At 67.3% G+C, this 55,330-nt stretch carries 58 protein-coding genes, 1 tRNA gene and 2 pseudogenes (1 of these 61 cut by a window edge); 39 read left to right on the forward strand and 22 right to left on the reverse strand.

Annotated elements, in window-relative coordinates; translation table 11 throughout:
* Nucleotides 1–392: 392 nt before the first annotated feature.
* From AC5L3X_RS05805 to AC5L3X_RS05845, 9 genes and pseudogenes are all read left to right on the forward strand, one after another.
* On the forward strand, nt 393–1,109 hold the full coding sequence (locus AC5L3X_RS05805; RefSeq protein WP_494855581.1) for a GntR family transcriptional regulator: 717 nt from the start codon (nt 393–395) through the stop codon (nt 1,107–1,109).
* Between the two features lie 122 nt (nt 1,110–1,231).
* Entirely contained in the window at nt 1,232–1,642 is a 411-nt protein-coding gene (locus AC5L3X_RS05810; RefSeq protein ID WP_494855582.1) for a plasmid replication, integration and excision activator, read from the forward strand.
* Nucleotides 1,639–1,941 carry a hypothetical protein gene (locus AC5L3X_RS05815; RefSeq protein WP_494855583.1) on the forward strand — a complete coding sequence of 101 codons (303 nt, stop codon included), beginning with the start codon at nt 1,639–1,641 and terminating at the stop codon, nt 1,939–1,941. Before AC5L3X_RS05810 ends, AC5L3X_RS05815 begins: the two co-directional genes overlap by 4 nt.
* An 84-nt stretch (nt 1,942–2,025) precedes the next feature.
* The gene (locus AC5L3X_RS05820) at nt 2,026–3,453 is read left to right on the forward strand and encodes an FtsK/SpoIIIE domain-containing protein (protein WP_494855584.1); all 1,428 of its coding nucleotides are present in this window, start codon (nt 2,026–2,028) and stop codon (nt 3,451–3,453) included.
* The gene (locus AC5L3X_RS05825; protein WP_358471593.1) at nt 3,453–3,653 is read left to right on the forward strand and encodes a hypothetical protein; all 201 of its coding nucleotides are present in this window, start codon (nt 3,453–3,455) and stop codon (nt 3,651–3,653) included. Before AC5L3X_RS05820 ends, AC5L3X_RS05825 begins: the two co-directional genes overlap by 1 nt.
* Before the next feature lie 25 nt (nt 3,654–3,678).
* Nucleotides 3,679–4,083: pseudogene (locus AC5L3X_RS05830) on the forward strand (replication initiator); the annotation flags it as partial.
* Between the two features lie 259 nt (nt 4,084–4,342).
* Complete coding sequence (locus AC5L3X_RS05835; RefSeq protein WP_494855585.1) at nt 4,343–5,254, forward strand: replication initiator; 912 nt, start codon at nt 4,343–4,345, stop codon at nt 5,252–5,254.
* On the forward strand, nt 5,251–5,442 hold the full coding sequence (locus tag AC5L3X_RS05840; protein WP_494855586.1) for a helix-turn-helix transcriptional regulator: 192 nt from the start codon (nt 5,251–5,253) through the stop codon (nt 5,440–5,442). Before AC5L3X_RS05835 ends, AC5L3X_RS05840 begins: the two co-directional genes overlap by 4 nt.
* Nucleotides 5,439–6,830, forward strand: a complete 1,392-nt coding sequence (locus tag AC5L3X_RS05845; RefSeq protein ID WP_494855587.1) for a tyrosine-type recombinase/integrase — start codon at nt 5,439–5,441, stop codon at nt 6,828–6,830. Before AC5L3X_RS05840 ends, AC5L3X_RS05845 begins: the two co-directional genes overlap by 4 nt.
* A gap of 794 nt (nt 6,831–7,624) precedes the next feature.
* On the opposite strand, the gene AC5L3X_RS05850 is transcribed toward AC5L3X_RS05845, so the two are convergent.
* Nucleotides 7,625–8,734, reverse strand: a complete 1,110-nt coding sequence (locus tag AC5L3X_RS05850) for an SNIPE associated domain-containing protein (RefSeq protein WP_494855589.1) — start codon at nt 8,732–8,734, stop codon at nt 7,625–7,627.
* 961 nt (nt 8,735–9,695) lie between these two features.
* On the opposite strand from AC5L3X_RS05850, the gene AC5L3X_RS05855 reads away from it, so the two are divergent.
* Nucleotides 9,696–10,283 (forward strand): hypothetical protein, encoded by a 588-nt coding sequence (locus AC5L3X_RS05855; RefSeq protein WP_494855591.1) that lies wholly within the window; start codon nt 9,696–9,698, stop codon nt 10,281–10,283.
* Entirely contained in the window at nt 10,280–11,686 is a 1,407-nt protein-coding gene (locus tag AC5L3X_RS05860) for a hypothetical protein (RefSeq protein WP_494855592.1), read from the forward strand. Before AC5L3X_RS05855 ends, AC5L3X_RS05860 begins: the two co-directional genes overlap by 4 nt.
* Nucleotides 11,687–12,313: 627 nt before the next feature.
* On the opposite strand, the gene AC5L3X_RS05865 is transcribed toward AC5L3X_RS05860, so the two are convergent.
* Nucleotides 12,314–12,643 (reverse strand): hypothetical protein, encoded by a 330-nt coding sequence (locus tag AC5L3X_RS05865; RefSeq protein ID WP_494855593.1) that lies wholly within the window; start codon nt 12,641–12,643, stop codon nt 12,314–12,316.
* Between the two features lie 284 nt (nt 12,644–12,927).
* On the opposite strand from AC5L3X_RS05865, the gene AC5L3X_RS05870 reads away from it, so the two are divergent.
* The 12 genes from AC5L3X_RS05870 to AC5L3X_RS05925 all read left to right on the forward strand — a co-directional run bounded on the left by AC5L3X_RS05870 (nt 12,928) and on the right by AC5L3X_RS05925 (nt 20,589).
* Complete coding sequence (locus AC5L3X_RS05870; RefSeq protein WP_494855595.1) at nt 12,928–13,065, forward strand: hypothetical protein; 138 nt, start codon at nt 12,928–12,930, stop codon at nt 13,063–13,065.
* A 102-nt stretch (nt 13,066–13,167) separates the two neighbouring features.
* Nucleotides 13,168–13,326 (forward strand): hypothetical protein, encoded by a 159-nt coding sequence (locus AC5L3X_RS05875; RefSeq protein ID WP_494855596.1) that lies wholly within the window; start codon nt 13,168–13,170, stop codon nt 13,324–13,326.
* Between the two features lie 367 nt (nt 13,327–13,693).
* Nucleotides 13,694–13,858, forward strand: coding sequence for a hypothetical protein (locus AC5L3X_RS05880; RefSeq protein WP_494855597.1), 165 nt, complete (start codon nt 13,694–13,696; stop codon nt 13,856–13,858).
* A 115-nt stretch (nt 13,859–13,973) separates the two neighbouring features.
* On the forward strand, nt 13,974–14,627 hold the full coding sequence (locus tag AC5L3X_RS05885; protein WP_494856227.1) for an NUDIX domain-containing protein: 654 nt from the start codon (nt 13,974–13,976) through the stop codon (nt 14,625–14,627).
* Between the two features lie 96 nt (nt 14,628–14,723).
* The gene (locus tag AC5L3X_RS05890) at nt 14,724–14,897 is read left to right on the forward strand and encodes a hypothetical protein (RefSeq protein ID WP_494855598.1); all 174 of its coding nucleotides are present in this window, start codon (nt 14,724–14,726) and stop codon (nt 14,895–14,897) included.
* Nucleotides 14,898–14,977: 80 nt separating this feature from the next.
* Nucleotides 14,978–15,307 (forward strand): WhiB family transcriptional regulator, encoded by a 330-nt coding sequence (locus AC5L3X_RS05895; RefSeq protein WP_494855600.1) that lies wholly within the window; start codon nt 14,978–14,980, stop codon nt 15,305–15,307.
* Nucleotides 15,307–16,233 (forward strand): DUF4097 family beta strand repeat-containing protein, encoded by a 927-nt coding sequence (locus tag AC5L3X_RS05900; protein ID WP_494855601.1) that lies wholly within the window; start codon nt 15,307–15,309, stop codon nt 16,231–16,233. Before AC5L3X_RS05895 ends, AC5L3X_RS05900 begins: the two co-directional genes overlap by 1 nt.
* 18 nt (nt 16,234–16,251) lie before the next feature.
* Nucleotides 16,252–16,632: an RRQRL motif-containing zinc-binding protein gene (locus tag AC5L3X_RS05905; protein ID WP_494855602.1), complete on the forward strand. Its 381-nt coding sequence runs from the start codon at nt 16,252–16,254 to the stop codon at nt 16,630–16,632.
* On the forward strand, nt 16,629–16,790 hold the full coding sequence (locus tag AC5L3X_RS05910) for a hypothetical protein (RefSeq protein ID WP_494855604.1): 162 nt from the start codon (nt 16,629–16,631) through the stop codon (nt 16,788–16,790). The genes AC5L3X_RS05905 and AC5L3X_RS05910 overlap by 4 nt, the downstream gene beginning before the upstream one ends.
* Before the next feature lie 3 nt (nt 16,791–16,793).
* Entirely contained in the window at nt 16,794–17,783 is a 990-nt protein-coding gene (locus tag AC5L3X_RS05915) for a hypothetical protein (RefSeq protein ID WP_494855606.1), read from the forward strand.
* 114 nt (nt 17,784–17,897) lie between these two features.
* The gene (locus tag AC5L3X_RS05920; RefSeq protein WP_494855607.1) at nt 17,898–20,231 is read left to right on the forward strand and encodes a cell division protein FtsK; all 2,334 of its coding nucleotides are present in this window, start codon (nt 17,898–17,900) and stop codon (nt 20,229–20,231) included.
* A gap of 139 nt (nt 20,232–20,370) precedes the next feature.
* Entirely contained in the window at nt 20,371–20,589 is a 219-nt protein-coding gene (locus AC5L3X_RS05925) for a hypothetical protein (RefSeq protein WP_494855608.1), read from the forward strand.
* A 19-nt stretch (nt 20,590–20,608) separates the two neighbouring features.
* Here the strand turns inward: AC5L3X_RS05925 and AC5L3X_RS05930 are convergent, their stop codons facing one another.
* On the reverse strand, nt 20,609–20,878 hold the full coding sequence (locus AC5L3X_RS05930) for a hypothetical protein (protein WP_494855609.1): 270 nt from the start codon (nt 20,876–20,878) through the stop codon (nt 20,609–20,611).
* Between the two features lie 117 nt (nt 20,879–20,995).
* Between AC5L3X_RS05930 and AC5L3X_RS05935 the strand changes: the two genes are divergently transcribed.
* From AC5L3X_RS05935 to AC5L3X_RS05955, 5 genes are all read left to right on the forward strand, one after another.
* The gene (locus AC5L3X_RS05935) at nt 20,996–21,478 is read left to right on the forward strand and encodes a single-stranded DNA-binding protein (RefSeq protein ID WP_494855611.1); all 483 of its coding nucleotides are present in this window, start codon (nt 20,996–20,998) and stop codon (nt 21,476–21,478) included.
* A 99-nt stretch (nt 21,479–21,577) separates the two neighbouring features.
* Nucleotides 21,578–21,799: a hypothetical protein gene (locus AC5L3X_RS05940; protein ID WP_494855612.1), complete on the forward strand. Its 222-nt coding sequence runs from the start codon at nt 21,578–21,580 to the stop codon at nt 21,797–21,799.
* Nucleotides 21,796–22,695, forward strand: a complete 900-nt coding sequence (locus AC5L3X_RS05945) for a deazapurine DNA modification protein DpdA family protein (protein ID WP_494855614.1) — start codon at nt 21,796–21,798, stop codon at nt 22,693–22,695. The genes AC5L3X_RS05940 and AC5L3X_RS05945 overlap by 4 nt, the downstream gene beginning before the upstream one ends.
* A complete protein-coding gene (locus tag AC5L3X_RS05950) occupies nt 22,692–23,594 on the forward strand; it encodes a bifunctional DNA primase/polymerase (RefSeq protein WP_494855616.1) in 903 nt (300 codons plus the stop codon). Before AC5L3X_RS05945 ends, AC5L3X_RS05950 begins: the two co-directional genes overlap by 4 nt.
* A 71-nt stretch (nt 23,595–23,665) precedes the next feature.
* Nucleotides 23,666–24,793, forward strand: a complete 1,128-nt coding sequence (locus AC5L3X_RS05955; RefSeq protein WP_494855617.1) for a DUF3631 domain-containing protein — start codon at nt 23,666–23,668, stop codon at nt 24,791–24,793.
* Between the two features lie 70 nt (nt 24,794–24,863).
* Here AC5L3X_RS05955 and AC5L3X_RS05960 read toward each other — a convergent pair whose 3' ends face one another.
* Nucleotides 24,864–25,871 carry a DUF262 domain-containing protein gene (locus AC5L3X_RS05960; protein WP_494855619.1) on the reverse strand — a complete coding sequence of 336 codons (1,008 nt, stop codon included), beginning with the start codon at nt 25,869–25,871 and terminating at the stop codon, nt 24,864–24,866.
* The gene (locus AC5L3X_RS05965) at nt 25,868–26,194 is read right to left on the reverse strand and encodes a hypothetical protein (RefSeq protein WP_494855621.1); all 327 of its coding nucleotides are present in this window, start codon (nt 26,192–26,194) and stop codon (nt 25,868–25,870) included. Before AC5L3X_RS05965 ends, AC5L3X_RS05960 begins: the two co-directional genes overlap by 4 nt.
* 758 nt (nt 26,195–26,952) lie before the next feature.
* Between AC5L3X_RS05965 and AC5L3X_RS05970 the strand changes: the two genes are divergently transcribed.
* Together AC5L3X_RS05970 and AC5L3X_RS05975 are read left to right on the forward strand one after the other, a co-directional pair.
* A complete protein-coding gene (locus AC5L3X_RS05970; RefSeq protein WP_494855622.1) occupies nt 26,953–27,147 on the forward strand; it encodes a helix-turn-helix transcriptional regulator in 195 nt (64 codons plus the stop codon).
* Entirely contained in the window at nt 27,147–28,532 is a 1,386-nt protein-coding gene (locus tag AC5L3X_RS05975; RefSeq protein ID WP_494855624.1) for a tyrosine-type recombinase/integrase, read from the forward strand. Before AC5L3X_RS05970 ends, AC5L3X_RS05975 begins: the two co-directional genes overlap by 1 nt.
* 121 nt (nt 28,533–28,653) lie before the next feature.
* Here AC5L3X_RS05975 and AC5L3X_RS05980 read toward each other — a convergent pair.
* Nucleotides 28,654–28,735: transfer RNA gene (locus tag AC5L3X_RS05980), tRNA-Tyr, on the reverse strand.
* A gap of 87 nt (nt 28,736–28,822) precedes the next feature.
* Nucleotides 28,823–28,987 carry a hypothetical protein gene (locus AC5L3X_RS05985; protein WP_494855626.1) on the reverse strand — a complete coding sequence of 55 codons (165 nt, stop codon included), beginning with the start codon at nt 28,985–28,987 and terminating at the stop codon, nt 28,823–28,825.
* Between the two features lie 251 nt (nt 28,988–29,238).
* Here AC5L3X_RS05985 and AC5L3X_RS05990 point away from each other — a divergent pair, with 251 nt between their 5' ends.
* Together AC5L3X_RS05990 and AC5L3X_RS05995 are read left to right on the forward strand one after the other, a co-directional pair.
* Entirely contained in the window at nt 29,239–29,739 is a 501-nt protein-coding gene (locus AC5L3X_RS05990) for a YajQ family cyclic di-GMP-binding protein (protein ID WP_494855628.1), read from the forward strand.
* Nucleotides 29,740–29,957: 218 nt separating this feature from the next.
* Nucleotides 29,958–30,428 (forward strand): NUDIX hydrolase, encoded by a 471-nt coding sequence (locus tag AC5L3X_RS05995; RefSeq protein ID WP_494855630.1) that lies wholly within the window; start codon nt 29,958–29,960, stop codon nt 30,426–30,428.
* Here AC5L3X_RS05995 and AC5L3X_RS06000 read toward each other — a convergent pair.
* The 8 genes and pseudogenes from AC5L3X_RS06000 to AC5L3X_RS06035 form a co-directional block, all read right to left on the reverse strand.
* Entirely contained in the window at nt 30,403–31,890 is a 1,488-nt protein-coding gene (locus AC5L3X_RS06000; RefSeq protein ID WP_494855632.1) for a hypothetical protein, read from the reverse strand. The genes AC5L3X_RS05995 and AC5L3X_RS06000 overlap by 26 nt on opposite strands.
* A gap of 351 nt (nt 31,891–32,241) precedes the next feature.
* The gene (gene htpX, locus AC5L3X_RS06005) at nt 32,242–33,093 is read right to left on the reverse strand and encodes a zinc metalloprotease HtpX (RefSeq protein WP_494855633.1); all 852 of its coding nucleotides are present in this window, start codon (nt 33,091–33,093) and stop codon (nt 32,242–32,244) included.
* Nucleotides 33,094–33,189: 96 nt separating this feature from the next.
* On the reverse strand, nt 33,190–34,782 hold the full coding sequence (locus AC5L3X_RS06010; RefSeq protein ID WP_494855635.1) for an NADH-quinone oxidoreductase subunit N: 1,593 nt from the start codon (nt 34,780–34,782) through the stop codon (nt 33,190–33,192).
* Complete coding sequence (locus tag AC5L3X_RS06015) at nt 34,779–36,485, reverse strand: complex I subunit 4 family protein (RefSeq protein ID WP_494856229.1); 1,707 nt, start codon at nt 36,483–36,485, stop codon at nt 34,779–34,781. The genes AC5L3X_RS06010 and AC5L3X_RS06015 overlap by 4 nt, the downstream gene beginning before the upstream one ends.
* Nucleotides 36,485–38,392, reverse strand: coding sequence for an NADH-quinone oxidoreductase subunit 5 family protein (locus tag AC5L3X_RS06020; RefSeq protein ID WP_494855637.1), 1,908 nt, complete (start codon nt 38,390–38,392; stop codon nt 36,485–36,487). Before AC5L3X_RS06020 ends, AC5L3X_RS06015 begins: the two co-directional genes overlap by 1 nt.
* A 239-nt stretch (nt 38,393–38,631) precedes the next feature.
* Nucleotides 38,632–38,913, reverse strand: a pseudogene (gene nuoK / locus AC5L3X_RS06025) (NADH-quinone oxidoreductase subunit NuoK); the annotation flags it as partial.
* Entirely contained in the window at nt 38,913–39,551 is a 639-nt protein-coding gene (locus AC5L3X_RS06030; protein WP_494855638.1) for an NADH-quinone oxidoreductase subunit J family protein, read from the reverse strand. The gene AC5L3X_RS06030 and the pseudogene nuoK, both read right to left, overlap by 1 nt.
* Nucleotides 39,548–40,756 carry a NuoI/complex I 23 kDa subunit family protein gene (locus AC5L3X_RS06035; protein WP_494856230.1) on the reverse strand — a complete coding sequence of 403 codons (1,209 nt, stop codon included), beginning with the start codon at nt 40,754–40,756 and terminating at the stop codon, nt 39,548–39,550. The genes AC5L3X_RS06030 and AC5L3X_RS06035 overlap by 4 nt, the downstream gene beginning before the upstream one ends.
* On the opposite strand from AC5L3X_RS06035, the gene AC5L3X_RS06040 reads away from it, so the two are divergent.
* Together AC5L3X_RS06040 and AC5L3X_RS06045 are read left to right on the forward strand one after the other, a co-directional pair.
* Nucleotides 40,755–41,957, forward strand: coding sequence for a serine/threonine-protein kinase (locus AC5L3X_RS06040; protein ID WP_494855639.1), 1,203 nt, complete (start codon nt 40,755–40,757; stop codon nt 41,955–41,957). The two genes, AC5L3X_RS06035 and AC5L3X_RS06040, sit on opposite strands and share 2 nt — an antisense overlap.
* A 326-nt stretch (nt 41,958–42,283) precedes the next feature.
* Nucleotides 42,284–43,273: an ABC transporter permease gene (locus AC5L3X_RS06045; RefSeq protein WP_494855640.1), complete on the forward strand. Its 990-nt coding sequence runs from the start codon at nt 42,284–42,286 to the stop codon at nt 43,271–43,273.
* Nucleotides 43,274–43,369: 96 nt separating this feature from the next.
* Here the strand turns inward: AC5L3X_RS06045 and AC5L3X_RS06050 are convergent, their stop codons facing one another.
* From AC5L3X_RS06050 to AC5L3X_RS06075, 6 genes are all read right to left on the reverse strand, one after another.
* Nucleotides 43,370–44,812, reverse strand: a complete 1,443-nt coding sequence (locus tag AC5L3X_RS06050; RefSeq protein ID WP_494855642.1) for a hypothetical protein — start codon at nt 44,810–44,812, stop codon at nt 43,370–43,372.
* Between the two features lie 52 nt (nt 44,813–44,864).
* Nucleotides 44,865–45,806: an NADH-quinone oxidoreductase subunit NuoH gene (gene nuoH / locus AC5L3X_RS06055; protein WP_189125020.1), complete on the reverse strand. Its 942-nt coding sequence runs from the start codon at nt 45,804–45,806 to the stop codon at nt 44,865–44,867.
* A gap of 60 nt (nt 45,807–45,866) precedes the next feature.
* Nucleotides 45,867–46,388: an NADH-quinone oxidoreductase subunit C gene (locus AC5L3X_RS06060; RefSeq protein ID WP_494855644.1), complete on the reverse strand. Its 522-nt coding sequence runs from the start codon at nt 46,386–46,388 to the stop codon at nt 45,867–45,869.
* Nucleotides 46,385–46,915, reverse strand: a complete 531-nt coding sequence (locus AC5L3X_RS06065; RefSeq protein WP_189125019.1) for an NADH-quinone oxidoreductase subunit B — start codon at nt 46,913–46,915, stop codon at nt 46,385–46,387. Before AC5L3X_RS06065 ends, AC5L3X_RS06060 begins: the two co-directional genes overlap by 4 nt.
* Nucleotides 46,916–46,942: 27 nt before the next feature.
* Entirely contained in the window at nt 46,943–48,079 is a 1,137-nt protein-coding gene (locus AC5L3X_RS06070) for a M48 family metallopeptidase (protein ID WP_494855646.1), read from the reverse strand.
* A 76-nt stretch (nt 48,080–48,155) separates the two neighbouring features.
* A complete protein-coding gene (locus tag AC5L3X_RS06075) occupies nt 48,156–48,527 on the reverse strand; it encodes an NADH-quinone oxidoreductase subunit A (RefSeq protein WP_189125018.1) in 372 nt (123 codons plus the stop codon).
* An 86-nt stretch (nt 48,528–48,613) separates the two neighbouring features.
* Between AC5L3X_RS06075 and AC5L3X_RS06080 the strand changes: the two genes are divergently transcribed.
* From AC5L3X_RS06080 to AC5L3X_RS06095, 4 genes are all read left to right on the forward strand, one after another.
* A complete protein-coding gene (locus tag AC5L3X_RS06080) occupies nt 48,614–50,104 on the forward strand; it encodes a polysaccharide deacetylase family protein (RefSeq protein ID WP_494855649.1) in 1,491 nt (496 codons plus the stop codon).
* 38 nt (nt 50,105–50,142) lie between these two features.
* A complete protein-coding gene (locus AC5L3X_RS06085) occupies nt 50,143–50,238 on the forward strand; it encodes a putative leader peptide (RefSeq protein WP_358489990.1) in 96 nt (31 codons plus the stop codon).
* 123 nt (nt 50,239–50,361) lie between these two features.
* Nucleotides 50,362–52,206, forward strand: a complete 1,845-nt coding sequence (locus AC5L3X_RS06090) for a 2-oxoacid:acceptor oxidoreductase subunit alpha (RefSeq protein WP_494855651.1) — start codon at nt 50,362–50,364, stop codon at nt 52,204–52,206.
* The gene (locus AC5L3X_RS06095; protein WP_494855653.1) at nt 52,199–53,245 is read left to right on the forward strand and encodes a 2-oxoacid:ferredoxin oxidoreductase subunit beta; all 1,047 of its coding nucleotides are present in this window, start codon (nt 52,199–52,201) and stop codon (nt 53,243–53,245) included. Before AC5L3X_RS06090 ends, AC5L3X_RS06095 begins: the two co-directional genes overlap by 8 nt.
* A gap of 152 nt (nt 53,246–53,397) precedes the next feature.
* Here AC5L3X_RS06095 and AC5L3X_RS06100 read toward each other — a convergent pair whose 3' ends face one another.
* Nucleotides 53,398–54,090 (reverse strand): hypothetical protein, encoded by a 693-nt coding sequence (locus tag AC5L3X_RS06100; protein WP_189125014.1) that lies wholly within the window; start codon nt 54,088–54,090, stop codon nt 53,398–53,400.
* 77 nt (nt 54,091–54,167) lie between these two features.
* Here AC5L3X_RS06100 and AC5L3X_RS06105 point away from each other — a divergent pair, with 77 nt between their 5' ends.
* Nucleotides 54,168–55,330, forward strand: partial view of an RNA-guided endonuclease InsQ/TnpB family protein gene (locus tag AC5L3X_RS06105; protein ID WP_494856232.1) — the 5' portion only. The gene runs 55 nt beyond the window's last position; the window shows 1,163 of its 1,218 coding nt (coding positions 1–1,163); its start codon is at nt 54,168–54,170; its stop codon lies off the right edge, out of view.

The raw sequence follows: 55,330 nt of genomic DNA on the forward strand, positions 1-55,330 counted from the left end.
CGTCTCTTGTCACATGGATCTCACCCGCACCACAGCATGGGCTAGATCACCCGCACACCATCTCCCTGGACGTGAACAATGCTTTCGTAGACGAGGCCGACGAATGAACGGGCTCCGCGTGGGGTGCAGCCTGGAAACAGTTCGGCGTAATTCCTTGATCGTGCAGCACGCGGTAGTGCGTGGAACGTCAAAGGCGCTGTGCGGCGAGGCGATCCGGCTCATCATGATCGACGATTGGCATGTGCCGTTCGTGCCTACTCTCGCGAGCGCCTGCGAGGAATGCGTACGTGTGCTGGCCAGCCGTATGCGTTCCTAATCCTGGCCTGACAAGACTTGGCTCAGCCGGTACTGTGCTTATGCGGACAAGCACAAGAGTGAACGGACGGCCAACCATGAGCATGGACTTCGCCCCTCCGAAGTATGCCCAGGTCATGAGGGCGATTCAGGAGCGGATCGAGTCGGGCGAGTACGCGCCTGGCGACATGCTGCCGTCCGAGACACAGTTGGTCCGTGAGCTGGCTGTGGGGCGCACCACGGTGGTACGGGCGCTACAGACGTTGGCCATGCAAGGGTGGATCGAGCGAGAGCACGGGCGCGGGTCGTTCGTGAAGGGCCGACCGGAGAGCGAGGCCGAGACCGTACGACCTGGCCTGTCGGCTGCGGAGCAAGGGGAGACCTCCGACAGTCTCGTTGAGGTGACGCGCGTTCCGGCGCCTCGGCATGTAGCGAAACTGCTCGGGGTCGCCGAGCGTACGCCGGTGATCGTCCGTAAGCGGGTGGCCCGTCAGGCCGGCCTCGTTTCGGCGGTGGAGACCGTGTGGATCCCGCTGGAGATCGCGGTGGGCACCGACCTGGACAAGCCCGAGCCGCTGCGTGGAGGTATCCGGCGGCATCTCCAGGGGGTCAAGCATGTCCGCTTCGATCGCATCACCGAGCGGCTGTCTGCTCGCAAGCCGACCAAGGACGAGGCCGAGTTGCTGGGTTCGTCCAATCCGGTGCTCGGTGTGACGGCGATCGTGCATGACCCTGCGGGGGCTGCGCTGCTGGCCATGAGCCTTGTGCTGCCTGGCAGCCTGCATGAGCTTGAGGACATCTACCAGGTCCGGTAATTCTTACCGCGCCACTCCGGCTCAACCACTTGTGCGGACGAGTGGCGAGGCCTTACTCTCAACTCATGCGGACAAGTGGACGAGCGAACAAAGGGCTTGTCGCCGCAGACGAGAGGAACACCATGGCAATCCAGGGCCCCATCCCGATCGGCTTCGACCAGGTCTTCCCGCACGGCTGCTACCTCGTGGGACAGATCGAGCAGGTCAAGGACTTCGACGCCTCGACCAACGGCAGGACCGTCTACGCCAAGGACAAGACGACCGGTGAGCCGGTCTGGCAGGTCCCGGTGATGGACGGCGACCCGACCGTCAAGGCGTCACAGAAGACGGTCGCGGTCAAGCTCCTGTCCTCGACCGAGCCCGTCCCGCCGCCGGGCGTGGCCGGTGTGCCGATCACTCCCGTCGAGTTCGTCGGAATGACCGTCACGCCGTACGTCTCCCAGAGCGGGCGGCTGGCCTACTCCATCCGTGCCACGGGGATGCGCCCGCCGCGCACCAAGCAGACTCCGGCCGCCAAGGAGACGGCGGCGTGAACCACGACCCGTACACCTACGTCACGCTGACCATGGCTCAGGCCAAGGCGCCGCGCCTGGACGTCTCCTTCCACACCAGCGACATCTGGATCCGCGCCAGCGTGATCGACCAGCGTCGCCCCTACCTGACGTTCAGCACGTCGGAGGCTCAGGTCTCCTTCTCCACCACCGGCCTCGGCCCGGTTACCGCCGGAGATCTCGCCACCGCTCGCACGATCTTCAAGGCCGCCGCTCAGTACCTCGCCGACTGCGAGCGCCTGCACGCCCAGCAGCCGGCCACCGGCCAGACGGCGGCCTGACACGTAAGGCGGGGCCGCCAGAAGAGGCAACTTCCGGCGGCCCCTGATTTCTCCCTGATCTCACTCACGAGAGGTTCCAAGGATATGTTCAAGCGGCTGCCTGGGGACGAGGCGCGCAACCTCGTCACCACCACGCCCGACACGGCCGTCGTCTTCCGCCCGGCCGTCGTACAGACTCCCGCCATCCTGACCCTGATCATCTTCACCTGGCGCGTCCTTACCGGTTGCGTCCGGCTCGTCTGGCGGCACCCCGTCGCCACACTCATCACGATCACTCCGGGCGCGCTCACGCTGGCCTGCGGCTGGCGGACCGCGCTCTTGCTCCTCACGCCCGTCCCGACCGGACTCCTCGCCTGGGCCATCACCGACCGGCAGAGCTTCACTCGCCTGGTCAGCCTGCGGCTGCTCGCCTGGTGGCGGCTGACCTGGATCTACCGGCGACACTGGCAACCCGTCATGATCGTCTCCGGTCTCGGACGGCACCTGTGGGGCCGCGACTACCTACCGCGCCTCGGCAAGGTCACCTGCACGGCCTGGGCCGACCTCGTCAGCGTTCGCATGCTCAAGGGACAGTCGGTCAAGGACTGGGCCGATCGCCTCGACCACCTGGCCCAGGGCTTCGGTGCGGCGTCATGCCGGGTGACGCTAACGAAGGGCGGCCACCTGATGCTCACCTTCCCAAGAACCGATCCACTGGCCGTGCCCTTGGCGGCGCTTCCGCTGCCCGAGACGCCGACCGTGGGGCCGGTCGAGGTCGGTAAACAGGAGGACGGGCGGCCGTGGCTGCTCAAGGTGCACGGCACTCACGTCCTGGTCGCGGGCGCCACCGGTGCCGGCAAGGGCTCGGTCATCTGGTCCACGATCCGCGGGCTGCTCCCGGCCGTGCGGGCGGGCCTGGTGGAGATCTGGGCGCTCGATCCCAAGCTGATGGAGCTGTCCTTCGGCCGCGCCCTGTTCGGTGATCGGTACGCGGCCACGCCGGAGGACTGCGCCGACCTGCTGGAGCAGGCCGCCACGGTCATGCAGAAGCGCGCGGCCCGCTTCGCCGGTCTCCAGCGCTCCCACACCCCCACTGTGGAGGACCCGTTCGTCCTGGTGGTGGTCGACGAGGTGGCGTTCCTGACCGCCTACCAGGCCGACCGCCAACTCAAGCAACGCATCTCCGCAGCGCTCGCGACGCTCACCACTCAGGGGCGCGCGGTCGGCATCGGCGTCATGGCCGCACTCCAGGACCCGCGCAAGGAGGTCATGAACATCCGCAACCTGTTCCCCGACAAGATCGCCCTGCGGCTGGACGAGTCCGAACAGGTGGACATGGTCCTCGGCGACGGCGCACGCCAACGCGGGGCACTCGCTGATCACATCTCACCCGTGCCCGAGCTCGGGGCCGGTGTCGGCTTCGTGCGGCTGGAGGCCTCGCCCGATCCGATCCGGGTCCGCGCCGCCTATGTCTGCGACACCGACATCCGCGACATGGCCGCTACCTTCGCCGCCGGAAAGGACGCTGCCTGATGAAGGTCTGCTTCCACGGTACGGCCGAAGAACTCGAACTCGTCGCGGGCCGCCCTTTCATGGTCCTGCTCACCCATCGCGGTCTTCCTCGGCTGCGTGTCTTCGCGCTGCGCTATCCCCGGACGCTCAAGCACCCGTACAACGGCCTGTTTCGGCTCTGCGCCGACCTGACGGAGGACGAGGGGAGGGACCATGGCTGACCTGCCCCGCGCTGTGCGGCAGGCCATGCCGCTGGCCCGTGAGGTGGCCGTTGAGGTCGCCAAGCAGTACGGCGTGTGCATCCGGCCCGTCCCGCTCAAGCGGCTGGACACCCACACCGGCCGTTGGGAAGTCGTGGACGTGCCGTGCGGGGCGACCTTGGACGCCAAGTGCTCGTCCTGTGCCAAGCGCAACCGCCAGCTCCGCAAGGCGCAGTGCCGGGAAGGCTGGCACCTCGACCATGAACCCGCCATCACGCCCGACGAGGCCAACGACGATCAGCGGTGGCTGGTCGAGTTCCGTGCCGACCTGCAAGCCCGGCGCGATGAGGTCGCCGCGCTCGGCGAGGACACCGCCGACTGGGATGCCGCGATCGAGAGCGTCGATGCCGAGATCAACGAGGCGGGCATGCGCGGCAATGTCCTCGGCCGGACCGTCCCCAAGCGGACGCGTTCGACCAGGCGACGTCAGGACGCGGCGAACCTGCCCAAGCGCAGGATGACCCCGACGACCGTAGTCGTAGGTGTCCGGGTCGAGCTGGACGCCGTCACGCACCTTGCCGTACGAGGGCAGGGTGAGCGTGACGAACAGCGACGGCCGGTAGACCTTCCCATCGGAGGAGGCGAAGGTCCGCCCGAGCCCGCGGGCCGCTCGGGACGCGCTGCACTTCTCCAAGCTCGTCGATCGGTTCGTGCAGAACCTGCGCCGGGTCGCGGGCTACGACGTGCAATACTTCGCCACGGTCGAGCCTCAGAAGCGGCTCGCGCCGCACCTGCACATGGCGATCCGCGGGACTCTTCCGCGTGCGGAGGTCAAGCAGATCGCGGCGGCCACCTACCACCAGGTGTGGTGGCCACAGGTCGATGAAGTCCGCTTCGACGGCGATCACCTGCCCGTGTGGCAGGACGGGGCCGGCTACCTCGACCCGGCAACCGGTGAGGTCCTGCCCACCTGGGAACAGGCCCTCGACCAGCTCGACACCGACGAGCACGCCAAGCCCCTGCACGTGATCCGCTTCGGCGACCAGGTGGACGTCAAAGGCGTGCTCGCCGGAACCCCCGACGCTGACCAGTGCATCCGCTACCTGTCCAAGTACCTGACCAAGAGCCTCGGCGACACCCTCGACACCGACAACCCCGCCCAGCACGACCATGCCGCCCGGATGGTCGAGGCCCTGCGCTACGAGCCATGCTCCCCGGCGTGCCCGAACTGGCTCCGCTACGGCGTCCAACCCAAGGGCGCCAAGCCCGGCATGGCTCCAGGCCGCTGCCGCAGCAAGGCCCACAAGCCCGACCACCTCGGCTACGCGGGCCGTCGCGTCCTGGTCTCGCGCAAGTGGTCCAACAAGACCCTCGCCGAACACCGCCAAGACCGCCGTACCTGGGTCCTGGAAGCCCTCGGCCAGCGCGACGAGACACCCGACCCACACCGCTACCTCTGGAAGCCCGTCCCGGCCGGAGACGCCAACGTCGCCCCCCTGTCCCTGCGCCTCCTCCGATCCGTCGCCGAACGCCAACGATGGCGCGCCCACATGGACCAACTCCAAGCCCAAGCAGAGGGCCAAGATCCCCCGGCAATCGGCCACATCGGGAGGGCGGCATGAGGCAGAAGGACGAACTCCTCACAGTCGCCCAGGTCCTCGACGAACTCGGCGGCGTCTCCCGCCGCACGTTCTACCGCTGGCGCGAGATCGGCAAGGCACCGGAAGGCATTCGTCTCCCGAACGGTGAACTCCGCATCTACCGCAGCGACCTCGAACGCTGGCTCGAATCCCTCCGGAGCGCGGCATGACCACCTCTTACCACGTGAAGTTCTGGGAGATCCGCCCGAACAAATCGGCGGCGAAGTCCGGTAAGACGGTCTCGTACACGGTGCGTTGGACCGTGGCCGGCCGCGAGAAGTCCAAGACCTACGAGAAGTCCGCACAGGCGAAGAACTGGCTCTCTGACCTCAGGCAGGCCGCCAAGAACGGAGAGCCGTTCGACATCGAGACCGGCCTTCCCGTCTCCATGATCAGGGCGAAGGAGGCACGCACGGTCTTCGACTTCGTCAGGGCCTACATCGAGATGAAGTGGCCTCACGCGGCTTCCAAGAGCCGGGACAGCGTGTCCGACGCCCTGGCCACGGTGCTCCCGGCTCTGACCAAGGAGACTCCAGGCCGACCTGATGCACAGACCCTCCGTCGCGCCCTTCGGAAGTACGCCTTGTTCCCGGAGGACCGGCGGCCACCGGCACCCCTAAACATGACAAAGGCCCTCCGCTGGATGGAGTCCGCCTCGCTCAGCGTGCAAGATCTGAACGAGCCCAAGGTGCTACGTCCCGCGCTCGACGCCCTGGCCCTGTGTCTCGACGGCACGAAGGCGGGTGCCAACACGGTCAAGCGGAAGCGGGCCGTCCTTCACCATGTGCTGGAGTACGCGGTGGAACTGGAGGAACTACCGTCCAACCCGCTCCATCGGATGAAGTGGTCGCCTCCCAAGACGACCGAGACCGTAGACCCTCGCGTGGTCGTGAACCCTCGCCAGGCTCGCGAACTGCTGACCGCAGTGACCTACGTCGGCAAGCGCGGGAAGGGCCGGCCGGGGCGCGGACAACGCCTCATGGCCCTGTTCGCCTGCATGTACTTCGCTGCCCTCCGGCCTGCTGAGACGGTGAGCCTGTGCCTGGACGACTGCCACCTCCCTGCGAAGGGCTGGGGGCGGCTCACCCTCGACGTGTCCCGTCCCGAGGTCAACAGGCAGTGGACCGACACTGGAGACGCCCATGAGCAACGCGGGCTCAAGCATCGCGGAGCTAACGACGTCCGAGTGGTCCCGATCCCGCCCGAACTCGTCAAGATCCTTCGGCAACACATCGCAGAGTTCGGCGTGGGTGAAGACGGTCGGCTCTTCCGCAGTGAGCGCGGCGGCGTGGTCGCCTCAACGGCCTACACGGAGGTCTGGCAAAAAGCCCGGACACTCGCGCTCACTCCGGCCCAGGTCGCCTCTCCCCTGGCTCAGCGACCGTACGACCTGAGGCACGCGGCGGTCTCACTCTGGCTCAACGGCGGCGTCCCAGCCCCCGAGGTGGCCGCGCGGGCCGGTCACGGCGTGGACGTCCTGCTCCGCGTCTACGCCAAGTGCATCGACGGCCAACAGGACATGGTGAACCAGCGGATCCAAGACGCGCTGATCGCGTGACCCGTGCCTGGCAGAACCACAGGGCTCCGGATCATCTCCGGGGCCCTTCGGCTTGGCCGCGTATTTGCCGTGGCCGTTCCGGAGAGACGATCAAGGTCTGAGCGCTTCTGAGAAAGAGCATCCTTCGCCGGATCGTTCCACCTGCGACACGCCTCGAACGATCCCTTAAACCTCTACAGCCGAGGGTAGGCAGAGCGACGCGGGCATCCCCTCGGCAAGCGCTTGACCTCTGCCTTTCGGCCGACGGCTTACGGCTTCACTCCGCAAGGCATGCCGACACCAAGATTCACGTTGGCCTCCCCCATCGATATCCCGGTCTATATCGTGGTGGAACGATCGCATGGAGGTGTTGCGCACCTCCAGGGACTCAAGGATGCCCGTGTCAGAAGACGACGACTTTTCGCGATACGAGACTCTCCGCGGTCCACAACCGCAACCTACCCGTCAACCCAGGCCGCCACGAAAGGCTCCGCGCCCCAGGCGCCCTAGCCCCGCCGAGCGGCAGGCTGCCCTCATACAAGAGGTGAACCTACTGGTCGGACAGTACGGGTGGCGACAGCTCGCAACGCGGCGCGGCCTTCGCAAGTACGAGACCCTCTTGGCGCACGGTCAAATGATCAGTCATGGGCTACATGCACAGCTCACCATTTTTACCTGCGGCCTCTGGGGCTTATTGGTGTGGTGGTGGCTGCCTCTCGTCACAAAGAAGTACGAGGAAATGGTGGTCGGCGTAGACGAGGCTGGTGTCCCCTACCACCAGCCGGTCGTTCGCCGACCACGTAGGTAGACAGGGATCAGACTCGCCCGATCGTCAGGGACTGGCGCCACTCCAAGGCTTCAGGCTGTTCGATGTACTCGAGCAGATGCTCAGAGTCGAGGCGTTCTAGCATGCTCCCCACTTCGGCAGGAGTGGCGTAGAAGAACTCCCGCCGATGGTTGACCTTGTTGACGCGCCGATCAGTCAGTTCCTGATGCAAGCGTTGTTCCAGCCCAACAGCGTCCTGGCTGAAGATCAGCGCATGAGTGTCGAATCTAAAGGGCACTGAGGCGTCGCCAAGTTCGCGGACTCGCTCATTTGGGTCGAGTCGTCTGGTCAGGCCGATCTTGACGACACCTTCTCCGAACGCTCCGATATTGGAGATCACATACACGTACCCAGCTCGGATGTTGGCCTCGCGAGCTTCGACATCTTCAAGCGCGGTTCCGATCTCCTCCAGCTTGGCTCGCAATGTGGCCGCTCCCTGCTCGTCACCCCTAGCCAGCAGCTTGGCCAGCGCGGCTTCGTGATGGGCCTGCTCTTTGAAGAGTCGTTCCTTCTCTCGCTCAAGTTCACGCTGAGCTCGTTCGTTCTCGCGCTGTCTTTCCCGCTCGGCTCGTGCTGCTTCCTTCTCCTCCTCCAGTTTCGCCAGATGATCAGCCGTAAGGCGGATCTCACGGACGCGCAGGCGGTGGTAGTCGTCGGTGATGTAGATCCCCATCGAGGCGCCAAGCTTGACGATGCTCTCGCCGGCCTTCTGGAGGCGGTCCAGAGCTGTCCTGAGCCGGTGAGGGCGCAACGTACGAACGCAGTTGTCCGCCTCGATGTTGTAGGCCCGCAGCATAATCTTGGAGAAGTCCCGAACCTGGCGAGCACCCTCGGTACGTGAACCGTTGACATGCCAGTTGTCACCGCCAGCTACCGACCTGCCGCTCTTGGTCATCTCCTTGATGTCTGTCTTGATACGTTCCAGTTCGCTCTTGTACGCGGCTGCGTTCTCCAGAGGGTGCTGGTATATGTAGACACCCGCCTCTTGCATGATCGCCAGTTCGTTGACTTCCACGACCTGGGCACGTAGCTCAGCCAGCCGCTGTTCCTCCGCCTCGATGAGCTGGCGCAGGTTCGCGAGGTAGTTCTCCAGCACCACGGCCTCTGCTGCCGCAGCGGGCTGAGGCGCTTCCTCTACCCATAGCTGCCATCCTGGCGGAGGCGGTGGCCACGTCGGGTCGGGACGCCATCCGGGAGGAGGTGTCCATCCAGCGGGCGGGGCAGGCCAGTTGGGCGGGGGGTTATAGCGCACAGCCATAGGCACCTCGTGGTCCGAACGATGTCCATCGCACGTTACCGAGACATGAGCGAGCCCATGCACCAAGTTCTCAGCAGATACAGCGGACGCAGTGATCCCTTGGGTTCGGGCTGTAAGAACAACATTGGATCCTGCCGCCCGACAGCGCCCTGGTGCAAGCAGACCGTCCTTCGGTTGGCAACCAACCTCGGACTCTCACCCCTCCGACAGAACAGACCGGCCCTTCGGCTTGGCCGCGTACCGACCGTGACCGTTCCGGATCATGGGTGCCGACCAGGGGAAACACGCCATGATCCATTCCGGGTATATTCCGGGACCAGCGACAAACGGCCGCTCAGGGCTGCCCACGGCTGCGTACCCCTGAAAAGCAGAAGAGGCCCCGAAGGGCCTCTGAGCTGCACTTACTGCGTGTGGCAGGTGCAAGGTTCGAACTTGCGTAGGCTGAGCCGACGGTTTTACAGAGCACTGTCTACCGAGCCATCCAGTAGGGCCTGACCTGCAAAGATCTCCCTCGCACAGCTGGCCTAACCGTCATGCCGACGCGCATACGACGCACAAAGACGCATCGGTGCACCTCGCGAGCAGTGGGATCGCGCCATAGGTCGGCCCCGGCTCGCCTCTACCGCTCCTACCGCAAGGACTCCCGAGGAGGACAGCGCCGGCGCAACCGTGCTACCTCGCCCCCCCAGCCAGAAGGTCTCCTACACAAGACTCCCGGGCACAACTAGGCGCAATTAACGAATCGATATCAGAATGATTGCTGTAAGTAGACAAGCCAACGACAAAAAGTTACGGTTTGAATGTGACGGCTGGGGAGACACATCACAAAAAAGGCGAAAATGCGGTGTATTTCGTCCAGAGATGGCTAGAAAGCACCACTCGGGCAGTTGTGCCATGGGTTGTCTATGAAACACCCCAGCTCACCACTCTTCAGCTTCTGAACGGCAAAGAAGAGTCTTTTGACCTCAGCGGCCATTTCACAGATGAGACAAAGCGACCGTTCTTTGTCGAAGTCAAGTCATACGACAAGAACCATAGTCAGCAGTACTCCGAGTACCAAGAGTATCTAGCCAATTCCTATTCGATGACCAAGCAGATGCTGGACCATTCGCGACCGGACAAGCAATGGGAATTCATGTTCGTTACATGGCATCCTTTTCGGATTGAAAAGTGGTGGCAGCACTGCACTGAAACCGCTATTCTTGAGGCGCTTGAGCAGTATCCAGACCGTTTGGCCGGCCAAGAACCTGACATCAATGTCGTAAAAACGGTTGCGCAAAGGTTGTGGCTCATCACACTCTCCTCTCGCCATGAAGAACTGGTGATGAATCGCCAATTTCTTGGTCATATCCGAAAGCTGGTTACGTCCTCACAGGTGATGCCGTTGTGAGCACTATGCGAGTGCAGGAAAAACTTAGCGATGCCCTGTCTCAGCGCTCACCCGACGCGGTGATACGGGATGTGAAGCACACAGTCGCCCGAGAGATTGAGGCAATCGATAGCGACGTCGAAGTCAAGGCTACTGAATACTTCACACACACCTTCATTCCCGACTTTGTCCTTACCTGGGCTAGGGATGGAAGAGACGTGCAACGGGATGTATATCTGCGTCACAGCATCGGAAATCCGAACATTGCCGAAGATCTGGAAGTTCTACATGAAGGCGGGCCTCTCTTTCTAGGGCTAAGAACCTCCAGTGCCGCACTTCCAGAAGAAACTGCTGAACAGATCGAGACCTACGACGACTGCTTTGTTTCAGAAGCAAGCGCGCTAGAGCATTTCATTCCCCAGGAGTCCCCAACCGTTATATCTCAGATAGTTAATGAATCTCTCATGAGGGGCGCGCACGGCCTGCTTGCCTATGAGGAGGCCCAGGCAGTAGCCCAGAGCGCAGCCCAAATGGACGAGGAGATCGCAGCTCAGGCCGCGCCAGCCGTAAGGCGCGGGTTGGAAAAGCTCCAATCTCTATTCCCAAACGAGTACTCGTTCAGGATTCAGCGGGTGGCCCAAGTTCTATGGATGAGCCATGGTGGCCAGCTGGAAGACTTCCCTGGCACCAAGTCTCTTTCTGTACGACTCTCTGAGAGAGAACTCAAGCGGCTACTTCCTCGCCTTCTACTGGCAAGCCCGATCAACAATCGAGGATTCTGGCGACAAGTCGGAGAGATGATCAGTCTCCAAATATTGGAGGCCCTAGGGAGCGCCGAGAACAGCGAAAATCTAGACCTGCTAATAAACTGTAATTTGGATCGTATTCCTGTGACGCAGATGGCCTACCGCCGGCCGACACCGGTCCTTTTCGGAGAAGCGGAAGGTTTTCGCTGGGCCATAAGGGACTCAATTCTTACCCTTGAGTTTTCTGAATTCAACCTGTCGTTCGTTACCGACCGGCGGAAGATAGCGAAGTGGCGGCCGGAAGGCCGTTCACCTACGTGGGATGAAATCCAGAATCGAGTGGCTGGGTACTCAATCGAGGATATCGAGCTAATCGCACCCACAGCGCGAGTCGATGTTCACGTCCAACCACGTCCTGGCGCCCAAGGGCTAGACAATATTGATAAGATGAATGCCGCGCTGGGGGATTATGCTCGCGTCGGGTCGATGAGAATAAAGACACCTCACTCCAGCCGCATTATTAAATGTGACTTCAAGCGCGGCATGGTAGATGGAGGGGATACTCCTACGGACCTGCGCGTTCTAGCTAGATATGGCGCTGACCTGATCTACCTGGCATCTGAGGAGTTTCTATCTCAGATGGATCAATTTTTTGGTGAGACACCCTACTTCAGCTAGCTCGTCGAATTCGGCTAGGGCCTGTAGTGGGCTCTGCTTCCAAATGCGATACTAAAGATGCCCTTCGCTTGATTGCGAAGGGCATCTTGTCTTAGATGTCAGGAATCTAGAATCTCTTGCTTGATCGTGATGGGCTTATCTGGATACTCGTACATTCCTGATAGCGCGGGAGCGAATGCTTGGAGAAATTTCCTCCATCGGGTCCCGAGCGCCTCTCTCGCTGGCCCGTCGGTGAGGGTGAGGAATCGGAAGTGGCGGAGGCCGTGAAGAAGCACATCCACATGTCGTGGAGTTGGTTCGCCTGTAGGAGGCGTGGGGATGGGTTGCCCTACTGCGACAGCTAGGTCTGGTGAGATGGGTACAGCCTCGGGCCACCTCTGCTTCGCGAGCCCCGAACTGTGGATAGCCGCGACATACGTCAGGATGACGTGCCCGTCTTCCGCGCGCCAGCTTGTGGAGTGAATAACTTGCAGGTCTGCCCCGATTTCGTGGGTATCCAGGACATACTGCACTTCGTCGCGCGGTCCGAGGTCGTATGCGACATTTCCGCTGCGCCATGCATCCAGCCCACTAATAAGCCAGAGTCCGATCTCGTCGGCCACTACAGGCCAGATTTCTACGCGAACATTAGCTGTTTCGGACATTCTCGCCTCCTGGCGTTTGATTCTGAGATTTAGCGGCCCGGATAATCTGCCCCGCTCGTGTCTTGCTGACACCCCATCGTTCAGCAAGAACGCTGAGGCTTAGCTTCTCTGTCTCATAGATCTGCGCAGCAACATGTGACCGTAGGGCCGTGAGGCGTTCGTACACCTTGCGTACGTGCTCGCTCAGGTCGTCTGCGCGCCGGAACGCCCGGTCAAGATCCTGGTCTGCCGAGACCACACGCTCCGCCCGCTCTACTGCTGCGGAGAAGGCGTTGAGCAACGACAGCAGTCGCTTGTCCTCCTCATCCATCATGCTCACAGCCTACGTACAGGGGTCCTTCCCGTACAGACCCCCTTACCGGACAGGGGGGGTTGACGCTGCGTGCAGGGGTGGTTTACGTTTGTCTCGTGCAGCCCCCCTGCACGAGACGAACAGCCGGAAGACCTGGGAAGGCGGCCATTGGCCGCGCGCCGACGGGCTGGAGCATTTGATCGTTTGAGAACTGAATAGCGACGACGAAGGGCCACCGCCTCCCGCGAAAAGGCGGCTCACGCAGGGATAAGGCCCTGCGACCGATCTCTGTTCTAGGAGACGACATGAGCTTGTTCGCTCACACCCTCGCCAACGCCGATCACCTGAGCCAGACGGACCTGGAGGACTTCGCGTCCTTCATGGAGCCGGACCAGGCCAAGGCGTTTCTGAGCGAGGTCAACACCATCCGCAACGGCAAGTAGATCGTCCGCCCCGATGGTCGCAGGCAGGGTTCGACTCCCCGCCGGGGCGCTCCGGCCATGCCGGGTTACACGCTTACCCGTCACCCATCAAAGGGAGTGCTGATGCTATCTATCCGTCTGGTTGGCGCGCCGGCCGAGGTCGCAGACGCAGTGCTGAGCCTGCGCGAGACGTTCTCCGTGACCGCGATCAAAGGGCTGTGCTCTGCGGCCCCTGAGCAATCGAGTGTCCGCGTCTACGTCGAGGTGAACGCCAGCGCCTGACAACGGCGCATCGAGGCAGGCCCGGCTAGCAGACACCCGGTGTGCGAGTCCCGGGCGGGCACGACCGACGCGCCTCAGGCGCACACCCGATCACGAAAGGAAGCACGTCCGTTCGCACTGTTTGCCGGTGATGGCGCGCCCTACCCGACCAAGAGAAGAACGCGCCGCCCGGCTCCACAAAGGAGACCTCCAGCATGTCACAGACTCCACGTGACAAGGCTTACGACAAGGCACAGGGCCGACTTACCCGAGACGCTGGGAGCCGCTACCAGGCGCCGGACTGGGGCACCGAGGACCCGCGTGCCCGTGAGGCGTACGACCGGGAGCTGTCGCGGAACACGCCGGCTACCGGGCGGCGTGGCCGCCGATGATGAAGCGCCGCAAGGCCGTCGAGTTCTACAACCCGGACGGCAGCGAGAGATATGTGGGCGATTGCCCCCGCTGGATCGCTCTCACCCGGCGCATACGCGACGACCTGCACGAGCGCACAGTCATCGTCTACGGCCCCGGCCCGTGGCCCTGCCACTGCTAACCCCCCGGCTCCTACCAATCAGCCCCGATGGTCGCAGGCAGGGTTCGACTCCCGCCGGGGCGCTTCGGCATGCGCCGAGTTCATCACCACCCAACCGAAGGAACCCACCGTGACCATGCTCGTGACCTTCACCCACCCCGACGTGTTCGACAAAGGCGTGCAGGAAGGCTGGGCCGACCCGCACACCGACCCCGCACAGATCGACTGGGCAAGCCGCCAGGCCGCCGCCGCGATCCCGTTCGAGGTGATCGACGGACGCCCGATCAACCCGTGCGAGACGACGGGCATCCGCTACGGACGCAACGAGCTGGGCCACTGGGGTGAGCAGTTGGCCTCCGATGCCATCGTCACCGCCGACACCGAGTCCGGCCGCCGGCTGGTCATGGTCGAACGCTCAGACGGTCACGGCTGGGCCGTCCCCGGTGGCTACGTCGAGCCCGGAGAGGACCCGGAAGCGGCGGCGGTTCGCGAGCTGGCAGAGGAGACCTGCCTGAACCTGTCGAGCGCGTCTCGCCAGGTTCTGCCGGCGCGGTACGTGCCCGACCCGCGCGCCAGCGATGAGGCGTGGATGGTCACCGTGCCCGTGCGGTTCGACCTCGGCAGCATGCCCCACACCGAGCTGCCGCCCGTGCTGGGTGCCGACGACGCCAAGCGCGCCGTCTGGGTCGCCGCCGACAGCTACGACGCCCTGGTTTCCGACCTCGGCACGGTCTATGGCGGCCAGGTGTTCCGCGCCCATCAGGCCATGCTGCGCGACTTGCTCGGCTGACCTCGGCTCTACCGTCCCGATGGTCGCAGGCAGGGTTCGACTCCCTGTCGGGGCACTCCGGCGCGACGCCGGCCATCCAACGAGGGGAGTTGCCCCATGCAGCCCGTCAAGAGCGTCGGCCGGTTCCTGCCGACGCTATTCCTGATCTGCATCGTCTTCTACATCTTCACCGACCCGCAGGGCGCCGCCGTGGCGTTCAAGTGGGCCTTTCAGACGGCGACGGACGGCGTCCAGCACTTCGCCGAGTTCATCCGCGCCGTAGCCGAGTGACCATCTCGCCACCTTGGGGGCGGCCCTATCCGCCAAGACACGAGCCGCCCCCGCTCGACTCCCGAAGGAGTAGCACCATCATGGTTCGTTCCGACTCTCCGATCCACCCGTCGCGCATGTCACTTCCCGAGGTGGAAGCGCTGTGGCAGGTGGCCGGCGACACGCCGTTGCCCGAATGCACCTACGACCCCGATCTGCACACCGGCCCGCGCGCCACGATCGAAACCAGCGCCGAGCGCGCCGCCCGCGAGAGCGTGGCGCGCGACGTGTGCGCCACCTGCCCGGCCCGCGTGCTGTGCGAGCTGTACGCGCTGAAGGTCCGCCCGACCTCGGGGGTCTGGGCCGGCCGCGCCTACAGCGCGCGTCCCATGCCCACCACGTTCGCCCTCCCGGTGCTGGAGGTGGCGTGATGACCGTGACCACCCGGCGCACTCTGACCGCCCCGGCCGCCGGCCCGGTGGTGCTCGACTTGGACATGCCGCACGGTCAGATCGACGTGCGGGTGTGCACTATCGAGCGCGCCGAGGTCGAGCTGAGCACGGCGGCCCCCGCCGAGAGCCCCACCGGCAAGGCCATCGCCGACGCCACCTTGACCACCGAGGTCCGGGCGCTGACGGTGCGGGTGCCGACGCCGGACGGCGCCACCACCATCATCAGCAACGCCCAGGGCGGCAGGGTCGTCGTCTCTGGAGGCGTCAACTCCGGAATCATCGTGTCCGGCGGCAGCATCACCATCACCGGCGGCAGCATCAGCGGTGGCCAGATCATCAGCGGCGGTCACGTCATCTCGGGAGCGACCGTCAACCCGGGCGTTCCCGCCGTGCTCCGCCTGCCCTACGGGTCGGCCCTGAAGGTGCGCACCACGACCGGCACGGTCACCACCAACGGCGAACTGGAATGGACGCAGTTCACCTCCATGTCAGGCGACCTGCACGCGGACGCCTGCCGCCGACTCACCGCCGCCTCCACCTCGGGCAACGTCTACGTCGAGTACGCCGACCACGCCGAGGTGCGCACCGTCTCCGGCAACATCAGCCTCGGCAGAACCGAGACCGTCACCGCGCACTCCACCTCGGGGAACGTCACCATCGGCGACTTCGGCGGCGCGGCCCGGCTGTCCACCGTCTCGGGTGACATCGCGGTGAGCGCGACCGAGCCCGGCCACATCAGCGCAACCTCCACCTCGGGCGATATCCGCGTGAGCGCGCCCGCCGAACTGGCCGCCGCCGGCGGCGCGCACGGGCTGACCGTGGACGCCCGCTCCCTGACCGGCGACGTGCGCACCCCGCGCCCGCCCGCCGGCCCCGCCCGCCCGCGCCGGCCCCGCCACCGATGACAGGAAGGACCCGCCGCCATGTCTCGCATCCGCGCCGCGTTCTGGGACCCGACCGGTAGCCGGTACGGCATCCCCACCTACCCGTGGAAGATGTCCCCGCCGCACTTGCTCACCCTGCGGCAGCTCACCGCCGAGGGGCTGCGGCCCGGCGGGCAGGGCGTACAGGCCCAAGTGCTGTGGCGCTCGCGCCGGCACGGCGCGCCCGGTGTGCGCGCCGCCTACCTCTACGACGTGCGTTTCGCTCTGCCCAAGCGCACCGCCACCGCACGCCAGCGCATCGCCCTCGGCAAGGCCAACGCCGCCCGCCGCACCTGCCCGATCTGCCTGCGTGATGCCGGCTACGTGCTGCCGCGCCACCTCGGCACCTGCCTCGACTGCGCCGAGGAGGCCGCCGCATGACCCCGGCGGAGATCCGCGCCGAGTTGCGGCGCCTGCACGCGCACATCAACACCGAGCTGGACGACGAACACCGTGACACGCAGTACGTGCTTGAGCAGGTCGCCGACGACCTGAACCGTCTGATCACCGCGATCAACCCCGCAGGAAAGGAGAACTGACCCATGAGCCTCGCCACCCCGACGCCCGAGCCGAGCCCGGAAGACGTCTCCCGCGCGCTGGCCGAGATCGAACGCCACCTGACCGAACAGGCGCTGCCCGCGCTGCCCTCACCGCCGCCGGCCGAGCCGGCCGAGGCGACCGCGCTGGACGATGCGGGGGAGACCCGGCGGGTACGGCAGTTGCGCGCCGAGGTCGCCGAGGCCCGCCAACTGGCCGCACTCCAGACCGACGACACGCCGCTGCTGCTGGACACGCCCCGGCTGCGCAAGCGCCGCAAGAAGGCTCACGAGGCAGCCCGCCTGCACCTGCTGGGACAGGACCCGGCCATGCGGGCATGGCAGGCCGCGCGAATGCGCCGGCTGCTGGTCGGCGCGTCCATGGTGGCGCTGACGTTGGCGCTGGCCTGGTCAACCGCCGGCGTTCAGCACTTCGCTGCCGAGGGCGCGCCGGCCTGGTCGCCCGCCTGGATTTTCGCGTGGCTGGTCGAACCGTTCATGTCCATCGCGCTGCTGGTCGTCGTGGGCGCCCGCGCCTACCTCGGCACCCAAGGCCAACCGCTAAACGATCGCAAGCTGATCCGCATCGAGTACCTGTTCCTCGGGCTGACCCTCGGCATGAACGCCTGGCCCTACCTGCCGTGGACCGCCGATGAGTTCTCGCTGTCGCGGTTGGTGTTGCACGTGCTGGGGCCGATCGTGGCCGTGGCCATCGTCACCGCCCTGCCGATCATTCTGGCCGCTTTCGCTCAACTCGACCCCACCCGAGGGACGACCGAGGGAGGGCTTACCGGCCTTACGTACAGCGCAAACACCGGTGATCGGGCAAGGCGAACCGCCGCCGAGGTGGCCCCCCTGATCGAACGCGCACAGATCCTCATCACGGCCGGCGCCCTGCCCGCCAACCCCAGCGCCAACAAGCTCCGGCAGGCGCTGCACTGCGGCATGGACGACGCCCGCGCCGTCCGTGACGCCCTCACCGAGGAAGCCGCGTGACGCCCGCGCCGGCCCGCCATCACCACACGAACACGCAGGGTGCGACCACATCCGCCAAGACCCGGCCGCACCCTGCCACCCCGCCCACTGCATCGCACACGAGGTGATCCCATCATGACGCATGACCCGCTCAACCCGGCCGACCAGCCCGAGCCGCCCCGTCCGACCTGGACGGACCAGGATGGACACGACGTTGATGATGTCAACCGGTGGATCGCCGACCAGGTAGCACCGGACCCCGACCCCGGCGAGCACGCCCAGACCGGCGACGGCAAGGGCGCCGACATCGTCCACCTGGACACCGCCCGCGCCGGCCGCCACCCCTACCGCCCCGACGACCCGGAGCCGACCAGCCCGGCCCCGGCCGGCGACCGCCCGACCCTGGAAGGGCAGGTCATACGGGTTGACCAGCCGGGCGGGGAGGATCGCGACTGGCGCGCCGAGCTGGAGGCCAAGGTGCGCACCAGTCGCCCGGTGGTGCCGCTGTGGCTGCGCTCGCGCACCGAGGCGATGCAAACCCTGGCCTGGGTGGGCAAGCACTACGCGCACGTGGCCGGCTACCAGCTCACCCGCACTCCGCTGTACGCCGTCCGGTTGGCGCTGCGTTCCCCGCGCGGCCTGGTCCGGCTGGTCGGCGGCATGGTGCGCTGGACGTTCGACCTGGAAGGCGAGCCGGTACGGGTGGCCGCCGTACGCAAGGCCGACCCCGAGGCGTACATGAAGCTGTCGCGGCAGCGTGACTCCCGCGTCCGGCTGCGCGTCCCGGTCATGCTGGTCGTGCTGGTCACGCTGCTGATCGCGGCCATCATCGTGGCCGGCGCGGCGACCGCCGTGCAGTGGGGCGCCCTGGCGGTGGCGCTGGCCGCCCTCGGCATCCTCGGCAAGCCCGCAGACCGGCCGTTGATCGAACGCGCCGTGCTGGCCTCCACCGTGGAGAAGCTGACCAGCGACATCGTGATCAGGTCGCTGACCTCGCTGGGCATCGCCGGCATCACGCAGGCGATGGCCAAGAACCCCAAGGAAGCCATCCGGTTCGTCGCCCCGATCACCCGCGACGGTCCCGGTTGGCGCGCCGACCTGGATCTGCCGTACGGCGTGACCGTGGGCAACATCCTGGACAAGCGCAAGGAGATGTCCGGCGCGCTGCGCCGCCCGCTCGGGTGCATCTGGCCCGAGGGCGACTCCTCCATCCATGAGGGGCGGCTGATCCTGTGGGTGGGTGACAAGGACCTGTCCAAGACCATCGTCAAGTCGCCCCTGCTCAAGGCCACCTCGCACGACCTGTTCAAGGGCGTCCCGTTCGGCAACGACCCGCGCGGCCGGCTGGTCACCGTGCCCTTCATCCAGCACAACATCCTGATCGGCTCGCTTCCCGGCCAGGGCAAGACCGCCTCGGTTCGCGAGCTGGCCGCCGGCGTGGTGCTGGACCCGACCGCCGAGGGCTGGTTCCACGAGCTGAAGGGCACCGGCGACCTTGACCCGTACGAGAAGGTCTGTCACCGCTACGTGTCCGGCATCGAAGATGAGGCCATCGCCTACGCCGCCGACTCCCTGGCGCTGCTGCGCAAGGAGGTCATGCGCCGCGCCGCCGCGCTCAAGTCGCTGCCGCCGGATCTGTGTCCGGACAAGCGCGTCACCCGGCAGATCGCCGATAAGCGCTCGCTGGGATTGCATCCGCTGGTCGCCATCTTCGACGAGTGTCAGAACCTGTTCGCGCACGCCGAGTACGGGGCGAAGGCGGGTGAGGATGCCGAGTTCATCATCAAGTTGGGGCGCGCCCTCGGCGTGGTGCTGCTCCTGGCCACCCAGCGCCCGGACAAGGACAGCCTGCCCACCGGCATCTCGGCGAACGTGTCGATCCGGTTCTGCCTGAAGGTGGCCGGCCAGACCGAGAACGACATGATCCTCGGCACGTCGTACTACAAGAACGGCATCCGCGCCACGGTGTTCGTGTCCGAGGCCGACGCCGGCACCGGCTACCTGGTCGGCGCGACCCCGATGCCCAAGGTGGTCAAGTCGGCCTACCTGGACACCCCGCAAACCCAGCTCATCGCCGATCGCGCGTACGCGCTGCGCAAGGCCGCCGGCGCCTTGTCCGGTCACGCCCTCGGCGAGATGCCCGAACAGAGCGCGCCGAGCTATGACCTGCTGGCCGACATCGTGGCCGTGGTCGGCGCCGCCGAGGCCAAGGTGTGGAACGAGGTCGTCATCGCCCGTCTGGCCGAGCTCCGCCCGGACGTCTACGGCGCGTGGGATGCGCTGGAGGGCGGCGCGAAGACGGCGCAGCTCACCGCCGCACTCAAGCCCTACGGCGTCAAGACGATGCAGGTGTGGGGCACTCCCGAGGGTGGCGGCAAGGGCGCCAACCGTATCGGCATCGCCCGTGACGACATCCTCAACGCCGTCACCGAGGGTGACAAGCGACGGGGTTCCGGGGCGGCTTCATAGCCCACCGATCACCTCTAGATCTAGAGGCTGACCCCTCTAGGTCTAGAGGTTCCCCTAGACCCGAAAACGGCCACCGACCAGCGATCTAGCGTCTAGACGCTGACCTGCGAAAACCCCGGAAACGGCCCTGGAGGCCCCCTTGGCTACTGTCATCGTCCTTCTAGTCGTCTGCCTCCCGATAGTCACGCTCGGTTACGCCTGTTGGTGCTACGCATCCCCGTGGGGCGTCTGCCGACGCTGCGCCCCGGGCGGCAAGAACCGCACCTGCCGCGCCTGCGAAGGCACCGGCATGCGGCCCCGCCTCGGCTGGCAGCTCTACGTCCACCTACGCCGGCTGCACCGCGACGGCACCCGCTGACGCCCTGCGCCGCCTGCGGTCAGTCCTCCTCCAGCACGCCCAGCCCGGCCACCCGGCCGTCACGAACATCGGCCAGCGCCTGCACATACCCGGTCTCCACCGCACGCTGCACGATGTTGACGAGCTCTGACGGCATGTCCATCCAGCCACCCCATGCCGAACACAGATTCGCGGTCGCCTCGCTCGCCGTGCGGGCATCGCTCGCGCCGTCGCGCGGGCCACCGCGCAGCACGTTCACCGACCGCTCCCACTCCGTCAGGTCCTCGGCGCTGTAGCTCTCCTCAGCCATACGCACGACGGTACGCGCCGACGCCCCCGGCGTCTCGCCGAGCCGGCACACGCGCGTGCCCACATCCCGATCCCCGTTGGTCCGATCCCTGATCCCAGTCCTGGAAGGAAGCCCGCCATGTCCGGCGAGACCACCATCACCATCATCGGCAACCTGACCGGCGACCCCGAGATGCACTACACCCAGACCGGCACCGCCGTCGCAAGCTTCACCATCGCCTCCAGCGCCCGCACCTACAACAAGCAGGTCGAACAGTGGCAGGACGGCGAAGTCCTGTTTATGCGCTGTAGCGCGTGGCGCGACCTCGGCGACCACGTCGCCGAATCCCTCACCCGAGGAACCCGCGTCATCGCCTCCGGACGGCTGCGCATGCGCACCTACGAGACCAGCGACGGCGACAAGCGCACCGTCACCGAGATGACCGTAGACGAGATCGGCCCGTCGCTGCGCTTCGCTACCGCCAAACCGCAGAAGGCATCCCGCACCGGCGGCAACGGCCACGCCGGCGGCGCGCCCGCCGACCCGTGGGCAAGCGCAGCCCCCGCCCCTGCCAACACCGGCGCCGGCGGCCAGTGGCAGGGCGACGAACCGCCGTTCTAAGCCGACCCACCGCGCGGCCTCGGCGACCAGCCGCCAAGCACAACCGCCGAGGCCGCACCCGCCCTACTCCCGGATACCAAGAGGAAGGCGCCCGTCAGCATGACAGCCACCGCCACCACCGGCCACCGGATCTACCAGGGGCGCGTGTCCCTGGACTGGCACAAGGCACGGGAGCACTGGGGCGGGGGGCGTCGCCGCCCCTGCCGCTTCTGCCATCGCCTGAGCTTCCTGCTTGACGACGACCGGCTTCCGGTCCACAAGGTCTGCCTGGAACAGGCGATGACCGCCGCCCTGACTGAAACCGAGAGGCAGGCGGCATGACCCACACCGCCGCGCCATCCCCCCATCCGACGCCTCCGCAGGCCACCAACCAAGGGCCTCCCATCGGCGTTGAGGTCACGCACAGCGCGCCGCACCCGGTGTTCTACCTCGGCACGCATCAACCTCACTGGCTGGAGAAGGTCACGTTCCCGCTGTTCGTCAGCCACCGGCAGCTAGCCCGCCGACCGCGCCGCCGCCAGCTGGCCGCGCGCTGCCGCTGGGCACTCGACTCCGGCGGCTTCACCGAACTGAGCCTGCACGGCAGGTGGACCACTCCGCCCGCCGCTTACGCCGAAGCCGTCGCCACCTACACCACCGCCATCGGCGGACTCGACTTCGCCGCCCCGCAGGACTGGATGTGCGAACCCGTCATGCTGGAGCGCACCGGCCTGAGCGTCACCGAGCACCAACACCGCACGGTCGCCAACTACCTGCACTTACGCCAGATCGCCCCCGGCCTGCCGTTCATCCCGGTCCTGCAAGGCTGGCACCTGGCCGACTACCTACGCTGCGTCGCACTGTATGAGTCCGCAGGCGTCCACCTGGCAGACCTGCCCCGCGTCGGCCTCGGCTCGGTCTGCCGCCGCCAATCCACCGCCGAGATCGGCCACATCGTGGCCACCCTGGCACGCGGCGGGCTACGCCTGCATGGGTTCGGCGTCAAGACCGGCGGCCTGCACCGCTACGGCCGACACCTGGCCTCCGCCGACTCCCTGGCCTGGAGCTACGCCGCCCGCCGGGAACCACCCCTGCCCGAGCACACACACAAGAACTGCGCCAACTGCCTGACCTACGCCACCTCCTGGCGGCAACGCATCATCACCCGACTCACCACCGCAAGCCAGCAACAAGACCTGTTCGACCTGCTCACCGACCCGTGGGAGAACGCCGCATGACCACGCAGAGACCCAACACCACCACCGCCACCGCGCTGGGAGCCGCCGCCCGAGGCTGGCCGGTCTTCCCCATCGCTGTGGGCGACAAGGCGCCCCCGCGCGGCTTCACCGACTGGGAGAAGCGCGCCACCCGCGACCCCGACTGCATCCGCGCCTGGTGGCGCCACGCGCCCTATAACGTCGGCATCGCTACCGGCCCCGCCGGACTGGTCGTGATCGATCTGGACCCGCCCAAGCCCGGGCAGCGCCCGCCCGAAGAGTGGGATCTGCCCGGCATCGGCGACGGCGCCGACGTGTTCGCGCTCCTGTGCCAGCGCGCCGGCGTCCCAATCGAGTGGGAGACCTTGCAGGTACGGACCCGGCGCGGCGGGCTGCACCTGTACTACACCGCGCCGCCCGGCGTCCGGCTCCCGAGCACCAACGGCAGCCTCGGATGGCTGATCGACACCCGCGCCTGGGGCGGCTACGTCGTCGCCCCCGGCAGCACCGTCACCCTCCCGGACGGCGCCGGCCGGTACACCGTGCAGCACGCCACCGCGCCCGCCCCGCTACCCCCCTCCCTGTTCAAGCTCCTCAGACCCGCCCCGATACCGGCCAAGAGGCCCGTACACGTCCCCATCGCCGATGACCGCCATTCCGCCTACCTACGCGCGGCCCTGGACCGCGAACTCGCCCACCTGGCCGCCGCTCAGCCCGGCCAGCGCAACCGCGCCCTGTTCGGCGCCGCCGCCGCCCTCGGCGAACTCATCGCCGGCGGCGCACTCCCCGAACCGGAGGTGAAAGAGCTGCTTGAACAGGGAGGGGGCGACCTCGGACTATCCCGCAGCGAAGTCACCCGCACCGTCAACTCCGGGTTGCGGCACGGCGCACGCCGTCCCCGCAGCCTGGCCACCGTCTGATCACAGCCGTGGGAGGCACCATGACCCATCACCCGACCGGCGCACAGCTACTCGACCGGCTCCGCACCGCCATGACCCGCTACGTCATCCTGCCCAGCCCCGAGACAGCCGACGCCGTCACGCTGTGGATCGCCGCCACCCACGCCCAACTCGCGTGGGCGCACGCACCCCGCCTGGTCATCCGAGGACCCGAGAAGCGGTGCGGCAAGTCCCGGCTACTCGACATCGTGGAGGCCACCTGCCACAACCCGTTCATCACCGTCAACTCCTCCAGCGCCGCCGTCTACCGCTCCATCACCGAAGACCCGCCCACCATGCTCGTGGACGAAGCCGACACCATCTTCGGCCCCAAAGCAGACGGCAACGAAGACCTACGCGGACTACTCAACGCCGGACACCAACGCAACCGGCCGGCCAAACGCTACGACGCCGCCACCAACCGCGTGGAAAGCATTCCGACCTTCGCCATGGCCGCACTCGCCGGCATCGGCGCCATGCCCGACACCATCGAAGACCGTGCCGTCGTCGTCCGCATGCGCCGCCGCGCACCCGGCGAAACCGCCGCACCCTACCGCCACCGCCGCGACCGCACCCCACTTCGCCAGCTGGCCGCCGATCTCAATCAATGGCTACGCGCCGACCTTGACACTCTGGAGGAGGCCGAACCCGCGATGCCCGTCGAAGACCGCGCCGCCGACACCTGGGAACCCCTGGTGGCCGTCGCCGACTACGCCGGCGCCAGCTGGCCCGAGCGTGCCCGCGCCGCCGCCGTCGCCCTGACCGCCGAGGCCGACGACAACGGCCACACCTCGGCGCGCCTGCGCCTACTGGCCGCCTGCCGCACCGCATTCGGCACCGACACCGCACTGCCGACCGCCGTACTCCTGGAACGCCTCAGAGCCGACCCCGAGGGCGAATGGAACGACCATGGACCCGCCGGCCTGACCGCGATGAAACTCGGCACGATGCTGCGCGAGTACGAGATCCGTTCCGCCATGATGCGCTTCCCGCCCACCGGGCAACAGGCCCGAGGCTACCAACGCGCCGATTTCCTCGATGCATGGGCGCGCTACTGCCCAACCTCCGAACCACCGCCGAACGCCGCCGTGCTCGCGTTCGAGCGGGGGAGCCGTACCAGCCGTACTAGCCTCATCAATGCAGGTCAGCGTGGTACGGCTTCCGCTCCGGGTACGGCCTAGTCGTACCACCGATCCAAGCCGTACCAGCCCTGACCAGGGAAAGGTGCTGGTACAGCTACCCCATCAATCATTAGCCGAAGTAGGGCGCGACGAGTTTGGAGATTATCTCGCCTCGCCGAATTCGCCGCGCCCTCTCATTGCTTCCAGATATCACATCTACGTGGTAGCGCCGAGCATCTGCCTCATATTCCGCTCTGGGTGGCTCATCGGCAGCTACCGCATCTACCGATGTATAGAAGGCGTTCAGTTCCCTAGCGAGACCTTCGGGATCCACGCAGGTTTTATCGGTACGAGCCAGTTCGACAACGAGCGTGAACAGGTCATTCTTCTGCCAGGCCCGACTTTTCTCGTCAAGTCCGAGACCATCTATGATGTCTACCGATTTACGTATCCTTGCTTCTACGTCATCGCGAAGCGGGAAGTCGTCGTTGTATTTTCTGAGATACACTTCGTGTTCTAGGTCACGAGTGAAATATCCAGATATCAGCGTGATGATAACGGTAAGGCACCAGCTTACGTCTAGCATTCGCCTGATGTCCGCAGCGGTAAATACCCGACGCTGATCCCACTTGTTCCAGCGACTTACTTCTTCCGCTGCCCTCTTCAGTGCCCCATCGAAGCGCGCATGGTTAACTTCCATAGTATTGAGGCTATAGTTAGTCGAGTTCATGCGGTGGAAGACTTTCCGGATCTCATCAATTTCCAATGTTCCGAGATCCCGGACCACAACATCGTAGTTCAGGAATGCGTGCTTCCTCTCATCATCGAGGTCGGCGTACGGCGTAAGATCGCCAAGACGGAGTAGCTCGGATTCTGTGAAATACTGATAGATAGCAGTGATTCTTTGTTGACCGTCAACGATCAACTGACTTCCTGCGCCGGTATCCAGATCGACGATTCCGTCACAGAGAAATATCTCCGGAAAAGGAAGTCCTTCGAGCACCGTTTCTATGAAGAGTTGCTTGTGGCGATTGGTCCAGACAAGGCGACGCTGAAACTCAGGCTGGGGAATCAGCGTGCCATTATTTATTGCGGTTAGGAGTTCGCGAATCTTCTTGTTCGTTGCCGTTGTCTTCACAACCGCTCACTTCCTTGGCATGCAGATACTGCAACGCTTTGATACGACTCTAGAGCATCCATGTCGTTCCAAACGACGAAAGTAACCTTGTATGGCCCTGCCGCCTGTTGGCGCTGCAATTCTCTCCCAAGTTCCCACAGCAAATTCGCGGTGGGCAGAGCCTCCGAAATTGGCATCGATCCAGGATGAATGCTCCCACGGAGGTGGCCATTTTTAAAGCTTTTCAATTGGTCTCGCGGCCACAGGCCTTTAGCGGCCTGATACTTCCTTGCCTCACGCCAAAGCTGACTATAAAGATCTGGAGAAACGACAGCAACGTCCACGTCTGAAGTGTCGCCGAAGACCCGGTACCGATGGTCAGGCTTAATGCTAAATCCCAGCTTTGCCGATCCGACTGTGTAGACATCACGGTTCGGATGGACCGCTAACCCCGCCGCCACAGCTTCCCTCAACCCTGCGTGCTTATCCCGAGTTATAGCCACGCATGGCCCATGCGTGATGAATTCTCGCACTACCCGTAGGGGATCAGGGTGCTGCTTGAGCGCTTGACGGAACTGCCCTAGCGAGGCCTGGATCCCTGTCTCCAACTCCTCCTCAGTCACAGACCCAACATATCGCAAACCGAGGGCATCGCTAAGCCAGTGTTAGCTTGTCTGTCGATCCCACCTGGCTCCAAACATGAACTAACCTTCGCATTTCTTTCACTTCAGACGGCCAGAGGGCTCAACCGGCCGCCTTTGCTGGCGCAGGGCACGGTTCTGCCGCGCTGTCCGCCAGCTGGCAACCTCGCCCCGCTGGACGCCGACATGCGTCTGCTAGAGCGGGTAGCCGTACCAGCCGTACCAGCCTCATCAACGCAGGTCAGCGTGGTACGGCTTCTGGCTTTGGTACGGCTTAGCCGTACCACCGATACAAGCCGTACCAGCCTGACCAGGGAAAAGGAGGCTGGTACGGCTGGTACGGCTACCCCTCTCGAAACCGGCTCACACCCTCCGCAACAGCTTTGGCGATCACTTCACGCCGCGATGCCCACCGAGGCAGTTTCACGTCAATCACGGAACCCGGAAGGGATACACGCCCCATGGCTACCGCCACCGGAGTCAAGCATCTCACCGTCGCCGATTTCTGTGCCGAACTGGATATCGCCCGTTCCACCTTCTACGACTGGCGCGCCAAGCATCGGGCGCCCAAGTGCATCACCCTGCCCAACGGCAGCCTGCGCATCCGCCGCACTGAGTACGAACGCTGGCTCGCTTCCCGAGAGGACACAGCCTGATGAACACCACCTACGACATTCGCGTGTGGCGCGTACTCATCAACAGAAACAAGGGAGGAAATACCTATACCGTGCGGTGGCTCACCGCTGAAAAGCCCTGGCGCGAGACATTCATGACGCGGGCACTCGCCGAGAGTTTCCGCGCCGAGTTGCTCACGGCCATTCAGCAGGGAAAGTCGTTCGACCTGGCCACCGGACGACCTGCCGAGCACGCCGGGCAGCGCGGCCAGTCGGTCACGTGGTGGACGCTGATCTGTGCCTACGTTGACCATCGATGGGACGATGCGGCTCCGAACTCGCGCCGCTCAATCGCTGACGCCCTCGCCACCGCTACACTGTCGCTCCTCACTAGTGGGACCGGCCGGCCGCCCAAGTCCGATATTCGTAAGGCCGTGTCCAAGTGGGCTGCTAACAAGCCAAGACGCGCTACGGGGGACGTGCCGGAAGACATCGCCACTGCGGTTGCATGGCTGGAGAAGAACACGATTACCGTGGCGTCACTCGCCGATGAGGCAGTGATCCTGGAGACGCTGAAAGGCATTTCTAGGACCCTGACGGGAAAGACCGCCGCAGGGACCACGATCGCCCGTAAACGTGCAGTGTTCTACAACATCCTGGACTACGCGGTGAGCCCGGCCAAACTCCTGGCAAGCAACCCGCTGGTCAGTGTGAAATGGAAGACGCCCAAGGTCGCCGAGGAAGTCTCTCCCCGGCGTGTGGTAAACCCACAGCAAGCCGAGGCGCTGCTTGCCGAAGTCGAAAAGACAATGGCGCAACTGACAGCATTCTTCGCGGTCATGTACTACTCCGCTCTACGCCCGGCGGAAGCAGCGGAGCTCACAACCGACGAGATCGACCTACCCGACGTAGAAGGCGACGACGAGTGGGGATGGTTCTGTCTCGGCGACTCGGCGCCGGCAGTCGGAGCCGACTGGACAGGGAACGGAAAGCGTCGGGAGTCGCGAGAGCTCAAGCACCGCGCACGTACGGCGGTCCGACCGGTGCCGATCCCGCCGCCCCTGGTGGCCATCCTTCGCGCGCACATCGTGACGCACGGCGTAAGCCCAGACGGTCACCTGTTCGTGGGAGAGCGCGGCGGCCCGCTCTCGGAAAGCGTCTATGGCCGTGTCTGGCAGAAGGCTCGTAAGGGGACGCTGAGCAAGGTTGAGGCCGCCTCGCCGCTCGCAGCCCGGCCATACGACCTACGGCACGCCTGCGTCTCAACGTGGCTCAACGCGGGGGTTCCAGCCCCTCAGGTCGCCGAGTGGGCAGGGCACAGCGTCAACGTGCTCCTACGGGTCTACGCGAAGTGCATCGTCGGGCAAGACGACTTCGCTCGGAAGCTCATCGCCGAGGCGCTGAAGCGCCCGCGTGAGGCCGACTGAACGCCGACGCGCATACGACGCGAGCACCCGTTGAGCACCGTTGACGGCCATGGACAGTCGGACACAACGAGAGAGGCCCGCCACCGCGTTTCCGCTGGTGACGGGCCTTTTCTTGCTGGTGTGGCAGGTGCAAGGTTCGAACTTGCGTAGGCTGAGCCGACGGTTTTACAGACCGCTCCCTTTGGCCACTCGGGCAACCTGCCTCGTCATCCACTCTCGTGGCGACAGACAGAAGAATAGCGGACTTCCGAGGTGTACGTGACACCGGTTTGTCCCGCGCCGGATCTTGGTCACCCGCTCCGCCGGAACAGCAGCGACACGACCGCGACAAGGGCGTCACTCCAGGACCCCGCAGTATCGCTGACCTGCGCGAACAGCTCGTCCGGCACCGGCGCGCCGAGGAACTCGTAGAGCGCCCCCAGCCCCTCCGCGATCTCGATGGGCCGACCAGTCAACGTAGTACTCGTATCCGGGCAGGATGCTGTCCCACGGGTCGTCCTTCGTCGAGGCCGAGCCAGCGGCGGCCCACAGACGAGCTCGTACGCGATCATCTGCCCACGCGTGGAGGCGAGCAAGGGCCTGCCGTCCTGCATGTTGGCGCGATGCTGGCTAGGCTCGTTTGCTGGGGTTCGTGTTCACGGGGACGCGTTCGTGGTCCGCGAGACCTGGAGCCGGGCACCACATACATGCGTTCGCAGCTGAGAGGATGTGCGCTTTGGCCGATTCATCTTTCGACATCGTCAGCAAGATCGACCGCCAGGAGGTCGACAACGCGCTGAACCAGACGGTCAAGGAGATCGGACACCGCTTCGACTTCAAGGGCACCGGGGCGAGCATCAGCTGGTCCGGTCAGGAGAACATCGAGATCAAGGCGAACAGCGAGGAGCGGGCTGAGGCCGCGCTCGACGTGTTCAAGGAGAAGGTGGTCAAGCGGGGCCTCTCCCTGAAGATCCTCGACGCGGGTGAGCCCAAGCTGTCCGGCAAGGAATACCGGCTGCTGGTGAGCCTCAAGGAGGGCATTGACCAGGAGAACGCCAAGAAGATCTCCAAGCTGATCCGTGACGAGGGACCCAAGGGCATCAAGGCCCAGATCCAGGGCGAGGAGCTCCGAGTCAGCTCAAAGAAGAAGGACGACCTTCAGGACGTCATCTCCCTGCTCAAGGGCAAGGATCTCGACATCGCCCTGCAGTTCGTCAACTACCGCTAGCCGGCTCTTCTTAGATGGCGAAGAGTACGCCCGGGGCACAGGGGCCCGTCTCCCGTGCTCCGGGAAGCACTCGGTGATCAAACGCGCCAGACCTGCGCGATCTGGGAGGCCACCTAGTCGGCCAGGCTCGCCATCCGGTGGTGTGCACCACCGCCCAGTTCCAGAGTTCGGGAGTTCGCTTCTGGCGAGGCGTCATTTCGAGTCCGTAAGCTCTTCGTGTGACGAAGATCCCTCTACGCAGGTTCACGGCACGCGCGCTGCCCATCGACGACCATGGACGTGTCCTGCTGCTGCATGGGTTCGATCCCGCCGAGCCCGGCAGGCGCTACTGGTTCACGATCGGCGGAGCGCTGGAGGAAGGCGAGACCCTCCAGGAGGCCGCCGCCCGCGAGTTGCACGAAGAGGTCGGGATCCGCGCCGACGCCGGCGAGTTCACCGGCCCGTACGGCATGAGCACGATCGAGTTCTTCTTCGACCAGTACGCGATCGTCCAGGACCAGACGTTCTTCGCGGTCCGGGTCGGTCAGGTGGAGATCTCGTTCGAGCACATGGAGGAGATCGAGAAGGCGACCACCATCGAGCACCGTTGGTGGAGTGCCGAGGAGCTGGACGCGTCCGCCGAGACCTTCTTCCCTGAGGACCTCTCGTCCATCCTCCGCAAGATCACTGGGGACGGAGCACCCGCGTAGCACCGGCGATCAGGGCCGTGGCCAGGATCCACCCCGAGACGACCAGCCCGTACGCGAGCCCCTGCGTCCATCCCGCCGGGTCGAACAACTCTCGTTGTCCGAACGCGGGCAGCGGGAGCAGCAGGTCGAAGGTGTAGGCGAAGGAGTCGAAAACGGGGCTTTCGTCTGGCTTCAGCGCGCGTGGCGGGTTGAGCGCGAACGCCGCGGTGCCGGTCAGCAACAGGATCCCGAACCACACGCCGGCCAGCCAGGGGCGATACCCGTAGCCGACGGTGGCGTCGAGCAGCCAGCCCCACAGCCGCCTGCCGCGGCCCTGCGTGCGCCGTCTGGCGCGGAGCTTGGCGAGCTGAGCGCGACGGGCGAGCGCGTCGTTGCCGTCGCGGAGGTACCAGGCGGCCAGTTGCTCGTACGGCTGCGGGCGGAAGCCTTCGGGGTCACGACCGGCCCAGCCGATCCGGCGGGCGACCCCGCTGCCGCGCAGCCGGTCGTAGTTCAGGCCGTTCAGGCGGAGTTTGTCGGGCCAGGTGTCCGGATCATCCTGCAAAGTGCCGAAACGTGAGTGGGCCAGGCTGACCACGCCTTCGATGGGTTCGGCCGGTGCGAGGTGGAACTCGCGGGCCTCCATATGGCTGGCATGCACCGCGTACGAGGTGTCGGGGCTGCGTACGACGCCTCTGAGCTCGAACGTGCTGCCGATCCGGGCGCCGCGCAGCCGCAGGCAGCCCAGCGCGGTGAAGCCACGGGTGCACTGCACGGTGTCCTCGACGACCATGTTGTCGGCGGTGAGCGCGTTCTTGCCCGGATTGCGGAGGGTCGCGCCCTCGAAGATGAGATCTCCGTTGAGCCGGGCGCCGACCAGGCGGACACCGCCGGTGAAGTCGGCGTTCTTCATGTTCGCCCCGGCCTCGACCACCATCGAACCGGCGTACAGGGCCCACTCGTCGTCGCCCGTCACCTTGGTGCCGGCCAGCCAGAGCCCGCTCTCGAACTGGGCGCGAGCGATGCGCACAGTGCCGGTGATGTTCGAGCCGGACAGGCTGAGGTGCCCGGCCACCCGCATTCCGCCGCCGCTGAACCCGGGTAACGAGCAGTCGGTCAACCTGACCGTACGGGTCGTCGTGCCGGTGAGTTGTACGGGTTCGTCTAGGTGACAGCCGCTGAGCACGAGTTCGTGCTCCACGTTGCCGCCCAGGATCGTGAGCGAACCTGTGATCCGGGCGCCACGCAACCGGATCGCGGGGGCCGCGCCGGCCTCCGGATCGCGGGCGCCGAGCAGCAGGGAGGTGATCACTTGAGCGCGTACGGTGCGCTCGGGGCCCCAGGTGTCGCCGTCGGTCGGCGCGTTCGCCCCTGCCGGACGGCCCACAGAGCTCTTGACCGGAGCGAACTCCACGAACTCGCCCGTGGGAAAGGCGTCCCATAGTCTGCGCTCGGCCGCGCTGAGTCGTGGAGATCGTCTCATGCACGTGATTCTGGTGCAGGCTCAGCGGCTATGCGGGTTCTGAAGGTGATTCTCCTGGCATCGAGACCCCACCGATGGATTCTGCCCAGAGGCCTGATATGCGTATCGCAGTCACGATCTTATTGATCACCATGCTCACCTCTTGCGGGCTCACACCGGCGCGCCCGGTCGCCGGCGGGGGCGAGGAACGACAGCCGCACAGATCGCCAGCACCTCGCCGACTGGTTGGCCGCCAAGAGCGGCCCCTGCTCAAGGTCACGGGGTACGGCGAGACCGTGCCGGTCGCGCCGAACACCAAGGCGGACGACAGCGACGACCCGGCAGATGGTCATCTTGGTCGCGACGTGATCTCTAGCGGCGGTAGCCGGCCATGCGCTCGAGTCGGGCGACCCGCTCCGACGTGGGCGGGTGCGACGAGAACAGCCGGCCGAAGCCCGAGCCGCTGAACGGGTTGGCGATCATCATGTGGGAGGCGGAGGTCAGGCGGCTGTTCTCCGGGAGGGGCAGCCGGCGGGCGCCCATCTCGATCTTGCGCAGCGCCGAGGCCAGCGCCAGCGGGTCACCGGTCAGCATGGCGCCCGACTCGTCGGCCTGGTATTCCCTCGTACGGGAGATCGCCATCTGGACCATGCCGGCCGCGACCGGTCCGAGCACCATCATGAGCAGCGCGCCGAGGAAACCGGGGCCCTCGTCATCGTCGGAGCCGCCGAAGAAGACGGCCACATAGCTGAGCCAGGTGATCATCGTGGCCAGCGCACCGGCCACGGACGAGATGAGGATGTCGCGGTTGTACACGTGGGACAGCTCGTGCCCGATCACCCCGCGTAGCTCCCGCTCGTCCAGCAACTGCGTCAGCCCGTACGTCACACAGACGGCGGCCTGGCGCGGGCTGCGGCCGGTGGCGAACGCGTTGGGCTGGATGGTCGGCGAGATGTACAGGCGTGGCATCGGCTGGCGGGCCTGGGTGGAGAGCTCGCGCACGATGCGGTAGAGGGTGGGCTGCTCGACCTCGCTCACCGGGCGGGCCCGCATGGCGGACAGCGCGATCCGATCCGAGAAGAAGTACGCGAAACCGTTGCTCGCCATGGCCAGCACGAAAGCGATCTGCAGGCCGGTGCTGCCGCCCAACCAGGCGCCCAACGCGAGGATCAGCGCTGACAGGCCGCCGAGCAGGATGGCGGTGCGCAGACCGTTGTGGTGCAAGGTTCCCCCCTTCATGGTCCGGGTTCACCTGGTCCAACGACCACCCCCCGGTACAACGTTCCCTGGCTGCTCCCGTCGACGGATCGCCGCCGCCGATCACCCTGGAGCCGTGGCCAGGTCGAGAACGAGTTGGGGAGCGACGGAGAACACCACAGCCAGCGCGACCGCCAGCCCGGCGGCCACCCAGGTGGCGGGGAACGGCCGCCGGGCGGCGGTGACGGGGGGCGTGGGAGTGAAGATCCTGCCTGCCCAGACCACGTAGTAGTAGAGCCCGATCACCGTGTTGACCGCCATGACCACGGCCAGCCAGCCGGAGCCGCCGTCAACGAGCTCGCGGAAGACCACGATCTTGGCGAAGAGACCGGCCAGTCCTGGGGGGAGCCCGGCCAGGCAGATGAGGCAGAACGCCAGCGCGAGCCCCGCCATAGGGCTGCGGAAGGCGAGCCCTCGGTAGTCGTCGAGCTCATTGCGGGTCGCCGTCCTGGAGACGATCATGACCACGGCGAACGCGCCCAGGTTCATCGCGGCGTAGATGACGAGGTAGGCGACGGAGGCGCCGACCGCACCGGACAGCAGGGCATCGCCCGACGCCCCTGGCCGGGACGCCACCGCGATCGGGGCCAGGATGTAGCCCGACTGCGCGACCGAGGACCAGGCCAGCAGACGTACGGCGGAGCGCTGGCGTATGGCCAGCAGGTTGCCCGCCGTCATGGTGAGCGCCGCGAGGATCGCGATGATCGGTGCCCAGGTGGCGGCCTGCCCGGCCAGGGCGGTGACCAGCAGCAGGATGAGCCCCGCGAACCCGGCCGCCTTGGAGATCACCGACAGCAGCGCGGCGACCGGGATGGGCGCGCCCTGGTAGACGTCGGGCGCCCAGGCGTGGAACGGCACGGCGGCGATCTTGAATCCGAACCCCGCGGCGACCAGCACGACGCCGACCGTCACGACCGCGGGCAAGCCGTGGGCGGCCTCCAGGGTGGGCGCGAACGTCGCGGGCGGCGGGCTCGCGCCGCTGAGGACGGCGCCGATCCGCGACAGGTGGACCGAGCCCGCGACGCCGTAGAGCAGCGACACCCCGAACAGCATGATCGCCGTTGACACGACCGAGACCAGGAACAACTTGATCGCGGCCTCCGACGAGCGGCCGTCGTAGCGTTTCAGCGCCGTGAGAGCGAAGACCGGGAGCGACACGAGTTCGAGGGCCACCACGAGCATGATCAGGTCACGGGAGGCGGGCAGCGTCACGGCGCCGACCAGCGTGCACAGCAGGAGGAAGTACCACTCGCCGACCGGGATGCCGCCGCCGGCCAGCTCGGTCATCGACATCAGCACGACCACCACGGCGGCCACCAGCACCAGACCGGCGAAGATCAGGGTGAACCGGTCGGCCACGAACGAGCACAACCCCGTGCCGCCCGCTCCTTCCTGGCTGCCTGCCGGTCCGGAACCGCCCGTGGCCCTCGCGAGAGCGTCCGGGACGCAGAACGTGGCCAGGGTCCGCCCGCCCTGGGCGGCCTGCGCCACGACGAATCCCAGCGCGATGAGCACCCCGGCGAGGCTGACCAGCCCCAGACCGGCCATGGTGCGCCGACCAGCGGGCAAAAAGGCGTCGAGCAGCAGCACGAGCCCGGCCGCGAGCGCCAGCACCAGAGGCGGAGCGATCACGAAGTAGTGGATCTGCTGGATCATGACAGGACTCCCAGCAGGGTCTGCACCGCCGGTGTGGTGAGCGAGAGAAGCAGCTTGGGCCAGAGGCCGAACAGCAGGATCAGCACGATCAACGGCACCCAGGCGACCAGCTCGTAACCCCTGATGTCGCGCATCGCCCCTGCCTTGGGAGCAGGCGCTCCCGTCTCGGTCACCTCGGCCGTCCGACGGCCCCCCTCCGGCCCCGACTCCGCCGCCCCGGCGGCCAACTCCTCGGGCCGGGACTCCGCCGCCCCGGAGCCCGTCTCCTCCGGGCCCGCACCCGCCCCGCCTGGGGCAGGGTGCGTCGCGGTCAGGCTGAGCGCCGGCCGGGCCGGAAGGCCGTGGGTCACGCGCGACAGCATGACGAGGAAGTACGCCGCCGTCAGCACGGCCCCGAGCCCGCCGATCGCCATGAAGACGAGGAACAACTCGCGCGGCAACACCTCGGCCGGCTGGAAGGCGCCGAGGAGGGCCAGCATCTCTCCCCAGAACCCGGCCAGCCCGGGGATGCCGAGCGAGGCGATGGCGGCGAACGTCAGGACTGCTCCCAGGTGTGGCAGCGTGGCCAGCATGCCGCCGCCCAGCGAGGGCATGTCGGCGGTGCCGTACCGTTCCTTGATCGCGCCGGCGAGGAAGAACAGCAGGCCGGTGATCAGGCCGTGCGCGACGTTGGCGAACAGGGCGCCGTTGACGCCCACGGTGGTCAGCGTGGCGAACCCGAGCAGCACGAAGCCCATGTGTCCCACGGAGGAATAGGCGATCATCCGTTTGAGGTCGCGCTGGGCCAGACAGGCCAGGGAGCCGTAGACGATGCCGACCACCGCCAGGGCGCCCAGCCACGGCGCGATCACCACCGCTCCCTCGGGCAGGACGGGGATGGCGATCCTGGCGAAGCCGTACGTGCCCATCTTCAGCAGCACCCCGGCCAGCAGCACCGAGCCGACGGTCGGAGCCTCCGTGTGCGCGTCGGGCAGCCACGTGTGCAGGGGCCACATGGGCGTCTTGACCGCCAGGCCGATGCCGACCGCCGCGAAGGCGAGGACCTGCACTCCCCTCGACATGCCCGCGCCGTGCGCCTGGCTCAGGGCGACGATGTCCAGGGTGCCGGTCTGGGCCCAGATGAGCAGCAGGCCGAGCAGCATCACGACCGAGCCGAGCAGCGTGTAGAGGATGAACTTGATCGCCGCGCTCCGGCGGCCTCTGCCTCCCCAGATGGCGATCAGGAAGTACATCGGGATCAGCACGACCTCGAAGAACACGAAGAACAGCAACAGGTCGAGGGCCAGGAACGTGCCGATCATGCCGACTTCGAGGACGAGCAGCGTGAACACCAGCGCTCTCGGCCTGCCGGTGGCAGGCGTCAGAAGCTGGCCTGGGGCGCGCGCGTCACCCCAGCTCAGGTAGGCGAAGCAGAGGAACGTCAGCAGAGCCGTCAGCACGACCAGCGGCAGTGAGATGCCGTCGACACCCAGATGGAACCGCAGGCCGAGGCCGGGAATCCAGGGCTGGTCGACGGTGAGCTGCGGCCGGGCCGCCTGGGTGTAGTCGAACGTCGCCGCCAGCATCACCGCCAGCGCCAGCGTCACGCCCGAGAAGACGAGCCCGTAGCCGCGCAACACCGGCCGGAGCAGGGTCGGCGAGATCAGGAGCAGCAGAGCGCCGAGCAGCGGGACGGCGAGCAGCGCGACGGGAAGCCAGCCCATCATGCGAACACCACCGCCCCCACCACGATCAACAGGACACCGGCCAGCAGACCGGTCACGTAGAGCTGGACATTGCCGTTCTGGGTCAGCCGCAGCATCCCGGACAGACCCTGGGCGGTGCGTCCCGAACCGCGCACCGCTCCGTCCACCACCCGGTCGTCGGTCCGGACCACGAGCCTGGCCATGGTCTGCAACGGGCGGACGAACACGGCGGTGTACAGGCTGTCGACGTAGAACGCCCGCTCGCACGGCACCAGGAACGGGCCGAGCAGGCGCGACGGGTCGGCCACCGGATCACTGCGCCAGAACGCGTAGACGACCCCGCCGCCGAGCAGTGCGAGCACGACGCTGAGGGCGGCCACTTCCAGGTCGAGGTGCGGCCCTCCGGCGAACCCGAGCAGCAGAGTGGGGACAGCCAGCAGCACGATGGGCACCAGCATCGTCCTCGGCGCCTCGCGGACGTCGACCACGTGGGCCATGCCGGGTCGGGGCTCGGGCAGCGCGACCACCCTGGCCTCGCCGAAGAACGTACGCAGCCAGGCTCTGGTGGCGTACGCGGCGGTGACGGCGACGGTCGCGAGCGCGCAGCCGTACAGGAGCAGGGCGGCGGCGTCCGTGAGGCGGCCACCGGTCAGCGCGCGTTCCATCGTGAGCAGGAGTGCGTCCTTGCTGAAGAACCCGCTGGCCGGTGGGAGGCCCATGAGAGCGGCGAAGCCCACCGTCATGGTCACGAACGTGATCGGCAGCGTGCGCCGGAGCCCGCCCATCTGGCTCATCAGGTTGGAGCCGATGTGGTGGATCACGGCGCCCGCGCAGAGGAACAGCAGAGCCTTGAACGCGCCGTGGGTGAGCAGATGGAAGATCGCGGCGCTGTCGGACCCCGCCGCGAGCCCTCCGGCCATGTAGGCGAGCTGGCTGACCGTGGAGTAGGCGAGCACGCGTTTCAGATCGTCCTGAGCGAGCGCGGCCAGAGCGGCGCCGAGCATGCCGAGGGCGGCGATGATCGCGAGCACGTCGAGCGTCGGGCGAGCGGCCAGGAAGGCGGGAAAAAGCCTGGCCACGATGAAGATCCCGGCGGCGACCATGGTGGCCGCGTGGATCAGCGCGCTGATCGGCGTCGGACCGGCCATGGCATCGGGCAACCAGGTGTGCAACGGCACCTGCGCGCTCTTGCCCGCCACTCCGGCGAGCAGCAGCATCGTGGCGGCCACCAGCGTGCCCGTGGACATCTCGGGCACTTTGGTCAGCACGTCGTCGATGCGGAAGCTGCCCGCCGAGACACCGAGCACGAAGATGCCGAACAGGAAGCCGACGTCACCCAGCCTCGTCACCAGGAACGCCTTGACGGCGGCTCGCGAATTGGCCCGGTCTTCCCACCAGTGCCCGATCAGCAGGTAGGAGCAGAGGCCCATGATCTCCCAGCCCACGTAGAGGACCAGGAGGTCGCCGGCATAGACGACGAGCAGCATCGCGCTGGTGAACAGGCTGATGAAGCTGCTGTAGGACGGGTAACGCGGGTCGTCGTGGAGGTAGCCGACGGAGTAGATCTGTACGGCCAGCGCCACGAGCGTCACCAGGACGCCGAGGATGGCGGACAGGTCGCCGGCCTGGAGGGTCAGCGAGATCGGGATGCCACCGGTGACGATCGTGCCGTAGGTGCGCCCCACGGGCTCCCCCGGCGAGGCTCCCTCGATGAAAGCGAACCCGGGCCCCCAGGCCAGCCAGATCGCCAGCACGGCGGACGCGGCGGTCGGGATGATCGCGAACCACCCGGCCCTGCCGCGGGCCGCGGCTGCCCGCGTCTCGGGCGTGTCAGGAGCCCGGAGGCGTGGGCGGCGCGAGAGGAGGAGGCCGGCGAAGGCCGCGGCGAAAGGCAGGAGCACGGCCAGCAGCGGGAACGTCGTCACGGCTTGCCACCTCGCTTGGCGGACCGCTGGTCTTCACGTCCGTTGCCCGACGGAGCTGCCTCGCCCATGGCGACGTTTCGAGATCCGGGGGTGGGCGGACGGTCGCCGGACTCGGTCACATTCGGTGGAGCGGGCGTGGGCTTGCCGGGATCAGGCGAGCGATCGCCGGGAGCCCATTGTCCGGTCGCCTCGGTGGCGGCGGGTAGGGGCTGGGCGGGCTCGGCCAGCTCCCGGAGCTGATCGAGGTCGACGGTCCTGCGGTTGCGGTAGAGGGCGAGGACGATCGCGAGGCCCACGCCCACCTCGGCGGCCGCGATGACGATGACGAACAGCGTGAGCACCTGACCGCTGTGCAGCCGGTCGCGCAACCACACATCGAACGCGACCAGGTTGAGGTTGACGGCATTGAGCATCAGCTCGACCGACATGAGCACGAGAATCGTGTTGCGGCGCGCGAGGACGCCATAGACACCGACGGAGAAGAGGAGCGCGGAGATGACCGCCGGGTAGACGATGTGCACTAATGCCCCCCGCTGCGGTCAGCTGGCGAGCTCCCTGACTGATCGGCCGGATCTCCCGGCGAGGACGTCGAGGTGTCGGGCGGGTCGGGCGGGTCGGCGGGGGGACCGCCGGGGATGTCCGTACGGGACAGCACGATGGCGCCGATCAGAGCGGCCAGGAGCAGCACGGACAGGGCCTCGAAGGGCAGCACCCATGTGCTGAACACGCTCGCGCCGAGCTCGCTCGCCGAACCCGCACCGGGTGTCAGCGGCGTGTAGGCGGTGCGGAAGCCGTCGATCACCACGGTGACCAGGATGGCCGCCGTCGCGAGGGCCACCCCCGCGGCCACCACCCGGTTGCCGCTGTCGAGGTCGGCGGAGCGGCCGATCGGGGCGCGGGTCAGCATGATGCCGAACAGCATCAGGACCACGACGGCGCCCACGTAGATGAGCACCTGGACCCAGGCGACGAACTCGGCGGTCAGAACGAGGTAGCAGCCGGCCAGCGCGCCGAAGGAGACGACCAGCCACAGGGCGGCGTGCACGAGCTGGCGGGTCGTGACAACGAGCAGCGCCGATCCGACCGCCACCGCACCCAGCAGCAGGAAGACGACTTCCTGCCCAGTGGGTGACAAGTAGGAGGGCACCTCCTCGGTCACGAATCCTCCTCGGACTCCTTTGTCCCGTCAGGGGCGAGCCGCCCGGGAGGGCGGATGGATCGAGGGTCGGCCATCCGGCGCCTGCGCGGCCTCGGGCCTGCAGTCTGCTCCTTCGAGTCGGCTTCCGGGCCCGGCCCGCCCGAAGCTGTGGACAACTCTTCCTCGGACGGCTCGCCTGTGGATGACGGACCGCTCTGGGAAGGCTCCGTGGGCTGAGTACGGGGCGATCCGGCGCCAGACGGCTCGCCCGTCGCCGCGGTGTCCGAAGTCGGCACCGCTTTCGCCGGCCCGGACACGGAAGGGGGCACGTCGGACGGGCGCGTTTCCTCCGGGACGGCCCCGGAGGGTGCGGTCTCCGGAAGTGCGGTTTCAGGGGGCGGAGTGCCAAGGGTCACGGGCTCAGAGGGAGCGGGCGTGGACGAGGCACCCTTGGGAGCGGCCGTCGTGGCGGGGCGGTCTTGGGCTGGGGTGGCGGGAGCGTCGGGGGCCGATGTGGCGCGAGTGTCGTCGCGAGGGCGGCGGGACGGGGTGGGACGAGTTGAAGGCGCGCCCGGGCGGCGAGGGGCTGCAGTGAGCTCCTTGGGCGGCTCGGCGCCGGGGTCGTGGGCAGGAGGCGGTGGGACGGTGAGCACCCAGGTCGCGAGCCGGTCCTTCTCGTGCAGAAGGTTACGGATGTCGCCCTCGGCGTACTCGAACTCGGGGGACCAGAACAGCGCGTCGAACGGGCACACCTCAATGCAGATCCCGCAATACATGCACAGGGCGAAGTCGATGGCGAAGCGGTCGAGGACGTTGCGCTGGCGCGGGCGGCCGCCCTCGGGAGCCGGGATCGTCTCCTTGTGGGAATCGATGTAGATGCACCAGTCGGGGCACTCTCGCGCACACAGCATGCAAGAGGTGCAATTTTCCTCAACCAGGGCGATCACCCCGCGGCTGCGAGGCGGGAGAGCGGGCTTGACCTCGGGATACTGCTGGGTGACGGATTTGCGCAGCATGTGGCGGAGGGTGATGGACAGCCCCTTTGCAAGTCCGACTCCCGGTATCCGTCCCATAATCAACATCATGGCGCACTTGGCCGCGCACGTGAATGAGCAGGGCACCTTATCCCCAGGTTTTCCACAGCTATCCACAGGCTGGCCGGGGGTTATCCACAACATTGGTCCACAACCGATATGTGCAAGTACGGGACGATAACCTGCCGCCATGTCGAACACCCATCCGCGCGGCCCCAGCGCTCTGGCGTGGACCGCCGCCGTGGGGTGGGCGGTCCTGCCGCTGTTCACGTGCGGCCTGACGACCCCGTTCACGATCGGGTTCGCCGCCTACTGGCTGCGCAGCGTGTGGCTGGTGCTCGCGACTGCGGCCTACACCGTCTGCGTGGGCTCGTTCCTCATCGCGGTGATGGCCTACCCCGAGTTCGACGACATCCCGGAGCCGATGTCCACACTGATCTCGGTGGCGCTCATGGCATGCTGGCTGGGCGGTGTCATCCACTCGGGCATCCTGGTGCCGGCCATGGCCAGGGCCCGGCACGGGCGGCCCGTCTATCCACATCCGGTTCACCATGCCGGGCCGGGATATCCACACACCGACCTGCACCAGCGCACCACCTCCCCCAGCACCCATCTGCGGCCCGGCGAGCCCGAATGGATCGGGCACTACCGCGTGCTCCGTTCGCTCGGGCGCGGCGGGCAGGGCGCCGTCTACCTCGCGATGGCCCCCAACGGGGTGCAGGTCGCGGTGAAGGTCCTGCACGACCTGGTCGACGAGACGGCCCGGATGAGGTTCGCGAGGGAGGTCGACGCCGCGCGCAGGGTGGCGACGTTTTCCACAGCCCGCCTGCTCGACGTGAGCATCACCGGCCGGCACGCGTACATCGTCAGCGAGTACGTCGACGGCCCCTCACTCGAGCAACTCGTACGCCGCCACGGTCCGCGCGACGAGGACAGCCTGACCCGGTTGGCGTTGTCCACAGCCGGGGCGCTGGCCGCCATCCACAAGGCGGGGATCGTGCACCGCGACTTCAAGCCGAGCAATGTGCTCATCGGCCACGACGGGCCGCGCGTGATCGACTTCGGCATCGCGCGGGCGCTCGACCAGGTGACGATGACGTCCGGGAAAATGGTCGGCACGCCGCCTTACATGTCGCCCGAGCAGCTGACCGGGGAGCAGGTGGGGCCCGCCTCCGACGTGTTCAGCTGGGCGGTGACGATGATGTTCGCGGCGACGGGGCGGCCGCCGTTCGGCGAGGATTCGGTGCCCGCCGTGTTCAACCGTGTGTTGACCGTCCATCCGGACTTATCCCCTTTACCGCCTGGCCTTCGGGGCATCGCGGGCTCCTGTCTCCGGAAGAGTCCGCTCGACCGGCCCTCCGCCTCGGACGTGATGCTGGCCATCGTGCACTGACGATTACCGAACGCGACCGTTCGGCACATGCGAAACGATCTCGTCCAGTGCTGCCGAGTCGGCGTGCCGCCTCATGGCCCTGTCAGGTCCACGGGCCTGGTCAGGCCAACGGACCTGGTCAGGCCAACCGGGCCCGATCAGATCGAGGGGCCTGGGCCGATGGACCGGCCCTTCCTTGAGATGGTCTCTGAGCGAGATGAGGCTTGACGGCATTGGGGGTGCGTGGGTAGGTCGAGGGTGGCTGGGAGTGGGTATGCGTTTCGGACGATCCATGACGCAAGCGAGCCTGAGCCTTGTCCCGAATGGTGCCCCGGGAGCCCCGGAGCGTGCGACAGATATGGGCGGCGTTTCGCCGCTCACCGTACCTGCCTGCGGTTGTGGTGCTGTTCATCGTCGCGGCTGCGGCCGGGTTGTTCGCGGGCTCCTACACGTACGCGATGGCCAATCCGACGCCGCACCGCATTCCGATGGCCGTCGTGGGGACGGGTGGGGCGGAGCAGCGGGCGGCATTCGTGGCTGGGATGAGGAGGGAACTGCGGGCAGCGGTCGAACTACGTGATTTCCGTACGTACCAGGCTGCTCTCCGGGCCGTCGAAGAGCAGCAGGTGTTCGCTGTCATCGAGGTGCGCGGGCGCCAGGCGGTGGTGCACGTGGTGGGCGCGGCGGGGGCGTCCATGGCCGAGCTGGTGTCGAAGGCGGCGCCGAAGGTCGGCGCGCACATCGGAGTGCATGTCATGGTGACTGATCTCAAGCCCCTACAGCCAGGCGACCCACGGGGGCTGGCGCTGTTCTACATCTCACTGGCAGCGGTGATCATGGGGTTCATCGGCGCGGTACAGCTCAGCGTGCACGCCAAGGCCCTGAACCGGGCCGAGCTGATCGCGTTCATCGCCGCCTGCTCGATGCTGGGCGGGTTCGCGATCGCGGCGACGGTGGATTGGCTGCTCGGGGCGCTGGCTCTGCCGTTCGCGGAGTCGTGGCTGATCCTGGCGTTGACCATGTTCACCTCCGGCATGGTGTTCACGATGTTCAACTCGCTCATCGGCCGGTGGGCGATCGTGCCCACGTGGGGAGTGATGGTGCTCATCGGTAACCCGTCGTCGGGTGGGGCGGTGTCGTGGCCGCTGCTGCCGTCGGCGTTCGGGGCGGTCGGGCGATGGCTTCCGCCGGGCGCTTCGGTGAACGCCCAGCACACGGCCGTGTACTTCGGGGATCACCAGCACGCGATGCCGTTCCTGGTGCTTGCCGCCTGGGCGGCGATATCGTGCGGCGTCTTCTGCGCCTGGCACCGGCGACCGGGCGACGGCAGGATCTGACGAGAAGGCTCCGGACAGACCCTGACGCCAGTCGCCGGGCTTCCCTTCCAGCGGCGCACGAAGGCCCGCGCGGCGCGAAAGACGCTGGACCGCCGGTCAGGGGATCGCGTCTCGGCACGTCCGGGCCAGGTTGAGATACTCCTCGCGCGACACTCGGTGTACGGCCAGCCGCAGATGCTGTCGCTCAGCGAACCTCTGGGCCATGCCGGCGTCCCAAGGGCCCGGAAGGTGAAGGAGCGGCTGCCCGGTCGCGCTCAGGACGAAGAGGCCCACGGCAGATGGGGCCGACACCGCCACCGCAGGTGGGCCGGCGCCATTCCCCACGGCGGCAGGCGGGCCGGCGCCATCCCCCACGGCAGCAGGTGACAGCACAGATCCCGGCTCAGCGGAAGGTGGCGTCCCGAAATTCGGCGTGACCGGCTGAGCGGCGGTCTCCGCCGGCGTGGGTGCCGGTCGCGGGCCCGAGGCGGTCGGCTGAGCGCCCGTCGAACCCGACGCAGCTGCCGATCCCCAGTCCGACATGGCCGGCTCGGCGGCAGCCGACGCAGCTGCCCGTCCCCGGTCCGAGATAGCCGGCGGGCCGACAGCCGAAGCCAACGCAGCAGCCGATCCCCGATCCGAGATAGCTGGCGGGCCGACAGCCGAACCCGGCGCAGCAGCCGATCCCCGATCCGAGACGGCCGGCGGGCCGACAGCCGACGCAGATGCCGATCTCCCGTCCGAATTGGTCGGGCGGGCGGTGCTCTCAGTCGGTGTCGGGTGTACGGGTGGTCTGAGGGGGGTGTAGTGGTAGAGGAGGAGGGCGGAGGCTTCTGAGCGGCGGGGGCCGATGCGGAATTTGGTGGTCGCCTCCTTGCCGCGTTCGATCCGCAGCTGGCCGGACTTGACCGTCAGGTACGGCCCGCCGGCCTGCGCCAACAGGGCACCGGTCCGGGCCCGCCGCCGCTGTAAGCGGGCCACGACGGGTCGTAGCACCAGGAGCGCCGGGCTGAAGGCGATCATCAGCCACCTGGCGTCCACCAGGTCGAGCGCGATCCGGCCCACGAAGGAGAGGCCGCGCCAGACCATCCAGGCACCGTTCACGGCGAGGTAGGCCATCACGACCAGCCCGACGACGCCGGCGCAGATGGCCACCAGGCCACGCCATCGGCGTCGGCTGAGGAACGACGGGCGGCGGCCGTGCAGGCGGCGCCAGCCGGGGGCACGCGCGGCGAGCAGCACCCGGGCTTTCGCTGGCGCGTCGTGGTGGACGTTCGTGAGGTGGAGGCCCGCTGCGGCGGCGAAGGCCCTCGTGGGCAGGTGGTCCCAGGGACCGGGCAGGTCGAGGAGGACGAGTCCGTCCTCGTCGAGAGCCGCCAGACCGCCGATGGTTTCGTTCGGCGTGTCGGTGTGCTCCTGAACGTAGGAGTAGCGGTGGAGCGCCGCCGGTTTCACCCGGATCGCGGTGTCCGCCGCCTCGTCCGTGGCCGTGAGTGTCTGCCCGTCCCAGAACAGTGCGGTCTTGGTCGCTCCCTCGATCGGCCGCAGCCAAGCGTTCAAGAAGATCACATCCCCGAAAAGGCCCCTTATCTCCCTATCACGGAAGGGCGGCTCAGATCACGACCTTCACCACGCCGGTGAGCGCGAGCTGGACGAGGGCCAGGGGCACCAGCACGGCCCAGGCGAGCTTCTGCAGCTGGTCTTCGCGCAGCCGCGGGAAGGTCACCCGTAGCCAGATCACCACGAAGGCCAGCAGGAACACCTTGGCCAGGGTCCACAGCCAGCCGGGCAGCAGCGGCCCGTGCCAGCCGCCGAGGAACAGCACGGTGGTCAGGAACGACAGTACGACGATGCCGACGTACTCGGAGAGCATGAACAGGGCGAACCGCATGCCGGTGTATTCGGTCATCGGGCCCATGATGATCTCGGACTCGGCGATCGGCATGTCGAACGGCGGCCGGCGCAACTCCGCCAGCCCGGCCATGAAGAACACCACCGCGCCGATCGCCTGCCAGGGCAGCCACCACCACTGCCACGCCTCGACGATGCCAGGCAGGGACAGGGTGCCCGCAGCCATCGCCACCGAGGAGGCGGCCAGCACCAGCGGCAGCTCGTACGACATGAGCTGGGCGGCCGATCGCATGCCGCCGAGCAGGGAGTACTTGTTGGCCGAGGCCCACCCGGCGATGATCGAGCCGAGCACGCCGACGCCCATCACCGCGAGCACGAAGAACAGGCCGAGGTCGAGGTCGACGCCGACCAACCCGTCGTCGAGGGGGATGGCGATCATCACGACGAGGTAGGGCACCAGCGCCACACCAGGGGCGATCATGAAGATGCGCCTGTCGGCGGCGGCCGGGATGATGTCCTCCTTCTGCGCGAACTTCACCCCGTCGGCGATCAGCTGCGCCCAGCCGTGGAACCCGCCGGCGTACATCGGCCCGAGGCGCGACTGCATGTGGGCCATCGTCTTGTGCTCGACCTGGCCGATGATCAGCGGCAGCACCAGGAAGACGACGAGGATGACGGCGAAGGTGAGCAGCACCTCAAGCATCGGATGGCCCCCAGTCGAGCAGCACCTCAAGCATCGGGCGACCCCCAGGTGAGCAGCACGTCAAGCATCGGGCGGCCCCCAGTCGGCCGGGACTCCGGGCGGGAGCGTCTTGCGGCGGCTGGGCGCCCCGTGCCCCGACTCGCCCGGCTCCTTGGCGCCGGGCCACGCCTTGGCCACGCGGGCGGCGAGGATGAAGTCCTTGCGCAGCGGGTGGCCCTCGAACCCGTCGGGCAGCAGCAGCGGCACCAGGTGGGGGTGACCGTCGAAGGTCACGCCGAACATCTCGTACGTCTCGCGCTCGTGCCAGTCAGCGCCCCGGAAGACGCCCACGGCGGAGGACAGGCGCGCGTCGGAGCGCGGGATCCGGGTGCGCACCAGCAGCCGCCGGCAGCCGACCGGGTCGTAGAGGTGCGCGACGACGAAGAAGCCCTCGGGCGGGTCGTCGACCCCGGTCAGCCAGTCGAAGAAGGTGTAGCCGGAGTCGCGGAGCTCGGTCAGGACGCCGATCCAGTCGTCGGCCGCGACGTCGGCCGTGGTCTCGCCGTAGGACTCGGAGATCTGGGCCCGCTCGGCGAGGCTCACGCCTCCTCCCCGTGGGCGCGTGACCAGAGGTAGCGGTCTTCGAGCTTCTCGCCGGCGATCTTCTCCTGGAGCTTCATGATCCCGTAGAGCAGCGCCTCGGGTCTGGGCGGGCAGCCGGGCACGTAGACGTCGACGGGGATGATCTGGTCGACGCCGTTGGTCACGCAGTAGGAGTCCCAGTAGGGGCCGCCGGTGTTGGAGCAGGCGCCGAACGAGATCACGTACTTGGGGTCGGGCATCTGCTCGTAGAGCCGCTTGACGGCGGGAGCCATCTTGTCGGTGACCGTGCCCGAGACGATCATCAGATCGGCCTGCCGGGGCCCGTTGGCGAACGGGATCACCCCGAACCTGATGAAGTCGTGCCGGCTCGTCGAGGTCGCGATGAACTCGATGGCGCAGCAGGCCAGCCCGAAGTTGAACACCCACAGGGAGTAGCGCCGCCCCCAGTTGAGGATGAAGCGCATGGGCTTGGGCGCCAGCCGTGAGCCAGGCCCGACCGTGGGCATCGGGAGATCCGTTGCTGCCATACTGCCCATTCTTGCTCGGAATGCTGGTCAGGCAAAGGAGACCTCTCGCCGGGCCGCGCCCAACTCCTCGGCGATCTCGGCGAAGCGCGGCTCCAGCTCGGCCTGGACGGCCTCGTCCTCAAGGTCGCGCAGTCGTACGGCGGCGGTGTCGTACCCCAGCGACCGGACGAACTCACCACGCAGATCGAGCGGCGGGTGGGAGTCGGCGAAGTGCCTGGGCTGCCTGGCCATCAGCCTGCGGCGGCGTTCGAGCTCGTGGGCGGGCAGCTGGGCCCGCCGCTCGATCAGCCGCCGCCAGACGGTCGTGCCCAGCGTGGCCGACAGCCAGCTCAGCTCGTTCAGGTCGACGGGGGCGGTGGCGAGCTTGTCGAGCATCGCGGCGGCGGCTCCGGAGGAGGCCACCCGTGCGGCCCGCTCGTCGGCGACGTACTCGGCCTGCCTGGCGGACCGGGTCGTGGTGATGAGGAGCAGGAAACCCAGCAGCCCGATGGCGAACCCGGCCAGGCGCATCACGATGATGAGCACGAGCAGGGCGAGGCCGGCGATGCTCTGACCTGCTGCTTCGGCCGACTCCTCGCCCGTCTCCGCCGCGCCGCGGGTGGCCCGTCGGACGGCGTCGAGGCCGGCGAGCGCGGTGTTCGCGAGTCTCGAATGCCGGATGTCGCCGTTGCTGGAGTGGCTCAGCTCGTGGGCGAGCAGCGCGACGCGTTCCTGGGGTTCGAGGATCGCCCAGAGCGGCGCGCCGAGGCAGAGCAGGCGCCTGCCACGCAGGCCGAACTGCCCGTAGGAGGCGTTGAAGTCCGCCGTCACCAGGACCGTGTCCACCTTGGCTGCGCCGACCTCGGCGCCGACCCGGTCCAGCAGGCCGAACAGGCGTGGCGCCGACTCCCTGGTGAGCACGGGAGCCGTGCGTGCCAGCCGGCCGAAGCGCGGGCGCATCAGCCATGCCGCGCCGAGCAGCAGCGCGGCGAGGGCCCAGCCGACGAAGTGCGGCAGGATGACCGCGATCCAGACGCCGGCGACCGCCGAGCCGGCGGCGAGCAGGTGGATGAGTGCGGCCAGCACCGATGACAGCACCCGGGAGGCGCCGCCGCCCGACACCCGCGTGCCCCTCCGGAGCACCTGGGCGTGCTGCCCGGCCGTCAGGCGGTCGGTGAGGGCCACGCCGAGTGAGCGCTTGCGCGGCGGCTCGGACAGGTTCCACTCACAGGACGGGCACCACGAACGCGGAAACCGGGATTCAGGTCCAGCTCAGTACGCGCTTGCGCCAGGCGTAGAGGATGCCGAGCGCGATGACGCCGAGGAAGACGAACATCTCGACCAGCGTCGTCAGCCCGTACCCGGGGGCGTCGAAGACCGTGGCCCAGGGGAAGAGGAAGACCGCGTCGACGGCGAAGATCACGTAGAGGTAGGTGAAGACGTAGTAGCGGACCTGGGACTGCGCCCAGCCGTCGCCCACGGGATCGACGCCGCACTCGTAGCTGGTCAGCTTCTCGGGCGTGGGCCTGGTCGGGCGGAGGAGGCGGTTGATCAGCAGGGCTCCGGCCACGATGATCACCCCGATCGCGAACAGCGCGGCGACCAGAAGGTAGGACCCGAAATAGCCGTCCATATCAGGATCGTAACCCAGTCAAAGCCTCTGGCCTCATAGTCTCAAGGAGGGGTAAAAGGGGCTTATGCGGTCATACTGTGTCACGCATGCACAAAATGCGATTCTTCGGAGGAATCGCGTTGGTGGCCGTGTCCGCGGCGGGCTGCGGGCTGGTCTCCGCCTCCCCCGAGCGGGACGTCCTCGTCCCGGCAGAGCCGACCATGATCGATTTTGTCGAGCCCGCCGAGGTCTCCGGGCTGAGCAGCAGGACGCTGGCCCCCACCGGCGACGTGCACGTGTACGTCAGCTACCCCCACCTGAAGGACACCCCCCGGCTCAACGAGGCGCTGCGTGAGGAGGCCGACCGCCTGGTGCGGGACTTCCGCGAGGACACCGGGGACACCGGTCCGGACGCCGGGACCGGCTCCGACCTTCCCGAGCTGAACGTCGACTGGCAGCTCACCGCCGCCTCCGCCCGGATCATCGGGGTACGACTGCGTGCCGGCCGCCACCTCGGCGACGGCTGGACCTACTCCACCAGAACCCTCTGGTACGACCGCCAGAGCCGCCGGACCATCGGCTCCCCCGGCCTGCTCTCCGGCAAGGACGCCGTCGGCACACTGACCGGGCTGGTCAAGAACGGGCTGACGGACCGGGGCGCCGACGTGAGCCTGGGCCGGCTGGCGACCGAGGACGGAGTGTTCGACTCGCTGACGTTCAACCGGTCCGGCGATCTCGTGGTGGAGTTCGACGACTGCCAGCTCGGGCCCTGCTCCCTGGGACGGCTGGCGGTGGCCGTACCCGCGAAGCAGGCCGAGCCGCTGCTGTCGGAGACGGGCCGCGCGGCACAGGGCAGCGCGCGGGAGCGGGGGCGCCGGCCCCTGGAGGCGGCGGAGGTCGTGCCGCCATCGGGTACGAACCCGGCGCCCGTGCCCGACGCCGCCAGCTCCAAGGCGGGCACGGTGGACTGCGCGAAGGTCAAGTGCCTGGCGCTCACCTTCAGCGACGGACCGGGCCCCGGCACGGCCCGGCTGCTCGACGCGCTGCGCGAGACGGACGCGCGGGCGACGTTCTTCGCAGTCGGCGCCAACGCCGCGGCCGAACCGGGCCTGCTGCGCCGCATCCGGGACGAGGGGCATCTGGTGGGCAACCACAGCTGGTCGCATCGGGACCTGTCAAAGCTGCCCACCAGCAAGATCGACGACTCGCTGGCGCGTACCCAGGAGACGCTGACAGCCGCCATCGGCCAGACGCCCAAGCTGGCGCGCCCGCCGTACGGGGCGGTGAGCGAGGACCTGCTGGACGTGGCGCGGAAGATGGGGCTCACGCTCGTCGGCTCCGACGTCGACCTCTCCGGCAGGGCCGGAGAGGGCTCGGAGGCGATCACCGCGCGCGCCGTCGAGAGCGCGCGGAACGGCGCGATCATCCTGCTGCGTGAGACCCATCACGCGTCCGTCGAGGCGATTTCGGACATCCTCCGACAGCTCCGCGGGAAGGGTTACGTCTTCGTCACCGTTCCTGAGCTGTACGGCTTCGCGGGGATGGAGGCAGGACGGCTGTATCCGTCCGACGCGCGGAGCATGGGTAGGCAACCCTGACTCAGCCCACGGCATAGAGGGACGTATAGTTGGCGATCGTGACCCGTACCGTCCTCTTCGCCCGCCTGCACGTAGACCTGTGCAGACTCGCCGCCGGGCTGTGTCACGCCTACGGATCTCCCGCTACCCCCTGAACGCCCACCACGTTTACCCGCATTTGCGGCGAGGGAAACGTGTTGACCCTTGCGAGGATCTAGCATGGAAACTGACTACGCGCCACAGCGACCGCATCCTGGCGCGTCGAGGAGGACTGAGCTGTGACTAAGCAGGTCCAGCAACTCGACCGGGTGATCATCAGGTTCGCCGGAGACTCCGGCGACGGCATGCAACTCACCGGCGACCGCTTCACCGCTGGCACGGCCGAATTCGGCAACGACCTGTCGACGCTACCCAACTTCCCGGCCGAGATCCGCGCGCCCGCAGGCACCCTGCCAGGCGTGTCGAGTTTCCAGCTTCACTTCGCCGACCACGACATCCTCACCCCCGGCGACGCCCCCAACGTGCTCGTCGCGATGAACCCCGCCGCGCTCAAGGCCAACCTCGGTGACCTGCCGCGCGGCGCCGACATCATCGCCAACACCGACGAGTTCACCAAGCGCAACCTGCAGAAGGTCGGCTACGCCGCCAGCCCGCTCGACGACGACTCGCTGAGCGAGTGGCGCGTCCACGCGGTGCCGCTGACGTCGCTGACGGTCAGGGCCCTTGAGGGCTTCGACCTGTCCAAGAAGGACGCCGAGCGGTCCAAGAACATGTTCGCCCTCGGCCTGCTCTCCTGGCTCTACCACCGGCCGACCGAGCACACGATCTCCTTCCTTGAGCAGAAGTTCGCCAAGAAGCCCGAGATCGCCAAGGCCAACATCGCCGCCTTCCAGGCCGGCTGGAACTACGGCGAGACCACCGAATCGTTCTCGGTGTCGTACGAGGTCAAGCCCGCCAGGCTGACCCCGGGCGTCTACCGCAACATCTCCGGCAACCAGGCGCTGGCCTACGGGCTGATCGCGGCCTCGGTGCAGTCGAAGCTGCCGTTGTTCCTCGGCTCCTACCCGATCACCCCGGCCAGCGACATCCTGCACGAGCTGTCGCGGCACAAGGAGTTCGGCATCCGCACCTTCCAGGCGGAGGACGAGATCGCGGGCGTCGGCGCCGCGCTGGGCGCGGCGTTCGGCGGGGCGCTCGGCGTCACCACGACGTCGGGTCCCGGGGTGGCGCTCAAGGCCGAGACCGTCGGCCTGGCGGTCACCACCGAGCTGCCGCTGATCGTGGTCGACGTGCAGCGGGCCGGCCCGAGCACCGGCATGCCGACCAAGACCGAGCAGACCGACCTGCTGATGGCCCTGTTCGGCCGCAACGGCGAGTCGCCCGTGCCGGTCGTGGCGCCGATGTCGCCCAGCGACTGCTTCGACGCGGCCATCGAGGCGGCCCGGATCGCCGTCAAGTACCGCACTCCGGTCATGCTGCTCTCGGACGGCTACCTGGCCAACGGTTCGGAGCCCTGGCGGCTGCCCGAGGTCTCCGAGCTGCCGGACATCTCGCAGGAGTTCACCACCGTCCCCAACGGCGCGGACGGCGAGTTCCTGCCGTTCAAGCGCGACCCCGACACCCTCGCCCGCCCCTGGGCGATCCCGGGCACCGCGGGTCTGGAGCACCGGATCGGCGGCATCGAGAAGGCCGACGGCACGGGCAACATCTCCTACGATCCCAACAACCACGACCTGATGGTCAGGACCCGCGCGGCCAAGATCAACGGGATCGACGTGCCCGAGCTGGACGTCGACGACCCCGACGGCGACGCCCGCGTGCTCGTCCTCGGCTGGGGCTCCACCTACGGCCCGATCGCGGCGGCCGTGCGGCGCATCAGGAAGAGCGGCGGCAAGATCGCGCAGGCGCATCTGCGCCACCTCAACCCACTCCCCGCCAACACCGGTGACGTGCTGCGCCGCTACGACAAGGTGCTGCTGCCCGAGATCAACCTCGGCCAGCTGGCGCTGCTGCTGCGGGCGCGCTACCTCGTCGACATCATCAGCTACAACCGGGTGCGCGGCCTGCCGTTCAAGGCCGAGGAGCTGGCCGGAGTGATCCAGGACGTGATCGACAGTGACTGAGCTGGTAAACGGGAAGGGCCTGACGCTCATCCCCAAGACCGACGCCAAGCAGACCCTGAAGGACTTCAAGTCCGACCAGGAGGTGCGCTGGTGCCCCGGTTGCGGCGACTACGCGATCCTGGCCGCGGTGCAGAGCTTCCTGCCCGAGCTGGGGCTGCGGCGCGAGAACATCGTGTTCGTCTCGGGCATCGGCTGCTCGTCGCGCTTCCCCTACTACCTCAACACCTACGGCTTCCACTCGATCCACGGCCGCGCGCCGGCGATCGCGACCGGGCTCGCGGCCAGCCGGCCCGACCTGTCGGTCTGGGTGATCACGGGTGACGGCGACGCGCTGTCGATCGGCGGCAACCACCTGATCCACGCGCTGCGCCGCAACGTCAACCTCAACATCCTGCTGTTCAACAACAGGATCTACGGCCTGACCAAGGGCCAGTACTCTCCCACCTCCGAGGTCGGCAAGATCACCAAGTCGACGCCGATGGGGTCGCTGGACAAGCCGTTCAACCCGATCTCGCTGGCTCTCGGCGCCGAGGCCTCGTTCGTCGCCAGGACGCTCGACTCCGACCGCAAGCACCTGCAGTCGGTGCTGCGCGAGGCGACCGCCCACCGCGGCACCTCGCTGGTGGAGATCTACCAGAACTGCAACATCTTCAACGACAACGCCTTCGAGCCGCTCAAGGACCCCGAGGTCCGCGACGAGATCACGCTGCGCCTGGAGCACGGGCAGCCGATCGCGTCCGCGACCAAGGCGGTCGTGCGCGCGGCGGGCGGCGGCATCGAGGTGGTCCCGAGGGCCGAGGCCGCCGACGACCGCATCCTGGTGCACGACGCGCACCACCCCGACCCGTCGCTGGCGTTCGCGCTGTCGCGGCTGGACGAGCCGTCCTTCGAGCACGTGCCGATCGGCATCTTCCGTCAGGTCGACCGACCCGCGTACGACGTGCTGATGGCCGAGCAGCTGGACGAGGCCGTGGCCCAGAAGGGGCCGGGCGACCTCGGCGGGCTGCTCATGGGCGGCGACACCTGGCGCATCGGCTGACGCGCCGGCGACCCGCAGAAGCCCGGCGAGTGGCGGAGGCCCGGCGACTCGCCGGAGAGTTCCGGCGGGTCGCGGACGCCCCTCCGACAACGCCGCTGCCGCCGCCCGGCATCCGGGCGGCGGCACGCGGGTGGGGCGCGGATGGGGCGCGGTCAGATGCGTGACAGCACCCGGTCGCTGACGAAGCAGAGCATGCCGAACTCCCGCGCCCGCCGCTGGGCGAAGTCGGTCAGCTCGTCGCTGTCGGCGTAGTCCAGCGCGTAGAGGTCGACGTCGAGCTCCAGCAGGCGCTCGGCCACCGACGCGTGCGCCTCCAGGACGTCGTCGGGCCAGGGCGCGTAGCTCTCGGTGTCGACCCAGCGAGCCGAGAACGACTCGAACAGGACGCCGTCCACCAGGTCGGCGAGCTTCGGCAGCAGCCCGAACCCCCGGTTGGCCAGGAGGTACGCGGGCCGGGCCTCCTCCCTGATCGCCGCGATCAGGGTGAGCAGGTGCGGCAGGTCCTCGGGATAGGTCTGCTCCAGGTTGAGCGTGTCGAGGAACAGGCCGTCGAAGCCGGCCGCGATGGCCGACGTCGCCTGGTCCACCACGTGCGCCACCCACCGAGGGTCGTCCACGTGCACGAACGCGCCGCCCCAGTCGGGGTTGCGCTCGGGGCGGTGCCAGGGCGCGGGCGGCCCGACGTCCTCCGACAGTGAGAGGTAGCCCAGCGTCTGGACTCCTCTCTCGCCCAGCAGGTCGAGCTCGTGCCTGGGGTAGAAGTCGGCCTGCAGGACGACCTTGTCGAACTGGGAGAGCCGCTCCAGCTCCCCCGCTCCGTAGTAGAACGCGATGGGCTGGGTCATCGAATCTCCTTGAGCATGAAGACCCCGGGCTTCAACCCTGGGGAGGAAACGCGGCGCGAGGCCGCAGGATTTTGTCGGTGGTGGTCGATAGGTTGTTCGGCGTGTCCCGTTTCCGGCTCTCGCCTTCGTCTGCCCAGGAGGCGGCGCTGGCGGAGCATTGCGGGCATGCCCGGTTCGTCTGGAATCTGGCTGTCGAGCAGCACGCGCACTGGCGTCCGGGGCTGAAGTCCGCGCCCGGATACAACGCGCAGTCCAGGCAGCTGACCGAGGCCAGGGCGGAGTGCGCCTGGCTGCGGGCAGGGTCGCACACGGTGCAGCAGCAGGCGTTGCGGGACTTCGCGCAGGCCATGGCCGGCTTCTTCGCGGGTACCCACCGCCGTCCGACGTGGCGCAAACGCGGCCAGAACGAAGGCTTCCGGATCGTCGCGGTCAAGGCGGGAGATGTACGCCGCCTGTCGCGCAACGTGGGCGAGGTGAGGGTGCCGAAGGTGGGGTGGGTGCGATTGCGCTGGTCGCGGGCCGTCCCCGACGCGGTGAAGTCCTACCGGATCACCCGCGACCGGGCCGGCCGCTGGCATGTGGCGTTCGCCGCCATCCCGGAGCCGATCCCGGCACCCGGCACGGGCGAGGTCGACGGCGTTGATCGGGGTGTTGCCGTGAGTGCCGCGCTCTCGACGGGCCAGATGCTGAACGCGCCCACCTTGCGCGACACGGAGAAGGCCCGCCTGTCGCGGCTGCTGCGCAAGCTGGCGCGGGCCGAGCGCGGCTCGCATCGGCGGGTCAAGGTGAAGACGGCCATCGCCCGGCTGAAAGCCCGCGAGAGGGACCGGCGCAAGGATTGGGCCGAGAAGACCTCTACCGATCTGGCCCGCCGTTTCGACGTGATCGCGGTCGAGGATCTCAAGATCCGCGACATGGTCCGGTCCTCGAAGGGCACCCTCGTCGCTCCCGGCAAGAACGTCCGGCAGAAGGCCGGTCTCAACCGGGGCATCCTGGCCAGTTGCTGGGGCACGCTCGTGCAACGCTTGGAGCACAAAGCTCCCGGTCGCGTCCAGAAGGTCAACCCGCGTCACACGTCGCAGACCTGCAACGCCTGCAAGCACATCGCCAGAGCGAGCCGTGAGAGCCAAGCGGTCTTCCTGTGCGTCGTCTGCGGGCACCAGGCCAACGCCGACGTCAACGCCGCGAAGAACATCCGCCACACCGCCGTGGGGCACACGGTGGCTGCACGGAGAGGCCC

It is taken from the genome of Nonomuraea sp. CX421 (assembly GCF_059358955.1).

Excerpts from the sequence above, each read along its gene's own strand:
- AC5L3X_RS05805 (WP_494855581.1), top strand. The coding sequence starts at position 393 with ATGAGCATGGACTTCGCCCCTCCGAAGTATGCCCAGGTCATGAGGGCG.
- AC5L3X_RS05810 (WP_494855582.1), top strand. The coding sequence starts at position 1,232 with ATGGCAATCCAGGGCCCCATCCCGATCGGCTTCGACCAGGTCTTCCCG.
- AC5L3X_RS05820 (WP_494855584.1), top strand. The coding sequence starts at position 2,026 with ATGTTCAAGCGGCTGCCTGGGGACGAGGCGCGCAACCTCGTCACCACC.
- AC5L3X_RS05825 (WP_358471593.1), top strand. The coding sequence starts at position 3,453 with ATGAAGGTCTGCTTCCACGGTACGGCCGAAGAACTCGAACTCGTCGCG.
- AC5L3X_RS05840 (WP_494855586.1), top strand. The coding sequence starts at position 5,251 with ATGAGGCAGAAGGACGAACTCCTCACAGTCGCCCAGGTCCTCGACGAA.
- AC5L3X_RS05845 (WP_494855587.1), top strand. The coding sequence starts at position 5,439 with ATGACCACCTCTTACCACGTGAAGTTCTGGGAGATCCGCCCGAACAAA.
- AC5L3X_RS05865 (WP_494855593.1), bottom strand. The coding sequence starts at position 12,643 with ATGATGGATGAGGAGGACAAGCGACTGCTGTCGTTGCTCAACGCCTTC.
- AC5L3X_RS05870 (WP_494855595.1), top strand. The coding sequence starts at position 12,928 with ATGAGCTTGTTCGCTCACACCCTCGCCAACGCCGATCACCTGAGCCAG.
- AC5L3X_RS05875 (WP_494855596.1), top strand. The coding sequence starts at position 13,168 with ATGCTATCTATCCGTCTGGTTGGCGCGCCGGCCGAGGTCGCAGACGCA.
- AC5L3X_RS05880 (WP_494855597.1), top strand. The coding sequence starts at position 13,694 with ATGATGAAGCGCCGCAAGGCCGTCGAGTTCTACAACCCGGACGGCAGC.
- AC5L3X_RS05885 (WP_494856227.1), top strand. The coding sequence starts at position 13,974 with ATGCTCGTGACCTTCACCCACCCCGACGTGTTCGACAAAGGCGTGCAG.
- AC5L3X_RS05890 (WP_494855598.1), top strand. The coding sequence starts at position 14,724 with ATGCAGCCCGTCAAGAGCGTCGGCCGGTTCCTGCCGACGCTATTCCTG.
- AC5L3X_RS05895 (WP_494855600.1), top strand. The coding sequence starts at position 14,978 with ATGGTTCGTTCCGACTCTCCGATCCACCCGTCGCGCATGTCACTTCCC.
- AC5L3X_RS05900 (WP_494855601.1), top strand. The coding sequence starts at position 15,307 with ATGACCGTGACCACCCGGCGCACTCTGACCGCCCCGGCCGCCGGCCCG.
- AC5L3X_RS05905 (WP_494855602.1), top strand. The coding sequence starts at position 16,252 with ATGTCTCGCATCCGCGCCGCGTTCTGGGACCCGACCGGTAGCCGGTAC.
- AC5L3X_RS05910 (WP_494855604.1), top strand. The coding sequence starts at position 16,629 with ATGACCCCGGCGGAGATCCGCGCCGAGTTGCGGCGCCTGCACGCGCAC.
- AC5L3X_RS05915 (WP_494855606.1), top strand. The coding sequence starts at position 16,794 with ATGAGCCTCGCCACCCCGACGCCCGAGCCGAGCCCGGAAGACGTCTCC.
- AC5L3X_RS05920 (WP_494855607.1), top strand. The coding sequence starts at position 17,898 with ATGACGCATGACCCGCTCAACCCGGCCGACCAGCCCGAGCCGCCCCGT.
- AC5L3X_RS05930 (WP_494855609.1), bottom strand. The coding sequence starts at position 20,878 with ATGGCTGAGGAGAGCTACAGCGCCGAGGACCTGACGGAGTGGGAGCGG.
- AC5L3X_RS05935 (WP_494855611.1), top strand. The coding sequence starts at position 20,996 with ATGTCCGGCGAGACCACCATCACCATCATCGGCAACCTGACCGGCGAC.
- AC5L3X_RS05940 (WP_494855612.1), top strand. The coding sequence starts at position 21,578 with ATGACAGCCACCGCCACCACCGGCCACCGGATCTACCAGGGGCGCGTG.
- AC5L3X_RS05945 (WP_494855614.1), top strand. The coding sequence starts at position 21,796 with ATGACCCACACCGCCGCGCCATCCCCCCATCCGACGCCTCCGCAGGCC.
- AC5L3X_RS05950 (WP_494855616.1), top strand. The coding sequence starts at position 22,692 with ATGACCACGCAGAGACCCAACACCACCACCGCCACCGCGCTGGGAGCC.
- AC5L3X_RS05955 (WP_494855617.1), top strand. The coding sequence starts at position 23,666 with ATGACCCGCTACGTCATCCTGCCCAGCCCCGAGACAGCCGACGCCGTC.
- AC5L3X_RS05970 (WP_494855622.1), top strand. The coding sequence starts at position 26,953 with ATGGCTACCGCCACCGGAGTCAAGCATCTCACCGTCGCCGATTTCTGT.
- AC5L3X_RS05975 (WP_494855624.1), top strand. The coding sequence starts at position 27,147 with ATGAACACCACCTACGACATTCGCGTGTGGCGCGTACTCATCAACAGA.
- AC5L3X_RS05990 (WP_494855628.1), top strand. The coding sequence starts at position 29,239 with ATGTGCGCTTTGGCCGATTCATCTTTCGACATCGTCAGCAAGATCGAC.
- AC5L3X_RS06000 (WP_494855632.1), bottom strand. The coding sequence starts at position 31,890 with ATGAGACGATCTCCACGACTCAGCGCGGCCGAGCGCAGACTATGGGAC.
- AC5L3X_RS06010 (WP_494855635.1), bottom strand. The coding sequence starts at position 34,782 with ATGATCCAGCAGATCCACTACTTCGTGATCGCTCCGCCTCTGGTGCTG.
- AC5L3X_RS06015 (WP_494856229.1), bottom strand. The coding sequence starts at position 36,485 with ATGGGCTGGCTTCCCGTCGCGCTGCTCGCCGTCCCGCTGCTCGGCGCT.
- AC5L3X_RS06040 (WP_494855639.1), top strand. The coding sequence starts at position 40,755 with ATGTCGAACACCCATCCGCGCGGCCCCAGCGCTCTGGCGTGGACCGCC.
- AC5L3X_RS06035 (WP_494856230.1), bottom strand. The coding sequence starts at position 40,756 with ATGGCGGCAGGTTATCGTCCCGTACTTGCACATATCGGTTGTGGACCA.
- nuoH (WP_189125020.1), bottom strand. The coding sequence starts at position 45,806 with ATGCTTGAGGTGCTGCTCACCTTCGCCGTCATCCTCGTCGTCTTCCTG.
- AC5L3X_RS06065 (WP_189125019.1), bottom strand. The coding sequence starts at position 46,915 with ATGGCAGCAACGGATCTCCCGATGCCCACGGTCGGGCCTGGCTCACGG.
- AC5L3X_RS06075 (WP_189125018.1), bottom strand. The coding sequence starts at position 48,527 with ATGGACGGCTATTTCGGGTCCTACCTTCTGGTCGCCGCGCTGTTCGCG.
- AC5L3X_RS06080 (WP_494855649.1), top strand. The coding sequence starts at position 48,614 with ATGCACAAAATGCGATTCTTCGGAGGAATCGCGTTGGTGGCCGTGTCC.
- AC5L3X_RS06100 (WP_189125014.1), bottom strand. The coding sequence starts at position 54,090 with ATGACCCAGCCCATCGCGTTCTACTACGGAGCGGGGGAGCTGGAGCGG.